Origin of the sequence: Nocardioides aquiterrae (assembly GCF_039526625.1) — a bacterium.
Lineage (GTDB): Bacteria > Actinomycetota > Actinomycetes > Propionibacteriales > Nocardioidaceae > Nocardioides > Nocardioides aquiterrae.
On record NZ_BAAAJE010000006.1, the window covers coordinates 607,504 to 656,493 of the forward strand.

51 protein-coding genes are annotated in these 48,990 nt (G+C 72.9%); 25 read left to right on the top strand and 26 right to left on the bottom strand.

Features of this window, described 5'->3' with window-relative positions; translation table 11 throughout:
- Positions 1-27: 27 nt before the first annotated feature.
- From ABD086_RS09830 to ABD086_RS09855, 6 genes are all read right to left on the bottom strand, one after another.
- A complete protein-coding gene (locus ABD086_RS09830) occupies positions 28-321 on the bottom strand; it encodes a contact-dependent growth inhibition system immunity protein (RefSeq protein WP_343907322.1) in 294 nt (97 codons plus the stop codon).
- A gap of 7 nt (positions 322-328) precedes the next feature.
- Entirely contained in the window at positions 329-1,684 is a 1,356-nt protein-coding gene (locus ABD086_RS09835; RefSeq protein ID WP_343907323.1) for an RNase A-like domain-containing protein, read from the bottom strand.
- Positions 1,681-1,971, bottom strand: coding sequence for a WXG100 family type VII secretion target (locus ABD086_RS09840; protein ID WP_343907325.1), 291 nt, complete (start codon positions 1,969-1,971; stop codon positions 1,681-1,683). The genes ABD086_RS09835 and ABD086_RS09840 overlap by 4 nt, the downstream gene beginning before the upstream one ends.
- Positions 1,971-2,279, bottom strand: a complete 309-nt coding sequence (locus tag ABD086_RS09845) for a WXG100 family type VII secretion target (protein ID WP_343907327.1) — start codon at positions 2,277-2,279, stop codon at positions 1,971-1,973. Before ABD086_RS09845 ends, ABD086_RS09840 begins: the two co-directional genes overlap by 1 nt.
- 63 nt (positions 2,280-2,342) lie before the next feature.
- Positions 2,343-3,479, bottom strand: a complete 1,137-nt coding sequence (locus ABD086_RS09850; protein WP_343907328.1) for an acyl-CoA dehydrogenase family protein — start codon at positions 3,477-3,479, stop codon at positions 2,343-2,345.
- 9 nt (positions 3,480-3,488) lie between these two features.
- Positions 3,489-4,646 (bottom strand): acyl-CoA dehydrogenase family protein, encoded by a 1,158-nt coding sequence (locus tag ABD086_RS09855; RefSeq protein WP_343907329.1) that lies wholly within the window; start codon positions 4,644-4,646, stop codon positions 3,489-3,491.
- Positions 4,647-4,735: 89 nt separating this feature from the next.
- Between ABD086_RS09855 and ABD086_RS09860 the strand changes: the two genes are divergently transcribed.
- From ABD086_RS09860 to ABD086_RS09880, 5 genes are read left to right on the top strand one after another with little or no spacing between them, the layout of a single operon-like run.
- Positions 4,736-5,458: a hypothetical protein gene (locus tag ABD086_RS09860; RefSeq protein WP_343907330.1), complete on the top strand. Its 723-nt coding sequence runs from the start codon at positions 4,736-4,738 to the stop codon at positions 5,456-5,458.
- Positions 5,459-5,487: 29 nt separating this feature from the next.
- Positions 5,488-6,003 carry a hypothetical protein gene (locus tag ABD086_RS09865; RefSeq protein ID WP_343907331.1) on the top strand — a complete coding sequence of 172 codons (516 nt, stop codon included), beginning with the start codon at positions 5,488-5,490 and terminating at the stop codon, positions 6,001-6,003.
- Positions 6,004-6,047: 44 nt separating this feature from the next.
- Complete coding sequence (locus ABD086_RS09870; protein WP_343907332.1) at positions 6,048-6,605, top strand: alpha/beta hydrolase; 558 nt, start codon at positions 6,048-6,050, stop codon at positions 6,603-6,605.
- 9 nt (positions 6,606-6,614) lie between these two features.
- Positions 6,615-7,115, top strand: a complete 501-nt coding sequence (locus ABD086_RS09875; RefSeq protein ID WP_343907333.1) for a gluconokinase — start codon at positions 6,615-6,617, stop codon at positions 7,113-7,115.
- Positions 7,115-8,470, top strand: a complete 1,356-nt coding sequence (locus ABD086_RS09880) for a GntP family permease (RefSeq protein WP_343907334.1) — start codon at positions 7,115-7,117, stop codon at positions 8,468-8,470. The genes ABD086_RS09875 and ABD086_RS09880 overlap by 1 nt, the downstream gene beginning before the upstream one ends.
- On the opposite strand, the gene ABD086_RS09885 is transcribed toward ABD086_RS09880, so the two are convergent.
- The 4 genes from ABD086_RS09885 to glgA are packed head-to-tail and all read right to left on the bottom strand — an operon-like array spanning position 8,467 to position 10,843.
- On the bottom strand, positions 8,467-8,628 hold the full coding sequence (locus tag ABD086_RS09885) for a hypothetical protein (RefSeq protein WP_343907335.1): 162 nt from the start codon (positions 8,626-8,628) through the stop codon (positions 8,467-8,469). The genes ABD086_RS09880 and ABD086_RS09885 overlap by 4 nt on opposite strands.
- Positions 8,565-9,149: a hypothetical protein gene (locus ABD086_RS09890; protein ID WP_343907336.1), complete on the bottom strand. Its 585-nt coding sequence runs from the start codon at positions 9,147-9,149 to the stop codon at positions 8,565-8,567. Before ABD086_RS09890 ends, ABD086_RS09885 begins: the two co-directional genes overlap by 64 nt.
- A gap of 29 nt (positions 9,150-9,178) precedes the next feature.
- Positions 9,179-9,604, bottom strand: a complete 426-nt coding sequence (locus ABD086_RS09895; protein WP_343907337.1) for a hypothetical protein — start codon at positions 9,602-9,604, stop codon at positions 9,179-9,181.
- A 51-nt stretch (positions 9,605-9,655) separates the two neighbouring features.
- A complete protein-coding gene (gene glgA / locus ABD086_RS09900; RefSeq protein ID WP_343907338.1) occupies positions 9,656-10,843 on the bottom strand; it encodes a glycogen synthase in 1,188 nt (395 codons plus the stop codon).
- Positions 10,844-10,896: 53 nt separating this feature from the next.
- On the opposite strand from glgA, the gene glgC reads away from it, so the two are divergent.
- Entirely contained in the window at positions 10,897-12,144 is a 1,248-nt protein-coding gene (gene glgC / locus ABD086_RS09905; RefSeq protein WP_343907339.1) for a glucose-1-phosphate adenylyltransferase, read from the top strand.
- Here glgC and ABD086_RS09910 read toward each other — a convergent pair.
- Positions 12,141-12,707: a mismatch-specific DNA-glycosylase gene (locus ABD086_RS09910; protein WP_343907340.1), complete on the bottom strand. Its 567-nt coding sequence runs from the start codon at positions 12,705-12,707 to the stop codon at positions 12,141-12,143. The two genes, glgC and ABD086_RS09910, sit on opposite strands and share 4 nt — an antisense overlap.
- Positions 12,708-12,760: 53 nt before the next feature.
- On the opposite strand from ABD086_RS09910, the gene ABD086_RS09915 reads away from it, so the two are divergent.
- Positions 12,761-13,180, top strand: coding sequence for a hypothetical protein (locus ABD086_RS09915; protein WP_343907341.1), 420 nt, complete (start codon positions 12,761-12,763; stop codon positions 13,178-13,180).
- 6 nt (positions 13,181-13,186) lie between these two features.
- Here the strand turns inward: ABD086_RS09915 and ABD086_RS09920 are convergent, their stop codons facing one another.
- Both ABD086_RS09920 and ABD086_RS09925 read right to left on the bottom strand, forming a co-directional pair.
- Positions 13,187-14,419 carry a phosphodiester glycosidase family protein gene (locus tag ABD086_RS09920; RefSeq protein WP_343907342.1) on the bottom strand — a complete coding sequence of 411 codons (1,233 nt, stop codon included), beginning with the start codon at positions 14,417-14,419 and terminating at the stop codon, positions 13,187-13,189.
- A gap of 19 nt (positions 14,420-14,438) precedes the next feature.
- On the bottom strand, positions 14,439-15,971 hold the full coding sequence (locus ABD086_RS09925; protein ID WP_343907343.1) for an alpha/beta hydrolase family protein: 1,533 nt from the start codon (positions 15,969-15,971) through the stop codon (positions 14,439-14,441).
- A 72-nt stretch (positions 15,972-16,043) separates the two neighbouring features.
- Between ABD086_RS09925 and ABD086_RS09930 the strand changes: the two genes are divergently transcribed.
- From ABD086_RS09930 to ABD086_RS09945, 4 genes are all read left to right on the top strand, one after another.
- Entirely contained in the window at positions 16,044-17,216 is a 1,173-nt protein-coding gene (locus tag ABD086_RS09930; RefSeq protein WP_343907344.1) for a site-specific DNA-methyltransferase, read from the top strand.
- Positions 17,213-18,040, top strand: a complete 828-nt coding sequence (locus ABD086_RS09935; protein WP_343907345.1) for an oxidoreductase — start codon at positions 17,213-17,215, stop codon at positions 18,038-18,040. The genes ABD086_RS09930 and ABD086_RS09935 overlap by 4 nt, the downstream gene beginning before the upstream one ends.
- A gap of 165 nt (positions 18,041-18,205) precedes the next feature.
- Positions 18,206-19,102, top strand: coding sequence for a hypothetical protein (locus ABD086_RS09940; RefSeq protein ID WP_343907346.1), 897 nt, complete (start codon positions 18,206-18,208; stop codon positions 19,100-19,102).
- A 292-nt stretch (positions 19,103-19,394) separates the two neighbouring features.
- A complete protein-coding gene (locus tag ABD086_RS09945) occupies positions 19,395-20,081 on the top strand; it encodes a hypothetical protein (protein WP_343907347.1) in 687 nt (228 codons plus the stop codon).
- Here the strand turns inward: ABD086_RS09945 and ABD086_RS09950 are convergent.
- Together ABD086_RS09950 and ABD086_RS09955 are read right to left on the bottom strand one after the other, a co-directional pair.
- Complete coding sequence (locus tag ABD086_RS09950) at positions 20,078-21,481, bottom strand: WS/DGAT/MGAT family O-acyltransferase (protein WP_343907348.1); 1,404 nt, start codon at positions 21,479-21,481, stop codon at positions 20,078-20,080. The two genes, ABD086_RS09945 and ABD086_RS09950, sit on opposite strands and share 4 nt — an antisense overlap.
- A 65-nt stretch (positions 21,482-21,546) precedes the next feature.
- Positions 21,547-22,830: a serine/threonine-protein kinase gene (locus ABD086_RS09955; RefSeq protein WP_343907349.1), complete on the bottom strand. Its 1,284-nt coding sequence runs from the start codon at positions 22,828-22,830 to the stop codon at positions 21,547-21,549.
- On the opposite strand from ABD086_RS09955, the gene ABD086_RS09960 reads away from it, so the two are divergent.
- The 4 genes from ABD086_RS09960 to ABD086_RS09975 all read left to right on the top strand — a co-directional run bounded on the left by ABD086_RS09960 (position 22,829) and on the right by ABD086_RS09975 (position 26,073).
- Positions 22,829-23,470: an HNH endonuclease family protein gene (locus ABD086_RS09960; RefSeq protein ID WP_343907350.1), complete on the top strand. Its 642-nt coding sequence runs from the start codon at positions 22,829-22,831 to the stop codon at positions 23,468-23,470. The two genes, ABD086_RS09955 and ABD086_RS09960, sit on opposite strands and share 2 nt — an antisense overlap.
- 89 nt (positions 23,471-23,559) lie before the next feature.
- Positions 23,560-23,862, top strand: a complete 303-nt coding sequence (locus tag ABD086_RS09965; protein ID WP_343907351.1) for a hypothetical protein — start codon at positions 23,560-23,562, stop codon at positions 23,860-23,862.
- Positions 23,863-23,893: 31 nt separating this feature from the next.
- Entirely contained in the window at positions 23,894-24,994 is a 1,101-nt protein-coding gene (locus ABD086_RS09970) for an FUSC family protein (RefSeq protein WP_343907352.1), read from the top strand.
- Positions 24,991-26,073, top strand: a complete 1,083-nt coding sequence (locus ABD086_RS09975) for a DNA polymerase IV (RefSeq protein ID WP_343907353.1) — start codon at positions 24,991-24,993, stop codon at positions 26,071-26,073. Before ABD086_RS09970 ends, ABD086_RS09975 begins: the two co-directional genes overlap by 4 nt.
- On the opposite strand, the gene ABD086_RS09980 is transcribed toward ABD086_RS09975, so the two are convergent.
- Positions 26,067-27,203: a glutamate--cysteine ligase gene (locus ABD086_RS09980; protein WP_343907354.1), complete on the bottom strand. Its 1,137-nt coding sequence runs from the start codon at positions 27,201-27,203 to the stop codon at positions 26,067-26,069. The two genes, ABD086_RS09975 and ABD086_RS09980, sit on opposite strands and share 7 nt — an antisense overlap.
- Positions 27,204-27,386: 183 nt before the next feature.
- Entirely contained in the window at positions 27,387-27,926 is a 540-nt protein-coding gene (locus tag ABD086_RS09985) for a DUF402 domain-containing protein (RefSeq protein ID WP_343907356.1), read from the bottom strand.
- 37 nt (positions 27,927-27,963) lie between these two features.
- On the opposite strand from ABD086_RS09985, the gene ABD086_RS09990 reads away from it, so the two are divergent.
- Complete coding sequence (locus tag ABD086_RS09990) at positions 27,964-29,325, top strand: threonine/serine exporter family protein (protein WP_343907358.1); 1,362 nt, start codon at positions 27,964-27,966, stop codon at positions 29,323-29,325.
- Here ABD086_RS09990 and ABD086_RS09995 read toward each other — a convergent pair.
- Positions 29,288-30,130 carry an SDR family NAD(P)-dependent oxidoreductase gene (locus ABD086_RS09995; protein ID WP_343907360.1) on the bottom strand — a complete coding sequence of 281 codons (843 nt, stop codon included), beginning with the start codon at positions 30,128-30,130 and terminating at the stop codon, positions 29,288-29,290. The genes ABD086_RS09990 and ABD086_RS09995 overlap by 38 nt on opposite strands.
- Complete coding sequence (locus tag ABD086_RS10000) at positions 30,127-31,617, bottom strand: flavin-containing monooxygenase (RefSeq protein WP_343907361.1); 1,491 nt, start codon at positions 31,615-31,617, stop codon at positions 30,127-30,129. The genes ABD086_RS09995 and ABD086_RS10000 overlap by 4 nt, the downstream gene beginning before the upstream one ends.
- A gap of 49 nt (positions 31,618-31,666) precedes the next feature.
- On the opposite strand from ABD086_RS10000, the gene ABD086_RS10005 reads away from it, so the two are divergent.
- Positions 31,667-32,266, top strand: coding sequence for a TetR/AcrR family transcriptional regulator (locus ABD086_RS10005; RefSeq protein WP_343907362.1), 600 nt, complete (start codon positions 31,667-31,669; stop codon positions 32,264-32,266).
- A gap of 23 nt (positions 32,267-32,289) precedes the next feature.
- On the opposite strand, the gene ABD086_RS10010 is transcribed toward ABD086_RS10005, so the two are convergent.
- Both ABD086_RS10010 and ABD086_RS10015 read right to left on the bottom strand, forming a co-directional pair.
- The gene (locus ABD086_RS10010; protein ID WP_343907363.1) at positions 32,290-33,549 is read right to left on the bottom strand and encodes a hypothetical protein; all 1,260 of its coding nucleotides are present in this window, start codon (positions 33,547-33,549) and stop codon (positions 32,290-32,292) included.
- 86 nt (positions 33,550-33,635) lie between these two features.
- Positions 33,636-35,153 (bottom strand): FAD-dependent oxidoreductase, encoded by a 1,518-nt coding sequence (locus tag ABD086_RS10015; protein WP_343907364.1) that lies wholly within the window; start codon positions 35,151-35,153, stop codon positions 33,636-33,638.
- 90 nt (positions 35,154-35,243) lie between these two features.
- Between ABD086_RS10015 and hrpA the strand changes: the two genes are divergently transcribed.
- The 3 genes from hrpA to ABD086_RS10030 all read left to right on the top strand — a co-directional run bounded on the left by hrpA (position 35,244) and on the right by ABD086_RS10030 (position 40,056).
- The gene (hrpA, locus tag ABD086_RS10020) at positions 35,244-38,957 is read left to right on the top strand and encodes an ATP-dependent RNA helicase HrpA (protein ID WP_343907365.1); all 3,714 of its coding nucleotides are present in this window, start codon (positions 35,244-35,246) and stop codon (positions 38,955-38,957) included.
- Positions 38,954-39,550, top strand: a complete 597-nt coding sequence (locus tag ABD086_RS10025) for a hypothetical protein (protein WP_343907366.1) — start codon at positions 38,954-38,956, stop codon at positions 39,548-39,550. Before hrpA ends, ABD086_RS10025 begins: the two co-directional genes overlap by 4 nt.
- 122 nt (positions 39,551-39,672) lie before the next feature.
- On the top strand, positions 39,673-40,056 hold the full coding sequence (locus tag ABD086_RS10030; protein WP_343907367.1) for a type II toxin-antitoxin system PemK/MazF family toxin: 384 nt from the start codon (positions 39,673-39,675) through the stop codon (positions 40,054-40,056).
- 20 nt (positions 40,057-40,076) lie between these two features.
- On the opposite strand, the gene ABD086_RS10035 is transcribed toward ABD086_RS10030, so the two are convergent.
- Complete coding sequence (locus ABD086_RS10035) at positions 40,077-40,811, bottom strand: hypothetical protein (protein WP_343907368.1); 735 nt, start codon at positions 40,809-40,811, stop codon at positions 40,077-40,079.
- 88 nt (positions 40,812-40,899) lie between these two features.
- Between ABD086_RS10035 and ABD086_RS10040 the strand changes: the two genes are divergently transcribed.
- From ABD086_RS10040 to ABD086_RS10050, 3 genes are all read left to right on the top strand, one after another.
- On the top strand, positions 40,900-42,273 hold the full coding sequence (locus ABD086_RS10040) for an ABC transporter substrate-binding protein (RefSeq protein WP_343907369.1): 1,374 nt from the start codon (positions 40,900-40,902) through the stop codon (positions 42,271-42,273).
- Between the two features lie 296 nt (positions 42,274-42,569).
- Positions 42,570-42,695, top strand: coding sequence for a hypothetical protein (locus ABD086_RS10045; protein WP_343907370.1), 126 nt, complete (start codon positions 42,570-42,572; stop codon positions 42,693-42,695).
- Positions 42,692-42,877 carry a hypothetical protein gene (locus ABD086_RS10050; protein WP_343907371.1) on the top strand — a complete coding sequence of 62 codons (186 nt, stop codon included), beginning with the start codon at positions 42,692-42,694 and terminating at the stop codon, positions 42,875-42,877. The genes ABD086_RS10045 and ABD086_RS10050 overlap by 4 nt, the downstream gene beginning before the upstream one ends.
- A 105-nt stretch (positions 42,878-42,982) precedes the next feature.
- On the opposite strand, the gene ABD086_RS10055 is transcribed toward ABD086_RS10050, so the two are convergent.
- Genes ABD086_RS10055 through ABD086_RS10065 form a run of 3 tightly spaced genes read right to left on the bottom strand, consistent with a single transcriptional unit; the run spans position 42,983 to position 45,436 of the window.
- Positions 42,983-43,519 carry an alpha/beta fold hydrolase gene (locus ABD086_RS10055; RefSeq protein WP_343907372.1) on the bottom strand — a complete coding sequence of 179 codons (537 nt, stop codon included), beginning with the start codon at positions 43,517-43,519 and terminating at the stop codon, positions 42,983-42,985.
- 2 nt (positions 43,520-43,521) lie between these two features.
- Positions 43,522-44,796 carry an HRDC domain-containing protein gene (locus ABD086_RS10060; RefSeq protein WP_343907373.1) on the bottom strand — a complete coding sequence of 425 codons (1,275 nt, stop codon included), beginning with the start codon at positions 44,794-44,796 and terminating at the stop codon, positions 43,522-43,524.
- 1 nt (position 44,797) lies between these two features.
- On the bottom strand, positions 44,798-45,436 hold the full coding sequence (locus ABD086_RS10065) for a DUF3000 domain-containing protein (protein WP_343907374.1): 639 nt from the start codon (positions 45,434-45,436) through the stop codon (positions 44,798-44,800).
- Positions 45,437-45,507: 71 nt separating this feature from the next.
- On the opposite strand from ABD086_RS10065, the gene hemE reads away from it, so the two are divergent.
- The gene (gene hemE, locus ABD086_RS10070; protein WP_343907375.1) at positions 45,508-46,551 is read left to right on the top strand and encodes a uroporphyrinogen decarboxylase; all 1,044 of its coding nucleotides are present in this window, start codon (positions 45,508-45,510) and stop codon (positions 46,549-46,551) included.
- 71 nt (positions 46,552-46,622) lie between these two features.
- Here hemE and ABD086_RS10075 read toward each other — a convergent pair whose 3' ends face one another.
- The gene (locus tag ABD086_RS10075; protein WP_343907376.1) at positions 46,623-47,558 is read right to left on the bottom strand and encodes a DUF4349 domain-containing protein; all 936 of its coding nucleotides are present in this window, start codon (positions 47,556-47,558) and stop codon (positions 46,623-46,625) included.
- 59 nt (positions 47,559-47,617) lie between these two features.
- Here ABD086_RS10075 and ABD086_RS10080 point away from each other — a divergent pair, with 59 nt between their 5' ends.
- Entirely contained in the window at positions 47,618-48,931 is a 1,314-nt protein-coding gene (locus tag ABD086_RS10080; RefSeq protein ID WP_343907377.1) for a protoporphyrinogen/coproporphyrinogen oxidase, read from the top strand.
- Positions 48,932-48,990 lie beyond the last annotated feature (59 nt).

Sequence of the window (48,990 nt, forward strand, 5' to 3'; positions counted from 1 at the left end):
ATAGCGCGTTCTCAGGCACACGACCCGTCATCGGTCGGCTGTTCCGGTCTTCGCGCGCACGCGGTCCGCGATCTGCTGGAGCCAGGCGCGGTAGGTGCCGCCGACCGGGCGGAGCTGGCAGCCCATCTCCTCAACGGTGATTCGGATCTCGTCGTCGTCGGCCACCGAGGCGAGAAGCCGAGCGACGTCGTCGGGCAGGAGGGGCGCCAGGTGATCGAAGTCGCGCAGGAACTGGTCGACGTTGTCGTCGATCGACCCGATCAGGTCATAGTCCTGATGGAGATAGGACCGCATGAGCTCGTGGAGCGCGGGATAGGTCATCGTCTGCTCACGGCTGCGGGTAGCAGGTGTGGATCCGGTAGCCGTCTGGCAGCGCCGGATCGCGGATGATGAAGGCACGGATTCCGCTCACCTCGCTCATTCTTCCCGCCCTGTCCAGAGTGTCACCCACGACGGACGGTAAGCGTGCCTCGATCGTGATGGTGCGGCGCTGACCCGCCAGCCACTCCGCGAGCTGGGATCGGTTGCGGGCGAGCAACTCCCGGATGGCCCGCTCGGCCCCCGCCGGCGTGCGGAAGGTCGACACGAGCTCCAGCGACGGGTTGTCCACCAGTCGCTGTTGGAGCTGGGATCGGGTCAGTCCGACGTGGCGCTCCCAGATGTGGCCCCCCGCGCCATCGTGCAATCGCAACAGGTCACCGACCCCGTCACGTCCGAACCGAAGACTGCCCCGTTCGGTCATCTCCATCCGCCGGGCGGCCGAGAGCCGCGAGAGGTACGCCCGCGTGTCCCGCACGCCGGCGACGACCGGCCGCAGCGAGGTGGCGGTGCTGCGGGTCAGGGCCGACAGCGAGGCGAGGATGCCCCCGGCCTCCTCGGAAGCGGCGGCGAGGCGGGCGGCGCCGGCGCTGCCGGCCACGCCGGCGGCGGCGCCACCGCTGAGGAAGGTCAGCGCACCCGAGACGGCGGCGCCGATGCCGAGCTCCCAGGCGAGCTCGTGCAGCAGGTCGAGCATCTCCGCCCGCTTGGCGTCCACCTGGTCGGCGTACGTCTCGCAGGCGGCGCCGACCGCGACGAGCTGGTCCGCGAGCGCCGCGGCCCGGGACCGCAGCTCCCCGGTCACGGCGATCGCGAGCGGGGTGTCGGGGGAGACCTCGTCGGAGAGGGCCGACGTCGCGGTCGAGCAGTGCGCCGCGAGCAGCCCGACCGAGGTCGCCGCCGCGCGCCAGGCCGACCCGGCCGCCCGCAGCCGCCCGGTGTCGGCGTCCGGCCAGAACACGCCCTCGAGCAGGTCGAGGACAATGTTCGCCCAGCCCGGGAGCGACGAGGAGTCCGCGCCGAGCACGGACGGGGGCGGGGCGGGCCGCACGCCGACCGCACGGTCGGCCACGGTCGGTGGCCCGCTGACGGTGTCGGCCCACGCCAGGTTGCGCAGCGACGCCTCGGTCAGGTGGCCGAGCGAGGCGAAGGCGAAGGTCAGCTCGCCGAGCGCCGCGAGCGACTCCGCCGCCGCCTCGTCGTACGACGCCGCGAAGTCCGCGGCGATCGAGTCGTCGCCGGCCATGCCGGCGCACCCGCCGAGCGTCGAGGACAGCGAACGGCAGGTGTCGGCGGCGAGCAGGTTGCCCGTCACGTACGCCGCGACCGCCGACTGGTAGCCCGTGCCCTCGACCGCGAGCCTCATGACACCTGCTGCCACATCCGCACGTTGGTGTCGGCCGCGGCGGAGTAGCTGCCGTGGGCCGTAGCGCCGGCGGCGCGCATCGCGGCGAGTCCGTCGCGCATCTCCCGGAAGCCGGCCTCCCACTCCGTCTGGGCGTCGGCCTGCGCGCCGGCTGCCAGCCCGCTCCACGCGCCGTGCAGGGCGGCCACCCGGGCGGTGATCTCGTCCAGGAGGTCGTCGAGCGCGGCCCCGGTGCGGCCCAGCTCGTCCACGGTCGTCTGCAGCTCGGCCAGGTCCACGGCGTACATCAGCCCAGCCTCCTGGCCAGCCGGGCGAGGTCGCCGCCCGCGAGCCCGTCGGTCGTCGCGAGGTCGGCGTCGGCCGCCTCGAGCAGCGCCGCCATCGCCGTCAGGCCGTCGAGCACGCGGGCGGCGCCGGAGCACCACTCGTCCCACCCGGAGGCGTACGACGTCGCGACCGTGCCGGTCCAGGTCCCGAGCAGCCCGTCGACGGAGCGGGCGGCGCGGTCCCGGTCGGACCTGAGCCGGTCGGCGGCCGCCCGCAGGTCGGCGACGGTGGACCGGAAGGCGGTGTGGTCGGCAGTGAGCGTCCCCATGACGCGACGATGCCCCGCGCCGGACTCGGCCGACACGGGGCAGTCGCGATCTGTGGATAACTCCTACGGCAGCGGGTCGACCTCGTCGTACCCGCGCACGCCCGCCGCGAGCAGCGACAGGTGGTGGTTGCCGTCGCCCAGCAGGTGGTCGAGCGCGGTGAGCCGGCTGGTGTAGCTGCCGATGGAGTATTCCGCGGTCATGCCGATGCCGCCGTGCAGCTGGATCGCCTCCTGGCCGATGTGGCGGCCGGCGCGGCTGACTTGGAGCGCGGCGCGCGACGCCGCGACCGAGGCCTCCTCCCCGGACTCGGTGTCGAGCACCATCGTCGCCCAGAGCGCCAGGCTGCGGGCCAGCTCGAGGGAGACGTACATGTCCGCGGCCCGGAAGGTCAGCGCCTGGAACGTGTTCAGGGTGACGCCGAACTGCTTGCGGCTCTTGAGGTACGCCGAGGTCGTCTCCAGCGCCACCTCCATCAGCCCGATGGCCTCGTTGGCGGCGGTGATCCGGCCGATGTCGAGCACCCGCGCGATGATGCCCGTGGCGTCGCCGCCGGCGCCGAGCGGCACGGCCGCGGTGCCGTCGAAGGTCACCCGCGCGGCGCGGCCGCCGTCGTGCGTCGCGTAGCCCTCACGGGCCGCGTCGGAGCCCTGGACCACGAACAGCCCGGTGCCGCCGTCCGGCAGCGCCGCGCTCACGATCAGCACGTCGGCACGGGCGCCCTGGACGACCGGCTCCTTGACGCCGTCCAGTGTCCAGCTGTCGCCGGAGGAGCTCGCCCGGACGACCGACGCGGACGGCGACCAGCGCGAGCCCGGCTCGGCGTGCGCGAACGCCAGCACCGACTCGCCCGACGACAGCGCGCCGAGCAGCTCGGTCTTCTGCTCCTCCGAGCCGGCCGCGGCGACCAGTCCGCCGGCCAGCACCACTGCGGTCAGGAACGGCTCGGGCGCGAGGACCCGGCCGAGCTCCTGGGCGACGATGCCGACCTCGATCCCGCCGGCGCCCATCCCGCCGTACTGCTCGTCGAACGGCAGCCCGAGCACGCCCATCTCGGCGAGCTGCTGCCAGACCTTCTCGCTGAAGCCCGGGTCGTCGGCCACGGTGCGGCGGCGGTTCTCGAAGTCGGCGTACGCCTTGCCGACCAGGCCGCGGACGGCGTCGCGCAGCGCCTGCTGCTCCTCGTCGTACGTGAAGTCCATGTCGTCCCCTCAGAGTCCCAGGATCGTGCGGGCGATGATCTGGCGCTGCACCTCGTTGGAGCCGCCGTAGATCGAGGCCTTGCGGAAGTTCAGGTAGACCGGCGTCGAGCGCCGGGTCCACCACGGCAGGTCGGTCTGGTCGTCGGCGGCGCCACTGGCCAGCGAGGCCGGGCCGGCCAGGTCGACGACCAGCTCGGTGACCGCCTGCTGGAGCTCGGTGCCCTTGAGCTTGAGCACCGAGGACGCCGGGTGCGGCTTGCCGTCCGCCGAGTGCGCGACGACGCGCAGCGCGGTCAGCTCGAGGGCGAGCAGCTCGTTCTCGAGCTCGACGATGCGGGCCGCGAGCAGCGGGTCCTCCTCGAGCAGCGGGCCGGCCCACTCCTTGGCCTGGGCGAGCACCCGCTTGGTGGCGCCCACGGGCGCGACGCCGACGCGCTCGTTGCCGAGCAGGAACTTCGCGTAGTCCCAGGCGCGGTTCTCCTCGCCGACGAGGTTCTCGACCGGCACCCGGACGTCGGTGAACCAGACCTCGTTGACCTCGTGGCCGCCGTCGATGAGCTCGATCGGGCGCACCTCGACGCCGGGCGACGTCATGTCGATGAGCAGCATCGAGATGCCGGCCTGCTTCTTGGCCTCGGGGTCGGTGCGCACGAGGTTGAAGATCCAATCGCCGTACTGCCCCAGGGTCGTCCACGTCTTCTGCCCGTTGACGACGTACTCGTCGCCGTCGCGGACCGCCCGGCACTTCAGCGACGCGAGGTCGGAGCCGGCGTCCGGCTCGGAGAAACCCTGCGACCACCAGATGTCGAGGTTCGCGGTCGGCGGCAGGAACTTCTCCTTCATCTCCTGCGAGCCGAACTGCGCGATCACCGGGCCGATCATCGAGGCGTTGAACGCCAGCGGCACCGGCACATACGCGCGCTGCATCTCCTCGTGCCAGATGTGGCGGCGCAGCGGCGACCAGTCCTGCCCGCCCCACTCCACCGGCCAGTTCGGCACGGCGAGGCCGGCCTCGTTCATGATCCGCATGCTCTCGACGATCTGCTCGCGGGTGAGCTCTCGCCGGTCGCGCACGGCGTCCCGGATCTCCTGGGGGATCTTCGTGGTGAAGAACTCCCGCATCTCGTCGCGGAACTCCGCGTCCTCCGCCGACAGCGCCAGCTGCATGGATGGCCTCCTGGGTCTCCCCGGATCGGGTACTGGGGTCACGTTACCGGCCGGTATCGAGGCTTGGGCCGGTGCCCATACTGGAAGGGATGCGGACCCTGGACATCGACTGGCTCAAGACGATCTCCGGCGCCCTGGCGGCCGTCGCCTCCGCCGTCCTCCTCTCGACGCTCGGTGCCGCCGGCACGCTCATCGGCGCGGCCGTCGGGAGCGTGGTCTTCACGGTGGCGAGTGCGGTGTTCACCCAGGGGCTGGTGACCAGCCGGCAGACCCTGGCCAAGGCCCAGGCGAGCGCGCTGGAGAAGGTCGGCATCGCCCACGCCGAGGTACGCCGGGCCGAGCGCGTCGACGACACCGCGGCCCGGCAGAGCCACCTCGCGCACGCCGAGGGCCGCCTCGCGCAGGCGAACCGCGAGCTGGACCACGCCGTGGCCGGCGAGCGGCGCGCGCGGCTGCCGTGGCGGCGGATCGGGCTGGCGAGTGCGGCGCTGTTCGTCGTCGCGGTCGTGGGGCTGACGGCGTTCGAGGCGCTCGCCGGCCGCCCGGTCTCGTCGCTGACCGGAGGCTCCGACGGCGGCGGCACCACGATCGGCGACCTCGGCGGATCGGGTGGCGGTGGCGGCGGGCAGCCGGACCGCGGGCCGACCCGGGCGCCCGACGAGACGTCCGGGCCGAGCGAGACGCCGCAGCCGTCCGAGTCGCCCCTCGACACGCCCCCGACGCCGGCGCCCACGCCGACGCCCGAGCCCAGCGAGACGCCGAGCCCGGCGGTGCCCACGACTCCGGAACCCACCCCGAGCGCCTCCCCGTGATCGGCCCCCGCGCTCCGTACAGTGCTGTGGTGCGACGCTTCCTCCCTTCCCCAGCCCTCGTCGTGGCCGCGCTCGCCCTGGTCCTCTGCCTCGGCGGAGTCAGCTACGCCGCCGCGAAGATCACGACCCAGGACCTCGCCCGCGACGCGGTGGTCAGCACCAAGATCAAGAACGGCACGGTGCAGCCCGCCGACCTCGGTCCGGCCGTCGCGAAGACCATGCAGGTGCGCGCCTACACGAGCGTGGTGATCAGCCCCACGATGACGATCGACACCACCCGCACCAAGGGCTTCGCCTCGGTGACGCGCCCCAAGACCGGCGTGTACTGCCTGACGCTCAGCGACGGCATCGACGCCTCGCGGACCGCGCCGGTGGTCACCGTCGACTGGGACAACTCCTCGGGCAACAACCTCTCGGCGTTCCTCTCCAAGTCCGCCCACGACTGCCCGGCCGGCACCGACCTCGCCGTGCGCACGTACTCGTTCAAGGCGGGCAAGGCCAACGCCCTGACGAACATCGTCGCGTTCACGGTGCTCGTCCCCTGAGGCGGCTGGTCGACACCCGTGCGCCGAGGCGTCCCGACGCCGCGGTGCTGGTGCTGCACGGCGGCGCCAGCCGGCCGGACCGCAGCGAGGTGAGCCCGGCGCAGCTCTCCGTGCTGCGCATGGTGCCGATCGCCCGCCGGGTCGCCCGCGCGGGCCGCGGCCGGCTCGCGGTGCACCGGCTGCTCAACTCCACCCGCGGCTGGGGACAGGCGACCACGCCGGTCGACGACGTCCGCTGGGCGCTGGGCCGGATCCGGGAGCGGTACGGCGACCTGCCGGTCGGCCTGGTCGGGCACTCGCTCGGCGGGCGCGCCGCCCTGCTCGCCGGGAGCGCGGACGGGGTGCGCTGCGTGGTCGCGCTGAACCCGTGGGTGTACCCGGACGACGACGCCGACCTCGGCGGCCGTCCGGTGCTGGTCGTGCACGGCACCGCCGACCGGGTCGCGCCGATCGACCGGGCGCGGACCGTGGCGGCCAGGCTGGCGCGGCGTACCGACGTGGAGCTGCGGGAGGTGCCCGGCGGCAACCACGCGATGATCCCGCGGGCGCGGGAGTTCGAGGCGCCGGCGACGGCGTTCGTGGTCGAGCACCTCCTGGGCTAACGTGCAGGCATGCCGTCCCCCTTGGTGGTGATGGGCGTCTCGGGCTCGGGCAAGTCGACCGTCGGCGCCGCGCTGGCGCAGCGGCTGCGGGTGCCGTACGCCGATGCCGACGACCTCCACCCGCCCGCGAACATCGCCAAGATGAGCGCCGGGCACGCGCTCGACGACGACGACCGGTACCCCTGGCTCGAGGCGGTCGGCGGCTGGCTGGCCGACCACCCGGACGGCGGGGTGATGAGCTGCTCGGCGCTGAAGCGGACGTACCGCGACCAGCTGCGCCGCCACGCGCCGGACGTGCGGTTCCTGCTGCTGGAGGGGTCGATGGAGGTGATCGCGCGCCGCCAGGCCAGCCGGCCCGGGCACTTCATGCCGGCGTCGCTGCTGCAGTCGCAGTTCGCGACCCTCGAGGCGCTCGAGCCGGACGAGGACGGCGTGGTGGTCGACGTCGACCAGAGTGTCGACGCGATCGTCCAGGGGTACCTGGACGCGAGCAACCTCGAGGAGGACTGATGGAGGTCGTCGAGCCGGTCGCCGCCGGCTGGCAGCTGATCACCGCGGCGCTGGTCGCGATCGCGCTGCTGGTCCTGCTGATCACGATCCTCAAGCTGCACCCGTTCCTGGCGCTGATCCTGGGCGGCCTGACCGTCGGCGTCCTCGCCGGGGAGAACGTCAACGACGTGCTGGCGTCGTTCACGACCGGCTTCGGCGCGACGGCCGCCGGCGTGGGTGCGCTGATCGCGCTCGGCGCGATGTTCGCCAAGCTGCTCGCCGACTCCGGCGGCGCGGACCAGATCGTCGACACGATCGTCGGCCGCGCGTCGGGACGGATGCTGCCCTGGGCGATGGCCCTGGTGGGCGCGCTCATCGGCCTGCCGATGTTCTTCGAGATCGGCCTGGTGTTGCTGATGCCGGTCATCTACCTGGTCGCCCGGCGCGCGCGGGTCTCGCTGATCACCGTGGGCATCCCGGCGCTGGCCGGGCTGTCGGCGATGCACGGCTTCGTGCCGCCGCACCCCGGACCGGTCACGGCGATCGACTACCTGGGCGCGGACCTCGGGGTGACGCTCGGGCTCGGCATCCTGGTCGCGGTCCCGACGATCATCGTGGCCGGCCCGCTGTTCGGCGCGCTCGCCGGCCGCTGGGTCGTCGTGGAGCCGCCCCACACCTGGGAGGGCGACGAGCGGGACGGCGCGCGGCGCCCGTCGTTCCACGTCACCCTCGCCACCGTGCTGCTGCCGGTGGTGCTGATGCTCGGCAAGGCGGTCCTCGACATCGTCATCGACGACCCGGAGAACACCGTCCAGCAGGTCGGCGACGTGATCGGCAACCCGTTCGTCGCGCTGCTGATCGCGGTCCTGGTCGCGATGTTCACCTTCGGCGTGGGCACCGGCATGGACCGCTCGGCGATCTCGCGGACGGTCGCCGACTCGCTGCCCCCGATCGCCGGCATCCTGCTGATCGTCGCGGCCGGTGGCGGCTTCAAGCAGGTGCTCGTCGACACCGGCATCGGCACCCTGCTCGCCGATTGGGCCAAGGGCGCGAACGTCTCGGTGCTGCTGCTCGCGTGGGTGCTCGCCGTGCTGATCCGGCTCGCGACCGGCTCGGCGACGGTCGCGACCATCACCGCGTCGTCGCTGATGATCGGCCTGGTCGAGGGCATGTCGACCGGCGAGACGTCGCTGGTCGTGCTCGCGGTCGGCGCCGGCTCGGTGTTCTTCTCGCACGTGAACGACGCGGGCTTCTGGCTGGTCAAGGAGTACTTCGGGATGAGCGTCGGCCAGACCGTGAAGACCTGGTCGCTCATGGAGAGCGTGCTGTCGGTGACCGGCCTGGTCGTCGTGCTGATCCTCGGGATCTTCGTCTAGCGCGGGTCGACCGCGCCGGGTAGCTCGTAGAGGTAGCGGCTGGTCGGCACCAGGTCGAGGTCGCGGTCGGCGCCGATCCGGGCGACGCTGGCCATCAGCTCGCCGAGCCGGCGGTGCAGCTCGGCGTCGTCGCCGCCGCTGCCGTAGAACGCGTGCATGTCGGCGATCCCGGCGCTCGGGAACAGCTCCTCCACCAGGGCGTCGATCCGCGGCGCGTCGTCGGTGACGGCGCCGTGACGACGTTCTGGACGTAGCCGAACGTCGCCTGGGTCCGGATCGCGACCGGCGTGTGCTCGACCATCCAGCGGCGGATCCACTCCTCGCGCTCCAGGTCGGCGGGCCGGCGCAGGATCGCGACGTTCGCCAGCGCGTCGGCTCTCGTGCCGTCCCAGGACTCCGGCGGGTCCAGCCGGCGCCGCTCGTCGACGGCGTACCCGTGCACCTCGCTCGCCACCTCCCGGAGCGCCCGGCGCACCGCGGCCGGGTCGGCGTCCCAGGTGCAGACGATCGCGCGCACCGGCTCGTCGAACTCCCCGAACCGCATCGCAACCGCCACCGGCTCGTCGTCGACGTTGAGCTGCAGGCGCCGGACGCCGGCGTCGGCGAGCGCGGCGTGGAGGCCCGCGTCGTGGAGCGCCCCCGCCTCGACGCCCCACAACAGGAACATGTTCTTGGGCACGGGGTGACGGTAGCGGGCGGGACGCCGGATCAGGCCGTACGGCGCGGCGCCAGCTCGTCCGCGGGGAGGGGGACCGTGCCCGTGTCCGTCGCGAGGTGCAGCGTCTCCAGGCGCACGCCGGCCGAGCGCCCGGTCTCGACGAGCAGCCGTGCCCAGGCGCGGTCGGTCTCGTCGACGACGGGATGGCCGGGCCGGGACAGGAGGAACGCGAAGGTGCCACCGGGGTCGTCGGTGTCGAGCGCGGCCAGGACTTCGGCCATCCCGTGCGCCTGCGCCGCCGTGGGCAGGTCGTCGCATTCGGTGATCTCGGTGATCACGGGCAGCGGGCGACGTCCGGCGTCGATCCGGAGCATCCAGACGCTGCGGCGTCCGAAGCCCCAGGGGCCCATGAGGCGGTCCCACACGGCCTCGAGGTCGGCCTGGGTCCGAACGGTGGGTCGATACGGTTCGTCCATGGACCGACGGTGGCACGATTCGCGCCGCCGTGGCGGGGCCCATCCACAGGCTCACAGCACCGAGCGGTAGACCTCCACCGTCCGCTCGGCGATGGCGTCCCAGGAGAACGACTCGATGGCGCGGGCCCGACCCGCCCGGCCCATCTCCGCCGCCCGCGCGGGGTCGGAGACGACCGACGTGAGCGCCTCCGCGAAGTCGGCGACGTACTGGTCGGGGTCGAGCGGCGTGCCGGTCCCGTCGGTGGCCTGCGCGATCGGGACGAGCACGCCGGTCGATCCGTCCACGACGACCTCCGGGATGCCGCCGGTGGCCGTGGCGACCACGGCGGTCTCGCAGGCCATCGCCTCGAGGTTCACGATGCCCAGCGGCTCGTAGATCGACGGGCAGGCGAACGCCGTCGCGTTGGTCAGCAGCGCGACCACGTCCCGCCGCGGCAGCATCTCCGGGATCCACACGACCCCGGACCGCGACGCGCGGAGCGAGGCCACCAGGCCCTCGACCTCGGCCATGATCTCGGGGGTGTCCGGCGCGCCGGCGCAGAGCACGATCTGCACGTCCTCCGGGAGCGCGGCGCAGGCGCGCAGGAACAGCGGCAGCCCCTTCTGCCGGGTGATCCGGCCGACGAACACCACCGACGGCCGGTCCGGGTCGACCCCGAGCTCCCGCACCCGGTCCGGGTCGACGACCGGCGCCCAGTCCGTCGTGTCGATGCCGTTGTGCACCACGTGGACCCGGGCCGGGTCGACCGCCGGGTACGACGCGAGCACGTCGTCGCGCATCGCCGCCGAGACCGCGATCACCGCGGCGGCGGCCTCGTACGCCGTCCGCTCGACCCACGACGAGACCGCGTAGCCACCGCCGAGCTGCTCGGCCTTCCACGGCCGCAGCGGCTCGAGCGAGTGCGCGCTCACGACGTGCGGCACGTCGTACAGCAGCGAGGCGAGGTGCCCGGCGAAGTTCGCGTACCAGGTGTGCGAGTGCACGAGGTCGGCCCCGGCGCAGTCCGACGCGATCGCCAGGTCGACCCCGAGCGTCCGCAGCGCGGCGTTCGCGCCGGACAGCTCGGCGAGGTCGGCGTACGACGCGGTCAGCGGCTCGTCCCGGATCGCCCCGAAGGCGCGCACGTGCGCCTCGACGTCGGAGCGCGCGCGCAGCGCCCGGACCAGCTCGGCGACGTGCACGCCGGCGCCGCCGTACACCTCGGGTGGGTACTCGCGGGACAGCACGTCTACTCGCACGGTGTCGAACCTACCGGTGGTCGAGCCCCGTCGAGACCCCCTAGGTTGGAGCCATGCAGCACAGCTCCCGCAAGAAGGTCCTCGCGATCGTCCTCGCGGGAGGCGAGGGCAAGCGACTGATACCCCTGACCGCCGACCGCGCGAAGCCGGCCGTGCCGTTCGCCGGCATCTACCGGCTGATCGACTTCGCCCTGTCGAACGTCGTCAACAGCGGCTACCTCAAGGTCGTCGTGCTGACGCAGTACAAGTCGCACAGCCTCGACCTGCACGTCACCCAGACGTGGCGGATGTCGACGATGCTCGGCAACTACGTGACTCCGGTGCCGGCGCAGCAGCGCCTGGGCAAGCACTGGTACCTGGGCAGCGCCGACGCGATCTACCAGTCGCTGAACCTGATCCGCGACGAGAAGCCGGACATCGTCGTGGTGGTCGGCGCCGACCACGTCTACCGGATGGACTTCTCGCAGATGGTGGACGCGCACGTCGCGAGCGGCGCCGCCTGCACGGTCGCCGCGATCCGGCAGCCGATCGAGCTCGCCGACCAGTTCGGCGTCATCGACGTGCACCCCGACGACCCGACGAAGATCCGCGAGTTCCTCGAGAAGCCGACCGACCCGGTGGGCCTGCCGGACAGCCCCGGCGAGGTGCTGGCGTCGATGGGCAACTACGTGTTCGACGCCGACGCGCTGGTCGAGGCGGTGACCCGCGACGCCACCGAGATCGGCTCGAAGCACGACATGGGCGGCGACATCGTGCCGTCGTTCGTGCGCCGCCAGCAGGCCGGCGTCTACGACTTCAAGGACAACGACGTCGCCGGCTCGACGACGCGCGACCGGGACTACTGGCGCGACGTCGGGACGCTCGGCTCCTACTTCGCCGCGCACATGGACGTCGTCTCGCCGCTGCCGATCTTCAACCTCTACAACTTCGACTGGCCGATCTACACCTCCTACGGTCCGCAGCCACCGGCGAAGCTGGTCCAGGGCGCGGACGGCGAGCGGGCGCGGGCCGACGAGGCGGTGCTCTCGCCCGGTGTCGTCGTGACCGGCGGCAAGGTCAAGCGCTCGGTGCTGTCGCCCGCCGTGCGGGTCGACGCCGGCGCGGAGGTGATCGGGGCGGTCCTCATGAACGGCGTCCACGTCGGCGCCGGCGCGACCGTGCACAACGCGATCGTCGACAAGAACGTCGTGATCCCGCCCGGCGCCCACCTGGGCATCGACCCGGAGGCCGACCGGGCCCGGGGCTTCCTGGTCGAGGACGGCCTGACCGTCCTCGGCAAGGACCAGCCGTTCCCGAGCTAGAGAACTCCTGCCGCCCGGGCGGCCTCGGCGTACGCCGCGGCCAGGGTCGCCACCGTCTCGTGGGCGTTCAGGCCGCTGGGGTTCGGGACCACCCACACCTCGGCACCCTCGAGCGGCTCGGGCTGCCGGCCGAGCACGGCCTTGCGCTGCCCGAACGCGACGCGGTACGCCGTGATGCCCGCGATCGCCAGCACCCTGGGCCGGGTGCGGCGCACGGTCTCCACGAGCTCCAGGCCGCCGGCCCGCAGCTCCTCGTCGGTCAGCTCACTGGCCCGGGCGGTCGCCCGGCGGACGATGTTGGTGATGCCGATGCCGCGCGAGCGCAGCAGGTCGCGGTCCGCGTCGGTCATCCCGTCGGACGCGTTCATCGGCTCGCTGAGGATCCCCGCAGCGTGGAGCGCGGGGTAGAAGCGGTTCGACGGCGAGGCGAAGTGCGTCTGCGTCGCGGCGGTCCACAGGCCGGGGTTGATCCCGACGAACAGCAGCCGGAGGTCCGGCCCGACGAGGTCGGGCACCTCCTTGTCGCGGTAGGACTCGAGCTCGGCGCGGGTGAAGCGGGGCACCCGCGCAGCCTGCCATGGCGGAACCCGGCGCCGGTCAGTACCGTCCCATCACCATGCGACGACTTCTCGGAACGCTCGCCCTGGTGCTGACCCTCGCCGGCTGCGGCGACGACGTCGGAGCCGGCCGGTCGCCGGCACCCGGGGCCACGCCGGACGTCGAGGTGACGCTCGTCCACGCGACCGCCGGACGGGGACAGCCGGAGCAGCGGGCGACCGACGTGACCGAGAAGGCCGCCCTGGCGGCGTACGTCGCGCAGTTCAGCGACGTGCTCGCGGCGAAGGTGACCAAGGCGGCCCGGGCGACCAACGCCAACCCGGTCCTCGCCCAGGTCGTCGCGGTCGGGTGCGACGTCCCGCCGGGCGCCCGCCTCGAGGACGACCACTTCGTGCCGGCGGACGTGGCCGCGCCGAGGCAGGAGTGCTTCGCGCCGGTGACGACGGTGGCGGTGGGCGGCGTGGTGCCGATGCAGTGAGGGCGGCTACGGCTTGTGGTACTCGATCGCCACGGCGTTGGCGACCCAGCGCTGGAAGCCGTCCGACGGCGTGTTGAGCACCGCCGTCCTGCCCTTGCGGTTGCGGCCGACCATCGTCGAGGAGCCGCCGCCGTCCAGGTTGATCGCCTCGTCGGCGCCGAGGTCGATCATCAGGTTCGCGAGCTCGACCATCGTGTAGCCGCGGCTGCGCGAGCTGCGGCCGTCGACGACGAGGATCAGCACCTCCCCGGTGTCGGCGTCCACGCCGATGGCGGTGCGCGGGTGCAGCTCCCGGTCGTCGACGGCGCGGATGATGCCGTCGTGCACGAGGAAGCGGTTGCCGCTGATCGCCATCTGGGGACGGCCCCGCAGCGACCACTGCACCTTGACCCGGGTACCCGTCGGGAACTGCTTGCGCAGTAGGGCCGCGTTGTCGCCGCGCCCGACCAGCATCATCCCGGGGATCACCGCGTCGTTCGCGAGCCTGGCCCGGTTGCTCACTACCCGGCCGTCGCGGACCATCACCTGCCGGACCCGCTCGGTCTGGCCCTGGGTGACGGCGTAGCCCGCCGTGCGGCCGAACCGCGGCGTGTAGATGCCCAGGCCGCCCGGTGTGACGAACGACGAGTTGAGGTTCGTGACGTGCACCTGCGGGTGGTACAGCACCTTCGCGGTCATCGGCAGGTCGTCGATGCCCGCGCGGCCGTTGCGGTTGATGAAGAACGCGTTGTTCCAGCCGTCCTGGCGGGCGTGCAGCAGCCCTCGCTGCCGGTCCTTGCCGAGCCCGAGCGGCGCGCCGGTGTGGCCGATGTCGTAGAAGTCGCCGTTCACGCCGGCCACCGCGCCGTCCGTGGCGAGGATGTCCCTGACCGGCGCGACCCGGCGGACCGCCCCCATGCTCGCGTAGTCGATCTTCAGCCCCGGGGTGCTCGGGTCGACCGTCAGCAGGTGCGCGACGATCGGCCCGCGTGCGTCGGTCTGCGACCAGCGCGTGTACTGCACCCCCGGGGCCACCCGCCAGCTCACCCGGTCGGTCGTCGTCGTGCGGAACGACGCCGACGTGCGCGGCGCCGCGATCACGCCCGGCTCGCCGCCCGAGGTGTGCTTCGGGTGCAGCTTGCGGGGTCCGTCCGGGGAGCGGTCGGGTCCGGGGTCCGAGGGGTTCCCGGCGAGGGCGGGCGCTCCTGCTGCGAGGGCGCACGCGACCAGGCCGGCCGAGAGGGTCAGGCGGATACGCACCTCTCCTAGGCTAGGTCGTTCACCTGCCGACGACGGGGAGGTGGACGGCCGTGTCCTCGAGGACGACGGCGCCCGGCGTCCGGCTGCCCATGCCGACGAACGTGTCGCTGACCGGCGACGCGAGCACGTACAGCGTCTGCCCGGCCGGCACGTCGATCGCCACCGACGGGAGGTCGATCCGGTGCTGCTCGCCGACCACGGGCCCGGTCACGTTGAGCGGGAGCACGTTGTTCTGCACCAGGTGCGCGTCGGCCGGCGAGGTGCCGACCGCGAGGCCGTAGAACGCCCGGTTGATCGCGCCGAGGGCGGTCAGCGAGCCGGTGAGGTACGGCGTGCCGGCGACCCGGATCGGGCCCTCGGCGACCGCGTACGCCAGCGGCGCGCCGCCGGTCTCGGTGGTCGCGACCGTGCCGGCGTCGAGCGTCGTGTTCGCGCGCACCGAGTCGACCGTGGTGCAGGTGCTGTCCGGCGTGGCCAGGTGGAACCTGCCGTAGCCCCGCAGGCCGGTGTCGCGGCCCTTCAGCTGCTCGTCGAGGAACCGGATGGTGAGGTCGGTGAACGTGCCGCCGGCGAGCTCCTTGCTGCACGGGTCGGAGTCGACGCTGACGCCGCTCGGGAGCACCGCCGGCAGGGTGTGGCCGCCGTTGTAGGCGACGAAGATGCTGTGCCGGCGCGCCTTGGCGGTGACCGCGGTGCGCCAGTTCTCCAGGCCCTGCTGGAGGGGGAACAGCGTGTCGGTGGTGCCCTGGCCGAACAGCACCGGGATGTCGAGCCGCCGGCCCTGGGACACCTGCCACTTCGGGCCGTTCTTGCGGAAGAACGAGGCCATGTCCTCGGTGCCCGGGACCGAGCCGTCCGGCCAGGTGCCGGTCGCGGCGCCCTCGGCCAGGGCCTTGTAGACGTTGGGCGGCAGCGCGTCGGACGGCGCCGCGGCGGCGCTGAGCGCGGACGCCCACTCGGTGCGGACGACGCCCTCCGGCGCGAGGCTGTCGCTGAGGTCGTTCCACGTGATCTCGGGGGCCAGCGCGTCGAGGACCGGCGTGCCCTTCGCGCGCAGCTCCTCGAACGCGGCGAGGAACTGGTAGCCGCCGCCGTAGCTGCCGCCGATCGCGGCCATCCGCGGGTCGCCCGGGCCGTCCTGCCGCACCCACGCGAGCCGGCTGACCAGCGCCACGAGCTTGCGCACGTCGTGGCCCTCGACGGCCGGGTTCTCGACGTAGGCGTGGCCGCCGCTCTCGCCGAAGCCGCGCTGGTCGAACGAGATCACGGCGTACCCGTGCTTCAGGAACTTCGTGAACGCCGAGGGGTCGGTCTCGCGCTGCCCGCCCCAGCCGTGGCTGTGCATCACCATCGGCACCGGGTGGTGCTTCGTGGCGCCGGTGGGCCGGAAGATCGTGTAGCAGATCTGGACGGGCTCGGTGGTGCCCGGGTCCGGGACGCTGGTCAGGCAGCCGTCCGTGGTCGTGGCGAGCGGGCGCGCCGCGTCGGCGGTGGATGACAGCGGCACGACCAGCGAGGCGGCGAGGAGCGCGGTGGCGATCAAGGTCTTCATGATGCCGTGTCAACGCTCGTCCCGAGCTGGAGGTTACTCATCCGTACGGGACGGGCCGGTTAGGGTCGGTCCGTGGCGTGGAACACCTTCGTCGAGGGCGACAACCTCGACGTGCTGCCCACGCTCCCCGGGATCCTGGGCGGCCCGGTCGACCTCGTCTACATCGACCCGCCGTACAACACCGGCAACGAGTTCGCCTACCGCGACGACTTCCGCGGGCACGGCGCGTGGGTGGACTTCATGCGGCCGCGGCTCGCGGCGGCGCGCGAGGTGCTGCGCGAGACCGGCGCGATCTTCGTCAGCATCGACGACCACGAGGTCGCGTACCTGCGGCTGCTGATGGACGAGGTGTTCGGCGAGGAGAACTTCCTCGCCCAGGTCGTGGTCAACCTCAACCCGAAGGGCCGGCAGCTGGGGAGGGGCTTCGCGACCAGCCACGAGTACCTGCTCGTCTACGCGCGCGACGCGCGCCGTACCGTCCTCGACGCGACGTCGCCGGACCACGTCGACGAGCGCGACTTCCCGCTGACCGCGCCCGACGGGCGCCGCTACCGGCACCTGCCGCTGCGCAACACCAACAAGAAGTTCAACCCGGTCACCGCGCGGACGCTGCACTTCCCGGTCTGGGGCGACCCCGAGAGCGGGCGGGTCAGCACGGTGCCGTTCGAGGGTGCGGTGGAGATCGGCCCGGTCTTCGGCGACGGCCGGCCGGCGGTATGGCGGTGGAGCCGGCCGCTGATCGACGAGCGCCCCGACGACCTGGTCTGCCGGCGGGTCAAGGGCCGCCTGGGGGAGCGGGTCGACGTGTTCCAGCGCGACTGGCTCCATCGCGACACCCCGGGAGGCCGCCGCAAGAAGCTGCGCACGATCTGGCTCGCCGAGGAGGTCGGCTCGACCGACACCGCCGTCCAGGAGCTCAAGGACCTGGTCGGCCACGTCTTCGAGTCGCCCAAACCCACGGGGCTGGTGCGGCGGATCCTGGGCACCATGCCGGACGACGCGGTGGTGGTCGACTTCTTCGCGGGCAGCGGGACGACGGGGCACGCGGTGGCGCTGCAGAACGCCGCCGACGGCGGCACCCGCCGCTGCGTCAGCGTGAACTCGGCGGAGCCGACGCGCCCCGGCTCGAACGCCCACGCCGCCGGGCTGCTCACGGTCGCGGACATCACCCGGGCCCGGCTGCGGGTGGTCGCCGAGAGGGTCGGTGGCGGACTGGACGAGGTCGGGGGCAGGATCGAGGCATGACCTCGTCCCGCGTCGCGCTCGTCACCGGAGGATCCAGCGGCATCGGCGCGGAGGCGGCCCGCCGGCTGCGCCAGGCCGGCTTCGAGGTGTACGCCGTCGCGCGCCGCGTCGACCGGCTGGCCGCGCTGGAGAAGGACGGCGTGCGCGTGTTCGCGATGGACGTCACCGACGAGGAGTCGATGACGTCGGGCATCGAGCGGATCCTCGGCGCGACCGGCCGGATCGACGTGCTGGTCAACAACGCCGGCTACGGCTCCTACGGCGCGGTCGAGGACGTGCCGATCGACGAGGCCCGCCGGCAGTTCGAGGTCAACCTGTTCGGCCTGGCCCGGCTCACCCAGCTCGTCACGCCGGTCATGCGGCACAACGGCGGCGGCCGGATCATCAACATCTCCTCGATCGGCGCCGTGATCTACGAGCCGTTCGGCGCCTGGTACCACGCCACGAAGTTCGCCGTGGAGGGCTTCAGCGACAGCCTGCGCGTCGAGCTCGCGCCGTTCGGGATCGACGTTGTGATCGTCCGGCCGGCCGGCATCGTGACCGAGTGGAACACGATCGCCCGCGACGGGCTGCGCGAGACCAGCCGCGGTGGCGCGTACGAGCAGATGGCCGACCGCGCCGTGCGCACGCTGGAGAGCGTCGACAACCGGCTGCTGTCCAGCGGGCCGAAGGCGGTCGCCAAGACGATCGTGAAGGCCGCGACCGCGTCCCACCCGCGCACCCGCTACGCCTCCGGCAAGGGCGCGCGGATCGTCCCCGCCGTACGCCGGCTGCTGCCGGACCGCGCGTTCGACGCGGTGCTGCGCCGCGCCTACCTGCACTAGTCGACTCCCGAACGTCCTCCGCCTTCCCCGCGTACCGGGTGGCGCAGGTCGGCCCCCGGTCGGCCTAGACCAGTTCGGCTCACTGTGACGTGCCTCATAACCGCGACGGCTTGCTCGTCGTTGCCGGTGTCGCGTCAAGTTTCGAACTTCAGAACGGGGATGACCATGTTGAAAGCCAGGTGCCGGGGCGCGTTGTTCGCGGGCCTGATCGCGGTTGTCGTGGCCGCGCCTGTTCCGGCCGTCGCTGACGACCAGAACACGCCAGTCGTTGCGCAAGGAGATGGGTTGAACAAGATCCAGGCTCCGGATGTGTATCAGGTACTTCGCGTCGAGGGAGAGACCGATGCAGACCTTCTGTCGAACACCATTCGGGTCAAGAAGATCGGCGTCAGCACTCCTCAGTCCGGCACGATCTACCAAGACGATGTCTCCGCGCTGAACGTGAGCACTTCCATGAGCGCTGCTGCTTCGGGATATCAGTGCGTCAAGGAGACGGATGCCAATTCAGGACTACTGGCCTACACGCCGGCAAAGGTAGACCTCTCGGACAGTGACTGGGAGATTCACTACCTCAACCATTTCTACTCGATGGACCACGCCCGGATCGTCGACGGCCAGTACACGACCCAGTTCGAGCAGTGTGCGATCGGTGGAAGCCGCAACAAGCACGTGTACCAGCGAATGGCGCACACCGAGAGCGAGGTTTCGATCGACAACTCCCAGAATCGACGAATCGGCTCCAAGTGGGGGACCCAGGTCGACAGTGGCTCCGTGAGTTCGGCGTTGAGCTTCGCCGCCGAGGTGGGCAAAGCCGCGAAGATCTCTGGCAGCCTTCCGGTGTCCACCGGTGGATCTGAGACCGGCAGCATTGGTGCTGGAAAGTGTGGCTCGATCGGCCCGCAGTCCGGCAACCAGGTCAACGGTGCGTGGCACTACACGTACCCCGGCTACGGAACAAACGACTTCAAGGGCAATGTGGCACATGCCCTGTACGAGTTCGCGCAGCCGAACAAGCGCAGGTTCTACTACTACTTCCAGGTCTGCTACCAGGCCCGGTACTAGGAGAGTCATGAGGTTCCGTCGCGGAGCGCTGATCCTCGGTGTCGCCGGACTGCTGCTGTCGGCCGGATGCTCGATCGCAGGCCAGGAGCCCAGTGGACCCGTCGATTCGGGATCAGGCTCCGTGGCGGGGTCTCACGGCGAGCCGTCTCGACCTCCGACCGCGAAGAGGGAATGGGTCCAGGTCCTTCGTCTGCTGGGAGCGCACCGGGTCTACGTGATGGCAGGCGATGACGTTCTTCATGCCGGTCTGGGTGTGATCGGTCCGGGGGGCCTGCGACCCGCGCCTCGGCGCGTGCAGCCCTTCGCGTTGTCGAACGTCGCCGGCAACGGTGACCGAGTCGTGATCGGTGGTGTCAGGGACGAGTCCGACCCGTACACGGACGGCGTGTACGAGGTGGCTGGCGGTCGCCTCGTGCAGGTGGCGACACCCGGCAGCGGTCTCTATGCGCCGAGTGTCGGTCCGGATGGTTCGCTCTCGGCCGTTCGACCGAAAGCAGGGGTCTTCCGGTTCGACGAGGGATCGGGCCGATGGCGCCACGTTCCGGCGTCGGGGACGCTCACGCTGCCCGGCGTCGCCTGGCGCGACGACGGGCAGGGCTTCTCGGTCGTCCGGGTCAACTCGCCGCGAAGCACACTGATCACGTTCGCACGGGACGGACGCCGGCAGGACGTGGCCTCGTTCCCCTGCATGAACCTGGTCCTGCTCGCCCCTGACGGAGAGGCACTCGCGACAACCCTTCCTGCGTCGGTGCGGAAGCGGTGCGGAGACGCCCACGTCCTCACGACCGACGGCACGATCGTCGCCGACGTGCCTTCTGGGTGGGAGCCGCTCGCGTGGGGCAAGGACTCGGAGCATCTGCTCCTCGCCCGGTCGAGAACGCTCGCCGTCCTGGACGTGGCGTCTGGAGAGGTCACCGAGCCGGTTCGCGTGAGCACCGAGCTCTGGATGGCGGCGCCGCTCTGGGGGTCACCGGCCTAGGCCCCGGAGGCCTTCTCCAGGGCGGCCACCTCGTCGTCGAGGTGCGTGAGCAGCCGCTGGAGCCTCGGCACGGTGCGGCGGCAGCCGATCACGCCGAAGCCGAGGCGGCCGTCGTACGAGATGCAGGTGATGTTGAGGGCCATCCCGTTGATCGGGATCGACAGCGGGTAGTGGCCGACCAGCTTGGCGCCGTTCCAGTACTGCGTGGTCCGGGGGCCGGGCACGTTGCTGATGATGGTGTTGTACGGCGGGCGCACGATGCCGGACATCCGGAGCATCGGCGCGATGATCGCCGGCGCCTGGCCCAGGGCGCTCATCGCCATGATCTGCGTCGGCGTCATGCCCGACAGCGCCTCCTTGCCGTCGGCCATCGACGCGTGCACGGCGCTGAGCCGGTCGGCGGGGTCGTGGAGGTCGGTGCCGAGCCGGCACATCACCGCGCCGATGGCGTTGCCGCCCTCGGTCGACGGCAGGTGGGACTCCTTGGCCTTGAGCCCGATCGGGACCATGGCGACGAGGGGCGCTTCCGGCAGCGCGTCGAGCTCGAGCAGGTAGCGGCGCAGGGCGCCGCCGCACATGGCGAGCACGACGTCGTTGATCGTGGTGCCGGTCGCCTTGCCGATCCGCTGGAGCCGCTCGATCTCCCAGTCCTGGGCGGCGAACCGGCGCGACCCGGTGATCTTCTGGTTGAAGATCGTGCGGGGCGCGTAGAGCGAGATCGACGACGTCTCGTTCTTCACCCCCTTGGTGATCGTCTTGACCAGCGCACCGGGCAGGCCCGCCGCCTCGGTGGCGATCCCGAGGGCCGAGCGCATCACCTGGGTCGGGATCTCGGCCAGGCTCGTCTCGTCGGACGTCGGTCGCGGCGCCCGGTCGCGGCGGGTCCGCGCGTCCCACGGCGGCGGCATCTCACGCTGGTCGGAGTCCGGGCTGAGCGTGCTCTGCACGAGCCGCATCGCCGAGATCCCGTCGACCAGCGCGTGGTGCACCTTGGTGTAGAGCGCGACGCGGCCGTCGCGGAGCCCCTCGATGATGTGCGCCTCCCACAGCGGGCGCTCCCAGGCGAGGCGGGTGCTGTGCAGCCGGCTGCTGAGGTCCAGCAGCTCGCGGATCCGGCCGGGCTGCGGGAGCGCGCTGTGCCGGATGTGGTGGTCGACGTCGAACTGCTCGTCCTCGACCCAGACCAGCTGCCCGGCGGTCGACAGCGACCGGTGCGGCCGCTTGAGGAACAGCGGCGCGATCTCCTCGACGTCCCGCATCGACTCGTACATCTCGCGCCCGTAGTTGCGCCCGGCGCCCTCGGGCTTCTCGAAGAGCTGGAGCCCGCCCACGTGCATCGGCATGCTGCGGTTCTCCGCCAGCAGGAACGCCGTTGCCGTCGGATCGATCGGTGAGACCACGCTGTTCCCCTGTCTGCTGCCCGTGGCGTCCGAGTGTGGCGGCTCGGGGCGGGCGCCACAACCTCTCAGTGGTGCTTGTGCTTCTTCGGCCCGTGCTTCTTGCCGTGCTTCTTGCCGTGCGGTGGATAGCCGTGCTTCTTGGGGGGCTTCGGGTGGTGGTGCGCCCGCGGTGGCGGCTTCGGGGCGTGGGTGCGCACCGTGATGGGCTTCGACTTCGCCGTGGGGGTCGGCGTCGGCGTGGGGTCCGCGCTGGCGGTGTGGCTCGCGGTGTGGCTCGCGGCGTGGGAGGGCCGGTGCGAGCCCGCCGCCGCCGCCGTCGGCGCGGTGGGGTTCCGCCCCTGGAGCGCGGCGAGCAGCAGCGCCACGACGAGGACCGCGGCGCCGCCGGCCACGATCGCGACCCGGCGCCGGGCCTGCGCGCTCACCACCTCGGGCGGTGGCGGGGGCGCGGCGGGCATCGGCGGCAGCACCACGGTGCGCGTCGCCGGCGCCGCGGCCGCCCGCTGCACGACCTCGGCCGCGGTCGGGCGGTCCTCCGGCGCCCGGGCGAGCATCGCGCGCACCAGGGTCCGCAGCCCCGTCGGCACGCCGCTCGGCAGCTCGGGCACGTCGTCGCGCAGGTGCGCGAGCGCGGTGGCGACCGGGGTCTCGCGCTGGAACGGTGACGTCCCCGACAGGCACTGGTGGGCGACCACGCCGAGGGCGTACACGTCGGAGGCCGGCGTGGCCCGGCCCCCCTCGACCTGCTCGGGGCTGAGGTACTCCGCCGTGCCGACCACGAAGCCGGTCTCGGTGAGCGGCTCGGCGGTGTCGGACCGGGCGACGCCGAAGTCGACGAGCACCGGGCGGCCCCCGTCGGTCACCAGGATGTTCGAGGGCTTCAGGTCGCGGTGCACCACGCCCGCGGCGTGGGCCACGGCCAGCGCCTCGCCGACGCCCTCGAGCAGCGCGGCGACCCGGTCGGGCGGGAGCGGCGCGCGGACCGGCGTACCGTCGACGAGCTGCATGACGATGTACGGCCGCGGGCCCTCCGGGCCGTCCTCCTCGCCGTAGTCGTAGACCCGCACGATCCCCGGGTGCTGCAGCCCGGCCGCGAACCGCGCCTCGGCCCGCAGCCGCGCCCGGTGCACCGCGTCGTCGCTCGCGCGCAGCAGCTTGAGAGCGACCGGCCGGTCCAGCAGCGTGTCCCGGGCCCGGTAGACCGTGCCCATGCCACCGGAGCCGACCCGCTCGCCCAGCTCGTAGCGCCCGTCGATCACGCGGCCCACGTACCCATCGAGGACGGACAGGAACCTTCCGGGCGGGTCGCGGTACCGCCCGGGCCCGGTGGGCGAGGAGGGTCGGGCCATGGTCCGCACCCTCCTCGCCGCCCTCCTGACCGCCGCCGGCCTCGTCGTCGTCCCCGCACCCGCCCACGCGGCGTCCTACTCCGCGCCCCTGAGCCGGGCCGTCGCCGACCTACCGGTCGCCGCCGAGTCCCGCAGCGGGTACTCGCGCGACCTCTTCCGCCACTGGGTCGACGCCGACGGCGACGGCTGCGACACCCGCGACGAGGTACTGCTCGCCGAGGCGGAGGAGGCGCCCGCGGTCGGTCCCGGCTGCTCCCTCTCCGGTGGACGCTGGTACTCCTACTACGACGGCGTCTCGCAGGACGACGCCGCCGACCTCGACATCGACCACCTGGTGCCGCTCGCCGAGGCGTGGGACTCGGGCGCCGGGTCGTGGTCGTCGGCGACGCGCGAGGCCTACGCCAACGACCTGGGCGACTACCGCACGCTGGTCGGGGTCACCGCGGCGCTGAACCGGTCGAAGGGGGACCAGGACGTCGCCGAGTGGCTGCCGCCCCAGCAGCAGTGCCGTTACCTGCGCGAGTGGGTCGCGGTGAAGCACCGCTGGCGGCTCAGCGTCGACAGCGCGGAGAAGAGCGCGATGACGTCCCTCGCGTCGGGCTGCGCCGACACGACGATCACCGTCACGCTGGCCCGCTGACCGTCCACAGGCCGCGTCCGAACCGCGCTGTCCCCAGGCTGCTCCCGGGCGCCGCCCGGAGGTCTGTGCCGGCTCCTAGCGTCGCCGGCATGAAGTGGATCGCATGTCTCGCCCTCGTCCTCGGGATCTGTGTCGGAGGTGCCGCGGTCGCCGCGGTCGACCCGCCTCCGGGCGACACGATCGTCGACGTGACCGGCGACCCGGCCAACGGGTTCGGGATCCGGCACTACGACGGCACCGAGGAGTTCCCGCCCACCCACTCCGAGGCGCGCGCCGAGTGCTCGGAGTACCACGCTCGCGTGCGCAGGGCGCGGTGCCTGACCGAGGTGCGCACCTGGTACCGCGACCTCGGCGACCTGAAGCAGGCGCTGGACTGGGCGCACGCGCAGTGACCGAGATGGGGCCCGTGGGAAGATCGCCCGCATGGAGGCGGGGCCGCTGGACCGGATGTGGGACCGCGGCCGCACGTCGGCGCGGGCCCGGGTGCGGCGGCTGGAGGCGAAGTCGTGGCAGATCGGGCAGTGCGCGATCGCCGCGGGCGTCGCCTGGTTCCTGGCCGCCGACGTGCTCGGCCACCCGACACCGTTCTTCGCCCCGGTCGCCGCCGTGGTCGCCCTGGGGACGTCGTACGGCCAGCGGTTGCGCCGGGTCGCCGAGGTCACCATCGGCGTGGCGGTGGGCGTGTTCCTCGCCGACCTGCTGGTGGCGTGGCTGGGGTCCGGCGGCTGGCAGATCGCGCTGATCGTGGCGCTGGCGATGTCGGCGGCCTTCCTCCTCGACGGCGGGCAGCTGTTCGTGACCCAGGCGGCGGTGCAGTCGATCGTGATCGCCGGGCTGGTCGCGGACCCGAGCCAGGCGTTCACCCGCTGGACCGATGCGGTGGTCGGCGGCCTGGTCGCGCTGGTCGCGGCGACGGTGGTGCCGGCGGCGCCGCTGCGGCGCCCCCGCGAGCAGGCGGCGGTCGTGGCGCGCAAGATCGCGGCCCTGCTGCGCGCGGCCGGCGAGGTGATGACCGACGGCGAGCCGGACCGGGCGCTGGACCTGCTCGCCGACGCGCGCTCGACCGACTACCTGATCAGGGAGCTCAAGGACGCTGCGGACGAGGGCCTGTCCGTGGTCGAGTCCTCCCCGTTCCGGGTCCGGCACCGCGACGACCTGCGCAAGATGGCCGAGCTGGTCGACCCGCTCGACCGGGCGCTGCGCAGCACCCGCGTGCTGGTCCGGCAGACGGCGGTGGCCGCGTACCACCGGCGCCCGGTGCCGAAGTCCTACGCGCTGCTGGCGCTCGACCTGGCCGACGCGACGGACGCGGTGGCCGAGGAGCTGGCCGCGAACCGGATGGCGGCGGCCGCCCGGCCGGCGCTGCTCGCGGTCGCGCACGCCACCGGCACGGTCGAGCGGTCGGGGGTGCTGGCGGCCGAGGCGGTCCTCGCCCAGCTGCGCTCGGTCGTCGTCGACCTGCTGATGGTGACCGGCATGGAGCAGCTGGAATCCACCGACGCGCTGCCCCCGCCGCCCCGATGAGCGACCCGCGCTGGGTGCTGCACGTCGACCTGGACCAGTTCATCGCCGCGGTCGAGGTGCTCCGCCGCCCCGAGCTGGCGGGCCGGCCGGTCGTGGTCGGCGGTCGCGGCGACCCGACCGAGCGGGGGGTGGTGGCGACCGCGTCGTACGAGGCCCGGGCGTTCGGCGTCGGGTCGGGCATGCCGCTGCGGCTGGCGGCGCGCAAGTGTCCGGACGCGGTCTTCCTGCCGGTCGACAAGGAGGCGTACGACGCCGCCTCGGCCGAGGTGATGGCCACCCTGCGCGGCCTGGAGTGGGGCGGGGTGCCGGTGGTGCTCGAGGTGCTGGGCTGGGACGAGGCGTTCCTCGGACCGGGCGCGGGCCACGGCGACCTCGGCGACCCGCGGGAGTTCGCCGAGCGGGTGCGGGCCGCGGTCCTGGCCGCGACCGACCTGCACTGCTCGGTCGGGATCGGCGACAACAAGCTGCGCGCGAAGATCGCGACCGACTTCGGCAAGCCCCGCGGCGTGTGGCAGCTGACCGAGGACACCTGGTTCGAGGTGATGGGCGAGCGGCCGACCACCGCGTTGTGGGGGATCGGCGCGAAGACCGCCCGGAAGCTCGCCGCGCTCGGCATCGACACCGTCGCCCAGCTGGCGTCCTCGGACGCGCGGGTGCTCGCCGCCGAGCTCGGGCCGACGATGGGGCCCTGGTACCACCGGCTCGGCCGCGGGGCGGACACCAGCCCGGTGGACGCGACGCCGTGGGTGCCGCGGGCGCACGGCCGCGAGGAGACCTTCCAGCAGGACCTGGACACGCCCGAGCAGGTCGCCGCGGCGGTGCGCGCGCTGACCGGCCGGGTGCTCGCCGACATCCGGGCCGAGGGCCGGCCGGCCGCCCGGGTCGGGCTCAAGGTGCGCTTCGTGCCGTTCGTCACCGTCAGCCGCAGCCTCACGCTGCCCGAGCCGACGTACGACCTGGCCGTGCTCGAGGCGGCCGCGGTCTCGCTGCTGGACCGGCTCGACGAGCGCGACCGGGGCCGGCCGGTGCGGCTGCTCGGCGTGCGGCTGGAGATGGTGCCGCCGGAGGGCGGCTACTGAGGGCCCAGGCCCTCGCGCAGCTCGCGGACCACCGAGTCGACGACCGCGACCAGGTCGCCGCCGGTCGCCTCGGCCACCGCGCGCTGGCGCTGGTACGACGCGCCCCGGCGCGGGATGTCGGCGACCGACGCGAGCTCCGCGGCGCAGCCGAGGCGCTCGGCGACGGGCGCGAGCCGCTCGAGCAGCTCGGCCAGGTCCTCGGTGACCAGCCGCTCGTGCGAGGCGGCGTCGGTGATCACGATCGCGTCGAGGCCGTACCGGGCGGCGCGCCACTTGTTCTCCTGCACGTGCCACGGCGGCATCGTCGGGAGCGGCTCGCCGGCGGCCAGCCGGGTGTCGAGGTCGACGACCAGGCAGTGCATGAGGGCCACCAGCGCGGCCAGCTCGGTGAAGTTCGAGACGCCGTCGCAGACCCGGTTCTCCAGCGTGCCGTGGCGGGGGGCCGGCCGGACGTCCCAGCGGATCTCGGTGAGGTCCTCGATCACGCCGGTGACCAGCTGGTCGGAGACGTACCCCTCGAACTCCGACCACCGCTCGAACTGGAACGGCAGCCCGGCGGTCGGCAGCTGCTGGAACATCAGCGCCCGGTTGGAGGCGTAGCCGGTGTCGATGCCGGCCCAGATCGGGGAGGACGCCGAGAGCGCCTGGAGGTGCGGGTAGTAGTTGAGCAGCGCGGAGAGGACCGGCATCACCCGCTCCTTCTCGGGCATCCCCACGTGCACGTGCACGCCCCAGATCAGCATCTGCCGGCCCCACCACTGGGTCCGGTTGATCAGCTCCTCGTAGCGGTGCCCCTCGCTGAGCTGCTGGACCGTCCAGGACGCGAACGGGTGCGTGCCCGCGCCGTACAGGTCGATGTCCAGGTCGTCGCCCGCCGGCAGCACCCCCTCGAGCGTCGTGCGCAGGTCCGCCATCGCCTCGGGCACCGTGTGGCAGATCCCGCTCACGATCTCGACGGTGTTGCGGAGCAGCTCCTGGTGGAGCTTGCCCGGGTCGCGAAGCCGCGGCCGGGCCCGCGCGAACAGGTGCGTGGCGTCGTTGCGCAGGTCACGGGTGCGGCGGTCGACGAGCGCCAGCTCCCACTCCACCCCCAACGTCGGCTCGGGCGAGGCATGGAAGTCGATGCGCACACCCGTCAGCGTTCCACAGCACAGCCTCGATCCATCGATTCCCGCCTGCTGCGCGCCGCCATCTGGGCACCCTGGCTGCGTTGCCGACGCTCAACGGTGCAACCAGACCGCCCCTCGCGCCGGCGCCTTGCCAGCGCACCCATCTGGTGACGCTCGCGACGCCGCGAATCGGTGGATCGAGGCTCAGGAAGCGGCGGTCTCCTCCACCCGGGCGAGCCACGAGACGGCCACCCCGTCGTACGGCGCGGCGCCGGCCGCGACCGCCGCGTGCACCCGGTCGCAGGAGGTCATCGCGGCCGCGACCACGTCGTCGGGGTAGCGGTACCGGATCCGGTGCTCGGCGAACTCGTCCTCGTCGTCGACCCACACCCGACCGGTGTTGCCGCGGACGACGTCGAGGTCCAGGTCGACGGCCCGCAGGACGCTGCCGTCCCAGAGAGGCGGGGTGGTGATGTCGACGTAGACCCGCACCGGCCCGCCGACGTCGTGGAACGTCGCCAGCCACCCCCGCGCCGCGTCCGGCCCGGGCGGCGGCACCAGCCCGACCTGGCGGGTCGGGGCGACGTAGGTCAGGCCCGGGCGGGTCATCACGGTGCTCCGCCGGATGCCCAGCCAGTCGCCGTGCTCGTCGCTGCCGAGGTACGTCGCGTCGAACTCCCAGTGCGGCCGGTCGGCCCACTTCGTCATCACGACGCGGACCGCGTCGCCGGTGGTGAGGCTCACGTGGCCTGTCTACCAGCGGACTGCCACCATGGCGGCCATGCTGGAGGCCCGCGAGCTCAACCTGACCCTGGACTTCTGCCTCCGCGTCGGCGAGCTGCTGCTGTCCTCGGGCGCCGGTGCCGCCGACGTCACGGCGACCATGCAGGCGCTCGCCTGGCAGTACGGCGTGCGCAACCCCGAGGTGGACGTGACGTTCACCTCGCTGTCGATGAGCTTCCAGCCCGCCCCCGAGGAGCCCTCGGTCGTGCTGATCCGGCAGGTCAAGCAGCGCGACATCGACTACGAGGACCTGACGCTGGTCGACCACCTGGTCCGCGAGGTGCTGCGCGGCGAGGTCGAGCTCAAGGACGCGCGCACCCGGCTCGCGCGGATCGTGTCCTCCGGTCACATCCGGCCCCGCTGGGCCGCCACGCTGGGCTGGGGGGTGATGGCCGCCGGCGTCGGGCTCCAGCTGGGCGGCAACGCGGCCGTGGTCGTGATCGCCGCCGTCGCGGCGATCGGGATCGACCGGCTGCAGCTGGTGATGGGCCGCCGCCGGATCCCGTTCTTCTACCGGCAGATCGCCGGCGGCGGGCTGGCGACGCTGATCGCGGTGGCCGCGGCGGCCAGCTGGCTGGACCTCGACCCGTCGCTGGTCGTCACCGCGAACCTGATCATGCTGCTGGCCGGCATCGGCTTCATGGGGGCGCTGCAGGACGCCCTGACCGGCTTCTACGTCACCGCGGGTGCCCGGTTGACGGAGGCGCTGCTGGCGACCGCCGGCATCATCGCCGGCGTCAGCGGCGGCCTCACGGTCGCCGACCTGGCCGGTGTCTCGGTGGACCGGATCGACGTGGGGACGTCCACGCTGAAGGACGTCACCGTGATGGCGGTCGGCGCGGCGATCTGCGCGGCGGCGTTCGCGTTCGCGTCGTACGCCCCACGGCGCACGCTCCTCCCGATCGGTCTGGTCGCCGCCGTCGCGATGGTGATCAGCCAGACCGTGCGGATCGGCGGCGTGGGCAGCACCTGGTCGACGGCGCTGGCCGCGTTCTTCGTCGGCCTGGTCAGCTACACGGTCGCCGGTCGGCTACGCGTGCCGCCGCTGGTGGTCGTCGTCTCGGCCGTCGTGCCGATGCTCCCCGGCCTGTCGATCTACCGCGGCCTGAGCCTGCTGGGGGAGGGCGCCGGCTACACGTCCGAGGGGCTGCTCGCGATCATCACCGCGGCGTCCATCGCGATCGCGCTCTCGTCCGGGGTGATCCTCGGCGAGTACGTCGCGCAGCCGCTCAAGCGCGAGGCGCACCGCCTCGAGAGCCGGCTGGCCGGCCCCCGCCTGGTCGGCCCGCTGAAGGTGCGGAGCCGGGAGAGCAGCCGGAGGGTCAGACGACGGTCGTCCGATCCGGCAGCACGCGACTAGCGGCCTTCGCGACGATGTCCTGGTAGCGGGAGCCGGTCAGCTTCGCGAAGTGGTGGACGGCGTGGGCGTCGAGGCCGACCAGCACCCGCGCCTTGTTGCCCTGAACGCCCTTGACGATGATCTCCGCCGCCCGCTCCGGGGTCATCTTGGCGAGCTTCTCGTCGAACAGCTTCGCCGTCTGCGCCTTGTCCTCCTTCGCGGACACCCGGGCGTTCCGGGCGATCGCGGTCTTGATGCCGCCCGGGTGGACCACCGTGACGCCGACCGGGTAGCCGGCGACCAGCATCTCCTCGCGGAGCGCCTCGGACATGCCGCGCACGGCGTACTTGGCCGCGTTGTACATGCTCTGGCCCGGCATCGAGATCAGCCCGAACAGCGACGAGATGTTCACGACGTGCCCGTCGCCGGAGGCGATCAGGTGGGGGAGGAACTCCTTGGTCCCGTGGAGGACGCCGAAGAAGTTGATGGCCATGATCCAGTCGATGTCGTCGTACTCGAGGTCCTCGAGGTTCCCCGCGAGCGCGACGCCGGCGTTGTTGACCACGACGTTCACCCGGCCGAACTGGTCGGCGACCGAGCCGGCGTACGCCGCGAACGCGGCGCGGTCCGCCACGTCGAGGTGGTCCGAACGCACCTCGCGCGCGCCGACGCCCTGCACCAGGTCGACGGTCTCGGCGAGCCCGGCGTCGTCGACGTCGGAGATCGCCAGCAGCGCCCCCTGCCGGGCCAGGTTGAGGGACAGCGCCCGGCCGATGCCGGACCCCGCTCCCGTGATCGCCACGACCTTGTCGTCGAAGGACTTCATGCGGTTCGCTCCTCGTGGGTGTCGTAGGCGTCGATGTCGAAGCGCGCCAGGTTCCGGCGGAAGGTGAAGGTCGCCTTCGGCCACAGCGTGGTGTTGCGGCCGTGCTCGTCGAGGTACCAGCTCTGGCAGCCGCCGGTCGTCCAGACGGTGCGCTTCATCCGGCGCTGCAGGTTCGCGTTCCAGCGGCGGAACGCGCGCTCGCGTGGCTCCACGGCCCGGAGCCCGCGCTCGCGCATGGCGCGGATCGCGTCGCGCAGGTAGGCGACCTGCGCCTCGATGATGAACACCATGCTGGTGTGGCCCTGGCCGGTGTTGGGCCCGACCAGCACGAACAGGTTCGGGAAGCCCGGCACGGTCGTGCCCTTGTACGCCGCCATGCCCTGCTCGCGCCAGACGTCGGCGAGGCGGCGGCCCGCGGTGCCGGTGACGTGCTCGGCGAACGGCAGGTCGGTGGTGTGGAAGCCGGTGGCCACCACGAGCACGTCGGCCGGCCGCTCGACCCCGTCGGCGGTGACGACCGCGTTGCCGGTCACCTTGGCGATGGGGTCGGTCACTAGCTCGGTGGTGTCGGCCGCGAGCGCCGGGTAGTAGGTGTTCGACCGGAGGATCCGCTTGCAGCCGATCTCGAAGTGCGGCGTCACGCGCGCACGGAGCTCGGGGTCCGCGATGCCCTTGCGGATGTTCGCCAGCGCGGCCTGCTTGGCCGGCGCCGCGATCCTCGGCTCGACCGTGAACGCCGGCACGTACGCCTCGTGCGCCCAGTAGATGCCGGTCCGGTAGAGCTTGCGCAGCAGCGGGAGCCGGCGCAGCGCGCGACGCTCGAGGGCGCCGTACCGCCGGTCGTTGCGGGGGATCACCCACGGCGCGGTGCGCTGGTAGACGTCGAGGTGGCCGCCGGAAGCCTCCAGCACTTGCTGCAGCTCGGGGACGATCTGGATCGCCGAGGCGCCGGTGCCGATCACCGCGACGCGCTTGCCGGCCAGGTCGACGTCGTGGTTCCACCGAGCGGAGTGGAAGAGGTCGCCCTGGAAGGTCTCGATGCCGTCGATCTCGGGGAGCTTCGGCTCCGACAGGCTGCCCGCGCCCATGACGAGCGTGGTGGACGTGACGGTCCGCTCGCCCGCCGGTCCGGAGATCCGCGACCGCCAGACCTGGGCGGCGTCGTCCCAGGTCGCCTCCTCGAAGCGGGTGTCGAACTCGAACCGGTCCAGCGTCCCGGACCCCTCCGCGACCGAGCGGAGGTAGGCCTGGATCTCGGGTTGCGGCGAGTAGGACATCGACCACTCGGGGTTCGGTGCGAATGAGAACGAGTAGAGCTGGCTCGGGACGTCGCAGGCCGCGCCGGGGTAGGTGTTGTCGCGCCAGGTGCCGCCGACGTCGGGGCCCTTCTCGACCACCAGGAAGTCGGTCTCGCCGTCCTCCTGCAGCTTGATCGCCGCGCACAGGCCCGCGAACCCGGCGCCGACGATGAGGTGCTGCACGTGCATGACTGGACCGTACTGGCGTTATTGAAAAAGTGTCAATAGAGTGCGGGGTGTGAGCCAGCCTACGTCGCAGCGGACCCGCCTGTCGCCGGAGCAGCGCCGCGAGCAGCTGCTCGACCTGGGGGTCCGCCTGCTCGCCCACCGGTCGCTGGACGAGCTCTCCATCGACCTGCTCGCCGAGGAGGCCGGGATCTCCCGCGGCCTGCTCTACCACTACTTCGGCAACAAGCACGCCTTCCACGAGGCCGTCGTCCGGCGGGCCGCCGACGACCTGATCGAGCAGACCTCGCCGCCCGCCGACGGCGATCCGATGGAGCGGATGCTCACCTCGCTCGCGGCGTACCTGGACTACGTGGTCGCCAACTACGAGGGCTACCTCTCGCTGGTCAAGGCGGCCGCCGGCGGCAACGAGACGCTGCGCGAGATCTACGAGGAGGCGCGCTCGGCGCTGAACAGCCGGATCTTCCGCGAGGACGCGCAGGGCGACATCGTCCCGGACACCCCCGCGACCCGGCTCGTGGTGCGCGGCTGGTCGGCGATGGTGGAGGAGCTGGTGCTCTCCTGGATCGCGGACCCGCGCGGCATCACCCGCGAGCAGCTGCTCGAGATCATGGCCGCGTCGCTCCCGGCGATCGTGGAGGTCGCGGGCTGACGCCGGCCTCTTGGCCGCGGGTGTCAGCTCACCCGCAGCGGGACGCTCAGCAGGAGGCCGGGCCAGTGCCGCTTCGTGGTCTGCTCGGTGTCCAGGCGGGCGTACAGGCGGTCGTGGCCGCCGGTCGCGAACGCGATCCGCCAGTGCCCGTCGCGGCCGAGCCGGACCTGCTTGTCCAGCAGCGGCAGTCCGCTCATCGACGGGCCGTCGTAGAGGTACAGGTGCACGATCGCGGAGCCACCGGGACGGGCCCGCCCCGACAGCACGACCCGGCCGGCCGGGACCGTGACCGGTGTGCAGGCCAGCGCCGGGTCCCCGTCGGCGGTGCAGCGCCGGCCGTTGACCAGCGGCCGTGCCCAGACGGTGTCCGAGCCCTGGTAGGCCTCCTCGCTGGGGACGGCCTCCGGGGACCGGTGCCACACGGCCCGCCAGAACGCCGCCCGGTGCGACACGCCCTCCAGCACGGCCCGGCCGCTCGCCGCGGTGCGCCGGTGGGCGACCGGCTTCCAGGCGTGCGTCCCGGCCCACCGCCGCTCGAAGACGACCCGCGCGCCCGAGACCGGTCGGCCGTGGCCGGCGGCGCTGTCCCAGTGGTGGGCCCGGGCGACCACGCGGAACGGCTCGCCGTACTGGACGGCGCGCCAGCGGCTGCCGCTCTGGTCGAGGACGGTCGCGTCGAGCCAGTTGCGCGCCTCGAAGTCGAAGGTCGCCAGCCGGGTGCCGATCGCGTCCACCCGGACCTCGGGGCTGCCGAGGCAGTCGCCGGTGAGGAGGCCGACCTCCCAGTGGTCGCCCTTGCCGAACTCCGCGATGTACTCGGAGATCGTCCCCGACCAGTCGCCGTCGTGCAGCGTCGCGTCGTCGAGCCACAGCCGGTTCCACGACCGGGGCGTGAGCGGCAGCGGATCGCTGGTGAGCACGTCGCCGTTCATCTCGACCCGCCACTGCCCCCGTGGGTCGGTGCCGTCCGCGCTGCCGGTCGGCCAGGTGTACCAGAGGACCTTGCTCGGCTTGCGCTGGTCGACGAGCATCGGCGCCGCCGCGGTGTCCGCGGCACCGCGCAGCAGCAGGCTGCCCTGCCCGCGGACGTGCTCGTCGGAGAGGCCGATCCGGGTCGTCGGCGCGGCGGCGGGATCGCCGGCGCAGGTGTACCCCGCGACGTCGAAGCGGCTGCCGAGCTCGCGGACCACCTGGTAGTAGGTGTCGCCCGCCCGAGCGGGCGACGCGACGACCGCCGTCCCCACGAGCGCCAGGGCCGTCAGGAGGAGGGATCCACCTCGCATGGCGTCACGCTACGCCGGGTCGCCCGTCCCGTACCTGTCCACCAGGGAATGACCATCGGACGACGGCGCCCTGCCCTCCCGCCGATCTACGATCCGGCCGCGCCGAGGTCCCGCACCGCGAGCGACGCGAAGACCATCGCGGAGCCGAGCGGGGCGCCCGGGCCGGGGTACACGCTCCCGAAGACCGACGCGGCGGAGTTGCCGGCGGCGTACAGGCCCGGGACGGGATGGCCGTCCTCGCGCAGCACCCGGCCGCGCTCGTCGGTGACCAGGCCGCCCTTGGTGCCGAGGTCGGACAGCACGAAGCGCGCGGCGTAGTACGGCGGCTGCGTGACCGGCGTCAGCGCCTTGTTCGGGCCCTCGCCACCGGCGAAGAACGTGTCGTACTCGTCGTCACCCCGGCCGAAGTCCTCGTCCACGCCGGACGCGCAGAAGCCGTTGAACCGCTCGACGGTCGCGACCAGGTCCTCGGCGGGCACGCCGATCGCGGCGGCCAGCTCGGGCAGGGTGTCGGCCCGCACCCAGGTGCCCGCGGCGAGGTGCTCGGCGGGGTCGCCCTCGGGCATCGCGATCGCGGGCAGCCGGCCGCCCTCGCGGGAGTCGAACACGTACCAGGACGGGATCCGCTCGGGCGCCTCGGCCATCAGCCGCCCGAACTGGTCGTAGGGCCGCGCCTCGTTGCCGTACCGGCGGCCGCGCTGGTCGACCATCAGCCCGGACCGGAAGCCGAGCGTGAACGAGCCGCCGCCGTCGGGCTGGGCGAGCCCGGGGCAGAACCAGCCGACGCCGCGGTAGTCGGTCGCGGCCCCGATCGCCGCGCCCGCCCGGATCGGCTCGCCGGTGTTGGTCCCGGACGGCGCCATCGTCCACGCGACGTCGCCGGGCACCCCGTGCTCGGCCCGCAGGTCGGCGTTCCCCTCGAAGCCGCCGGCCGCCACGAGCACACCCCGGCGGGCGCGGATCTCCTTCGGGCCCTCCGGGGTCATCCCGGCGACCCCGGCCACCCGGTCGCCGTCGAGGACGAGCCCGGTGACGGGCAGCTCGGTCAGGACCGTGCCGCCGTCGCGCAGGAAGCCGTCCAGCAGCCGGGCGATGAGGGCCTGGCCGCCGCTCAGCGTGTTCCGGCCGCCCTCGCCGGCGCGGTCGCGCTCGACGGGCGGTCGCACCAGCCGGCCGACCCGCTCGGGCAGGTCGCCGCGCTTGACGTTGGCCGGCTGGATCGACCGACCGAGGGGTACCCGGCCGGGAGCGTCGTAGTACTCGGGGAACGGCAGCCACTCGAAGTCGATCGCCTCGTCGGCCTCGAGCTCGGCGACCAGCTCCGGCGCGTGGGTGAGGAACGCCTCGACCGCCGTCGCGTCCGGGTCGACGAGGATCGCGCCGAGGTACTCCCGCGCGGACTCGGTCGAGTCGGGGATTCCGGCTCGCTGCTGCACGGCACTGCCCGGGAGCCAGCAGGCGCCGCCGGAGTACGCCGACGTCCCGCCGAGCAAGGCGGTCTTCTCGACCACGACCGTGGCCAGGCCGGCCTTCTGGGCGAGGAACGCCCCGGTCAGGGCGCCGCCGCCCGAGCCGACCACCACCACGTCGTACTCATCGGTCATGCGGGCGATACTAGAACACGTTATTGTTTCGAGGCTCGCTCCGCTCGCGCCGCAACAACCGTAGGACGCGGTTGGCACAATGGATCGGTCATGACCGAGCTCCAGATCGCCTACCCTCCGGAGCTGCCGGTCACCCAGCGCCGCGAGGACATCGCCGCGGCCATCCGGGACCACCAGGTCGTCATCGTCGCGGGCGAGACCGGCTCCGGGAAGACGACCCAGCTGCCGAAGATCTGCCTCGAGCTCGGCCGCGGGTCGGCCGGCCTGATCGGGCACACGCAGCCCCGCCGGATCGCCGCCCGCTCGGTGGCCGAGCGGATCGCCAGCGAGCTGAACACCGAGCTCGGCGACCTGGTCGGCTACCAGGTGCGCTTCACCGACCGCACCTCGAAGCAGAGCCGCGTGAAGCTGATGACCGACGGCATCCTGCTCGCCGAGCTCCAGCGCGACCGGCAGCTGCGCAAGTACGACACGATCATCATCGACGAGGCCCACGAGCGGAGCCTCAACATCGACTTCCTGCTCGGCTACCTCAAGCGGCTGCTGCCGCGCCGGCCCGACCTGAAGCTGATCATCACCTCGGCGACCATCGACGTGGAGCGGTTCGCGAAGCACTTCGACGCCCCGGTCGTCGAGGTGTCCGGGCGCACCTACCCGGTCGAGATCCGCTACCGCCCCCTCCTGGCACTCGACGAGGAGGACGAGGAGGGCGAGGTCGTCGTCCGCGACCAGACCGAGGCGATCGTCGACGCGGTCAAGGAGCTGTCGGCCGAGGGGCCCGGCGACATCCTGGTCTTCCTTCCGGGCGAGCGGGAGATCCGGGACACCGCGGATGCGTTGAAGGACCTGCCGCGGACCGAGATCGTGCCGCTCTACTCCCGCCTCTCGGCCGCGGAGCAGCACAAGGTCTTCCAGCCGCACACCGGACGCCGCGTCGTCCTCGCGACCAACGTCGCCGAGACCTCGCTGACCGTGCCCGGCATCCGGTACGTCGTCGACACCGGTGTCGCGCGCATCAGCCGCTACTCGGTCCGGACCAAGGTCCAGCGGCTGCCGATCGAGCCGATCAGCCAGGCGTCGGCCAACCAGCGCTCCGGCCGGTGCGGCCGCGTCGAGGCGGGCATCGCGATCCGGCTCTACTCGGAGGAGGACTTCGAGAGCCGGCCGGAGTTCACCGACCCGGAGATCCTGCGCACCAACCTGGCCAGCGTCATCCTGCAGATGACGTCGCTCGGGCTCGGGGACATGGCGCGGTTCCCGTTCGTCGAGCCGCCGGACCGGCGCAACGTGCAGTCCGGCGTCCAGCTGCTCGAGGAGCTCGGCGCGCTGAAGGACGGCACGCTCTCGCGGATCGGCCGCCGGCTCGCCCGCCTGCCGATCGACCCGCGGCTGGCCCGGATGATCCTCGAGGCCGAGCGGCTCGGCTGCGTGCGCGAGGTGATCGTGATCGCGGCCGCGCTGTCCCTGCAGGACCCGCGCGAGCGACCCGCCGAGCTGCAGGCCCAGGCCGACCAGCAGCACGCCCGCTTCAAGGCCGAGGGCAGCGACTTCCTCACCTGGCTCAACCTGTGGCGCTACCTCAAGGAGCAGCAGCGCGAGCTGTCGTCCTCGGCGTTCCGCCGGATGTGCAAGCGCGAGTTCCTCAACTACCTGCGGGTGCGCGAGTGGCAGGACTTCGAGTCCCAGCTGCGCCAGGTCTGCAAGGAGATGGACATCCAGGTCGGCCGCCCGGCCGACACCCCTGACGCCGACGGCATCCACCAGGCGCTGCTCTCCGGCCTGCTCTCGCACATCGGCCTGCTCGAGGAGCGCGAGAAGGACAAGCGCGGCCCACGCGAGTACCTCGGCGCCCGCGGCGCGCGGTTCGCGATCTTCCCGGGCAGCGTCCTGTACCGGAAGAACCCGCAGTTCCTCATGGCCGGCGAGCTGGTGGAGACGAGCCGGCTGTGGGCCCGGCAGAACGCCGCGATCAAGCCGGAGTGGGCCGAGCGGATCGGCGCGCACCTGGTGAAGCGGACCTACTCCGAGCCGCACTGGAGCAAGAAGCGCGCCGCCGTGATGGCCTACGAGCGGGTCACGCTGTACGGCGTCCCGCTGGTCGCCGACCGGCTGGTGTCGTACGGCAAGGTCGACGCCCCGCTGGCGCGTGAGCTGTTCATCCGGCACGCGCTCGTGTACGGCGAGTGGAACAGCCGGCACCGGTTCCTCGAGACGAACCGCCGGCTCCTGGAGGAGGCCGAGGAGCTCGAGCACCGCGCCCGCCGCCGCGACATCGTCGTCGACGAGCACACGCTCTTCGACTTCTACGACCAGCGGATCCCCGCGGACGTCGTGAGCGGCGCGCACTTCGACAGCTGGTGGAAGCACGAGCGGCAGCGCCACGGCCGGTTGCTGACCTTCGACCCGAAGATGCTCACCCACGAGACGGCCGAGGAGATCCGCGCGTCGGACTACCCGGAGGAGTGGGCCAGCGAGGGGCTGACCTTCCCGATCAGCTACCACTTCGAGCCCGGGGCCGCGGACGACGGCCTGACCATCGACGTCCCGGTGGCGACGCTGAACCGGGTCGAGGCGGACGACTTCTCCTGGAACGTGCCCGGCCTGCGCGAGGAGCTGGTGACCAGCCTGATCCGCAGCCTGCCCAAGAACCTGCGCGTGAACTTCGTGCCGGCCCCGAACAAGGCGCGGGAGTTCCTGGCCGCGGTACCGCCGGGGGAGGAGCCGCTGCTGGACGCCCTCGAGCGGTGGTGCCGGTCGACGACGGGCGTGGTCGTCCCCCGCGACGCCTGGGACTGGTCGAAGGTGCCCGAGCACCTGCGCCCGACGTACCGGGTCGTCGACGAGGAGGGCCGCGAGCACGCCCGCGGCAAGGACCTGGACGCGCTGAAGGAGCCGCTGCGCCCGAAGTTCGCGGAGGCGATGCGCGAGGTCGCCGCCGAGAGCGGGCTGGCCCGCACCGGCGAGACGACGTGGGCGTTCGGTGCGATCGACGCGTCGTTCACGCAGCACCGCGCCGGCCACGAGGTGCAGGTGTTCCCGGCGCTGGTCGACGAGGGCGGGAGCGTCGGGCTGCAGGTGTTCGGCTCGGCGGACGAGCAGGAGGCGCGGCACCGGCTCGGCGTGCGGCGACTGCTGCTGCTCGAGCTGCCGTCGCCGGTGAAGCGGGTCCTCGACGGGCTCACGAACGCCGAGAAGCTCGGCCTGGCCGGCTCGCCGTACCCGAGCGTCGCGGAGCTGCTGGAGGACGCCCGTGCGGCCGTCGTCGGCGCGGCCGTGGACGCGCGCCCGCCGGTGCGCGACGAGGCGGCGTACCGGGCGCTGAAGGCCGAGGCCGGACGCGACCTGGAGGCGCACCTGCGGGGTGTCATGGGCGACGTGATCCGGGTGCTGGACGCCTGGCGCCGTGTCGAGAAGTCGGTGAGCGGCCGCGCGGACATGACGATGCTGCCCGCCCTGACCGACATGCGGTCGCAGCTCGCGCGGCTGGTGTACCGCGGGTTCGTCGGGGAGGCGGGGGTGGCCCAGCTGCGCCGGTACCCGACGTACCTCGCCGCGATCGAGCAGCGGCGCGCCCGGCTGGAGTCGCAGGTGAACCGCGACCGGCAGCTCATGGACCAGATCGCCGACCTGCAGGACGCGTACCTCCACCACCTCGACGCGCTGCCGGCGGGCCGGCCGCCCGGCGAGCGGCTGCGGCAGGTGCGCTGGATGCTGGAGGAGTACCGGGTGTCGCTCTGGGCCCAGCAGCTCGGCACCCCCTACCCAGTCAGCGACCAGCGCATCCGACGTAGCCTGCAGCAGTGACCGATCGTCAGCACCACCGGCCGATGACGCCCGGGGGCCTGTTCTTCGAGGCGCTGGTCGGCGGCACCGACCCGGCGCTGGTGAGCGAGGCGGCCGACCGGGCCGCGACGCTGCTGGTGCGCGGCGCCCGGGACGCCGGCGACGCGGCGACCGCCGAGCGGTTGCTGCACCTGGCCGACACCGAGGGCATCGAGACGATCGCCGAGGTCTGGTCGGGGGCGCCGGCCGACTCGCTCGCCGGCTGCCTGTGGCGGCTCTACCTGCTGCGGTCGTGGGTGTACGCCGACCCGGTCGGGGTGTCCCGCGAGTTCGAGGCCGGCCGGCGCAGCGCCCAGGTCGCGCGCGTGGTCGCGGGGGTCGCCGACCCGCCGGGGCCCGAGCAGCTCCAGGAGATGGTCGACGAGGTGCTGCGCGGCATCGCGGGCAGCGACTTCGCCGACGTGCTGCTGCGCGCGGCCGCGTTCGCGCGGGTCGTGGCCACCGGCCGCGCGTCGTTGAGCGGGCCGACGAACGCCGAGGTGCAGCGGATGCTGGTGCTCTCCGAGCAGCTCGAGGCCGCCGGGCATGTGGAGATGGAACAAGGATTGGGCTGATCCCGTTAGACTCTCCGAGAAGTACGCCGGGCTGTGGCAGCCCCGGGTCCCAAAATAAGCCGCTACGAGCGGCCACGCGCCGTGAGGCGCTCCCGGTCCGGCGTACTTCATAGTCTGTGCGGGTGGAGATCACCTACAACCCGCTCGCGGACGGCCGGCCGGACCCCGGCGAGGTCGTCTGGGGCTGGGTCGCCTACGAGGACGACCCGGCGCGTGGCAAGGACCGGCCGGTGCTGCTCATCGGGCGCGACGCCGACCGGCTGTTCGGCCTGATGCTGACCAGCAAGGACCACGACCGGGACGCCGAGCAGGAGGCCCGGTGGGGCCGGTACTGGATGGACGTCGGCGTCGGCGGCTGGGACCGGGAGCGGCGACCCAGCGAGGTGCGGCTCGACCGCCTGCTCGAGCTGAGCGCGTCCGAGGTCCGCCGCGAGGGTGCGGCGCTGGACCGCGCGGTGTTCGACCAGGTGGTCGCCGAGGCCCGGCGGTTCCACGCCCTGGGCTGAGCGGCCGGCTGAGCGGTGGGCTAGAAGGTCCGCGCGATCCGTCGTACGGCCTTGCGAGCCGGGTCCCAGGACGCCGGGTAGCGGTCGTCGGCCGCCGTGACCTCGACCAGGGTGAGGTAGTCGCCGGAGCGCAGGATGCCGAGGCCGGCCGCCCGGGTCCGCACCGAGCCGCGGTAGCCGTCGGCGGTGCCGGTGTGCACGGTGATCGGCTCGAGCGGCCCGATCTCGGCCCGGGCGACCCGTGACTCGCAGTCGTCGCGCCACGCGGTCAGCACCTGGTGGGCGCGCCACGCGGACTTCGCGTCGGCGAACCGGGCGACGACCTGGGTCGCCGCCAGCCCGTCGGCGGCGGTGAAGCTGCGGCTCACGGCCTCGACCGCGCCGATCGTGGCCAGGTCGGTCTTCTGGCAGGCGCCGACCGCACCCTCGGCGGGCTTCGCGTCGACCGTCCAGGTGCGGCCGCCGACGGACGGGAGCCGGTCGGCCTCGAGCAGGTGCGCGTCCGCGGTGCTGCGCGTCCGCGGCGCGAGCGAGCCGACCTTGTGCCGGCCGTGGTGCCTGCCGTCGTGCCGGGTCGTGGGCGCGGGCGGCGTGGGGTCGGTGGTCGGGGTCGGGGTGGGCCCGGCCGCCGAGGTGTGCGGCCGGCTCGGCCCGGGCACCGGGGCCGCGGCGCGGTCCGGCGTACCACCGTCGCCGCAGGCGCTGATCGCGAGCACGGTGACCAGGCTCACGACGGCGAGGGGAACCCGAGACACAGGCGTCATCGTAGGGAGAAAGGGGGTCGGAACCGGGTTCCGACACTCGGTAGGGTGGCTCGGGGCCGAGGCGACGAGAGGGGACGAAGTGCGGGGGAGCCGGGTACGCCGGACGCTGGTCGGGACGCTCACCGTGGTGGGCCTCGCGCTGGCGGCCGTGGGCTGCACGGACACCGCGGCTCCCGCGCCGGGGCCGACGACCTCCCCGACGCCCGACCCGGTGACGCACCTGACCTTCGGGGTCTACGGACCGGCCGCGCAGACCGCGGCCTTCCGGTCGACGGTCGACCAGTGGAACGGGCTCACGGACGGGCCGGACGTGAAGCTGCGCGTGTGGGACTCGCACGAGGCGTTCCGCAACGCGATCGAGTCGGGCACCGACCTCCCGGACGTCTTCCTGACCTCACGCACCGACCTGCGCTGGCTCCTCGACAACAAGATGACCCAGCCGGTCGACGAGCTTCTGGACGAGCGGGGCGTCGACTTCGGCGACGGGTACTCCCGCGACGCGCTGCAGGCGTTCAGCACCGACGACCGGCTGCAGTGCATGCCGTACGGCGTCTCGCCGATGGTCATCTACTACAACAAGCAGCTGGTGAACTTCCCCCGGATGGCCAAGCGCGGCCTGGACGCCCCGGAGCCGGACTCGACCAGCTGGTCGTTCGACCAGTTCAGCGCCGCGGCGTCGTTCGCCAGCCGCCCGCGACGCGGCACCAAGGGCGTGCACATCGCGGCGACGCTGCCCGGGCTGTCGCCGTTCGTCCAGTCCGGCGGCGGGTCGGTCTTCGACGACAGCACGAACCCGACGTCGCTCACGCTCTCCAGCGACGACTCGAAGGCGGCCCTCGACCGGACCCTGCAGCTGCTGCGCAACCCGCAGGTGACCCTCGACGAGCAGCAGCTCGAGCAGGCGTCGCCGCTGACCTGGTTCGAGCGCGGCAAGCTCGGCATGATCGCCGGGTACCGCTCGTTGGTCCCGCGGCTGCGGCTGGTGCCGGACCTCGACTTCGACGTGATGGCGATGCCGTCGCTCGGCAGCTCCTCGACGGTGGGCGACGTCAGCGGGCTCTGCCTCTCACGCAAGGCCGCCAGCATCCCCGACGCCGCCGACTTCATGGTCCACGAGCTGTCCGTCGACTCGGTCACCCGGGTGACCCGCACCGGCTACCTGGCCCCGGCGAACCTCGAGGTCGCGCTCTCCGACACGTTCCTCCAGCCGGCCCGCGAGCCGCAGCACAGCACCGTGTTCAACAGCGCGGTGCGCAACATGTCGTTCGCGCCCCTCATCGACACGCTGCCGGCGCTCGAGGAGGCGATCCAGCCGGATCTCGCAGAGCTCGTGTACGGCGTCGGGACCCTCGACCTCGATGCCGTCACCGAACGGATCGACGAGACCTCGCGCGCGATCCTGGACCCGGCCTACTCCCAGTCGCCCGGGCCGTCCGTGTCGCCCTCGGACTGAGCTCTCCCGGTGGTCGAGCTAGTCGAAACCCCGGAAGCCGGGTGCCTGCCGGCGTCTTGCGGGTTGCTGGGGGTTACGACCGCAATAGCAGCGAACGGGGGCGGTGGGTGGGTGGTTGCGGCCGGCGCCCGGCTCCCTGGCCGCGGGTTTCGGGTCGTGTGCCTGAGAACGCCCTATAGCGCGGCCTCAGGCACACGACCCAACAACACTTGGGCACATCGAGTGCTCTGAACCCCTGTGGACACAGGGGATTCTCGCCGGAGGCGTTGTCGGTGGTCAGTGCTTGAGTAGGTGTCATGAGCACCCCGTCGGTCACCCGCGAACAGCTGGTGATCGACGCTGCCCGCGCCACCCGGGCGGCGATCACCGACCTGGAGGTCCAGCAGCTTCTGCACGCGGTGGAGTGGGTGGGCGCGAGGTGACCTGTCCCGACGGGACGACCTTCTCCGCGGACGAGACGGACTTCCGCTGCTTCGTGCATCCCCACGCGCTCGACGGCTCGGCGCTCGCCATCGTCTGCGTGCTGCTCGCGATCCTCATCGGCCTGGTGGGGCTGGTGGCCCAGGGGATCATCCGGGGTCAGCGATCCGGCACGCCTCGGTGACCACCGACACCCAGGCCTCGGGGTGCGTGGACCAGAAGTCGTGGGGGACGCCTGGCACCACGTCGAACGAACCGTTCGGCACGAGTGCGGCCAGCTGTTGCAGTGCTAGGACGGGCGGATGTCGTGCTCCGCGGCGAGGAAGGTCATCGGGACCGGCGAGTCGGCGAGGCGACGGAGCAGGTCGGGTTCGTGGATCCACTCGGTGAACGACGCGCGAAGCGCCGCGTGGACGGCCGGGACCCACTCGATCGGGAGGTCCGGCTCGGTGTCGCGGAGGGACTCGTAGGTCCGTTGCCAGGTCCGGTCCTTCTGGACACCGGTGCCGGCGATGGCCACGATGCGACTGACCGACTCCGGGTGGTCGAGCGCGTAGCGGACCGCGAGGTCGCCGCCCCAGGAGTGACCGAGGACGACCCACCGCTCGACACCGGCGGACCGGCGTACCTCCTCGAGGTCGGCGACGGCCTCCGCCATGGAGTGCGGCCCACCGGGTGAACGGCCGACACCCCGAGGGTCCGGGAACCAGGCGCGCATGCCGCGCGGTGCCAAGTCGTCGGACGCCAGGTAGTTGATGCAGCCCGGTCCGCCGGACAGGACGACCACGTCAGGTCCCTGGCCGACGACGGTGGTGTGCAGTCCCACGGCTACTCCGCCGAAGGCTCCTCGGTCCGCTCCTCGACCGGCTTCTCGACCGGCTTCTCGGCCTCGAGGATCGCGTCGACGATGATCGGGCCGGCGATGTCGACCTGCCAGGGTCGGGCGCCGTACCCGGCGAGCTGCTCGGCGACCGCCGGGCCGAGGGCGGCGGCGTCGCGGGTGGACGGGGGCGTCCAGAGCGTGCGGCGCAGGTAGTCGGGCGTGAGCAGGTTCTCGACCGGGACCTCGAGCTCCTCGGCCCGGGCGCTCATGGCGTCGCGGGCGAGGGTGAGCCGGCGGGCCGCGATCGGGTCCTTCTCGGCCCAGGCGCGGGGAAGGGGCGGGCCGTCGCCGCGCGGGGAGCGGGTCGGCAGCTCGGACTCCGGCATCTCGGCGACCTCGCGGAGCGCAGCGACCCAGCGCGCGGCGTAGCGCTCGGCGCCGCGGCCGTGGAAGCCCTTCGTGGCGAGGAGCGACTCGCGGTCGGTCGGCATCGCCTGGGCGGCGGCGACGATCGCCGCGTCCGGGATGATCCGACCGGGCGTGACGTCGCGCTGCTCGGCGAGCGCGTCGCGCACCTCCCAGAGCGCGCGTACGGCGCCGAGACCGCGACGGCCGCGGACCCGGTGGACGCCGGAGGTCCGCCGCCACGCGTCGACCCGCGTGGGCTGCTCGAAGCCGCGGAGGTAGTCGAACTCCTGCCGCGCCCACTCGTCCTTGCCGGCCGCGATCAGCTCGGCGCCCAGCAGGGTGCGGAGCTCGACGAGGACCTCGACGTCGAGGGCGGCGTACTCCAGCCACGGCGCGGGCAGCGGCCGGGTCGACCAGTCGACGGCGGAGTGCTCCTTGGCCAGGCGCGCGCCGACCAGGCTCTCGACGAGGGTGGCCAGGCCGACGCGCGGGTAGCCGAGCAGCCGCCCGGCCAGCTCGGTGTCGAACAGCGCGGACGGCCGCAGGCCGACCTCCGCGAGGCAGGGCAGGTCCTGGGTCGCGGCGTGCAGGATCCACTCGGTGTCCTCGAGGACCTCCTGCAGCGACGGCAGCTGCTGGAACGGGATCGGGTCGACGAGGAAGGTCCCCGACCCCTCGCGGCGCAGCTGGATCAGGTACGCGCGGGAGGAGTACCGGTAGCCCGACGCCCGCTCCGCGTCGATCGCCACCGGCCCCGATCCCTCGGCCAGCTTCGCGACGACGTCCGCCAGCCCGGCGTCGGTGTCGACGATCGGCGGCAGGCCGTCGCGCAGGGTGAGGAGGGGAGGTTCCGGGGTCTGGTCAGAGGTCATGTCAGCGTCCCGAGCCCCGCTGTCCGCGGCGGCTCGGCATCACGGCGACGCCCTCGGGCACCGGGGGCAGCCCGACGGCGGTGCAGAGCAGCTCGCCCCAGGCCTCCACGTGCGGCGCCAGGTCGAGCGGTCCGAGGTCGGGCGCGTCGTCGGGGATCAGCGGCGTCCACGACGCGCGGATCTCGATCTGGGCGGTCCCGCCCTCGTCGGACATGCCGCCGAAGCTCTCGGTCGAGACCCGGGTGACGGTGCCCGAGATCGCGGCGTACGAGGCGCCGTGGGCGTCCAGCGCCTCGGTCAGCCAGGACCAGCCGACCGCGGCGAGCATCGGGTCGATCGCCTGCTCGATGTCCACCTCGGCCCGCGCATAGGCCACGCAGCGAAAGGTGCCGTCCCACGCGTCGTTGCCGGCCGGGTCGTGCAGCAGGATGATCCGGCCGGTCCCGAGGTCGGTGTCCTCGACGGTCACGTCGGCGGACAGGGCAGAGGCGTACGGCGCGATCCGCTGCGGCGCCGGCATCTCCTCGCAGAAGACCTCCGGGCGCAGCCTGGCCGCGCGCATGGTCGCCACCGCGTCCCGGAACTCCGGGGGAACGGCGTCCGCACCCGTCCCGGGGTGCGTCTCCTGACCGACGACCATGAGGTCACAGTAGGTCGATCCCGCCGGTCCCGATGTGCGAACACGCCGGGTGACCTGCGAGGCTTCACCTCGTGACGAGCCCGGCGGACCCCTCCCAGAGCGCCTTCCTGAAGGCCGCGCGGGGCGAGCCGGTGCCCCACACGCCCGTGTGGTTCATGCGCCAGGCTGGGCGTTCGCTGCCCGAGTACCTCGAGGTCCGCCAGGGCGTCGGCATGCTCGAGTCCTGCATGGACCCGGGCCTGGTGACGGAGATCACCCTCCAGCCGGTCCGTCGGTACGGCGTGGACGCGGCCATCTTCTTCTCCGACATCGTGCTGCCGCTCAAGGCCGTCGGGGTCGACCTCGACATCAAGCCCGGCGTCGGTCCGGTCGTCGCGAACCCGGTCCGCACCCTCGCCGACGTGGCGGCGATCCCGGACCTCACCCCCGACCACGTGCCGTTCATCGCCGAGGCGGTCCGCGACCTGGTCGCCGAGCTCGGCGGGACCCCGCTGATCGGCTTCGCGGGTGCGCCCTTCACGGTCGCGTCGTACCTCGTGGAGGGCGGGCCGTCCAAGGAGCACGCGAAGACCAAGGCGATGATGTTCGGCGCCCCGGACGTCTGGGACGCGCTGATGCGCAAGATCGCCGGCATCTCCGCCGCGTACCTCGAGGTCCAGGTCCACGCCGGCGCCTCCGCCGTCCAGCTGTTCGACTCCTGGGCCGGCGCCCTCGCCCCCGCCGACTACGAGGCGTTCGTGATGCCGCACTCCGCGCGGGTGTTGACCCGGGCCGGCGCGCTGGGCGTGCCGCGCATCCACTTCGGCGTCGGTACGTCGAACCTGCTCGGCCTGATGGGGGAGGCCGGCGCCGACGTGGTCGGGGTCGACTGGCGCACGCCGCTCGCCGACGCGATCGGCCGGGTCGGCGACCGCGGCGTGCAGGGCAACCTCGACCCGACGCTGGTCTTCGCGCCCACCGAGGTGATGACCGCCCGGGCCGCCGAGGTCATCGAGGCCGGTCGTGCGGCGAAGGGCCACATCTTCAACCTCGGCCACGGTGTGATCCCGTCGACCGACCCCGACCAGCTCAAGCGGCTGACGGAGTTCGTCCAGGGTTACGAGACGGCTCGCTGACCCCCGCGCTGCCGCGCGTGTCCCAGCCGAGCCTCCTCAACCTCCTCGGCTGACGCTCGCCCTTCGCAGGCTCAGGTCGAGCTGCCTCGGACCGCGCTGATCCGGCGCCGGATCGCCCGGACCAGCAGGTACACCGGCGGGCCGAGGATCCCGACCACGACCAGCCAGGGCAGCAGCGCGCCGAGGACGGTCGCCAGCCCGGTCGCGAACGCAGCGAGCGCGTCCCAGCCCGCCGAGAGCCCCGCGAAGAAGCCCGACTCGTCCTGCTGGGCCTTCTTCACGGCCGTGGCCGGCGTCTTGTCGATGCTGACCGTGATTGTCGACATGGAGGTCTGGCCGCGCAGGTACGCCGCCTGCCGCTCCAGCGAGTCCAGGTCCGCCTGCCGCTGGGACAGCTCGGCCTCGATCGCCATGATGTCGCGGATGCTCTGGGCCCGGCCGAACAGCACGGTGATCCGCGCGATGCTCCGCTTCTGGGCCGCCACCCGGGTCCGGGTGTCGATCAGCTTCGTGGTGACGTCGTTCTCGCTGCTGTTCGCCGACACCAGCTCGGCGTCCGCGATGCCCTTGAGGTCGTCCATCGCGTCGGCGAACCGCTCGGTCGGGATGCGCAGCACCAGGTTCGTGTACGCCGGCTTGCCGTCGTCGTCGGTCGAGGTCTTCTCCTCGGTCACCTGGCCGAAGTAGCGGTTCACGACCTTCTGCACCTCGGCCTGCGCCGCGCCCACGTCGGCGGAGCGCAGCTCGACGTTCCCCTTGCGGATCACCGCCCGGGACATCACGTCCGGGCCCGGCCCGACCCGGTTGCGGCCGTCGGAGGCGTCGTACGCCTCGGCGAGGGCCGGCGCCGGCGCCTCGGCGGCGGCGACCCGGTTCTGGCTCCCGCCCGCGTCGCTCGTGGCCCCGCTGCCGCCCGCGTCGCTCGTTGCGCCGCTGCACCCGACCAGGGCGCCGGCCAGCAGGACGGAGAGGAGGGCGAGGCTGGGGAGGGCGGCGCGCGGCTTCATGGCTTCTGGGACGAGACCTCGGTCGGATCGGTTCCCAGGCCCTCTGGGAGACTCGACGGGTGAGCAGGGTGGTCGTCGTGGGCGCCGGTGTGGCCGGGCTGACCGCAGCACGCGACCTCAGCGAGGCGGGGCACGAGGTCCTGGTGCTGGAGGCGGCGCCGCGGGTCGGCGGCAAGCTGCTCCGCGCGTCCGTGGGCGGCGTGACCGTCGACGTGGGCGCCGAGGCGATGCTGAACCGGCGGCCCGAGGGCGTCGAGCTGGCCCGCTCCCTCGGCCTGCCGCTCGAGCACCCGACGCTGGCGGCGTCGCGGATCTGGACCCGCGGGGCGCTGCGGCCGCTGCCGCGCTCGCTGATGGGTGTGCCGCTCGACGACCCCGGTCCGTCCGGCGTGCTCTCGGACGAGGGCGTGGCCCGGTTCCGTGCCGCCGTGCCCCGGTCGGTCGAGGACGACGTCTCGGTCGGCGACCTGGTCGACGCGGTGTACGGGCCCGAGGTCACCGACCGGCTGGTCGAGCCCCTGCTCGGCGGCGTGTACGCCGGGCAGGCGCGGCTGCTCTCGACCCGCGCGACCGTGCCGCAGCTGGTTACGCTCGCCGCGGGCGGGTCGCTCCCCGCGCCGGCGTCCGACGCACCGGTGTTCGCGGGCATCGCGGGCGGCATGGGTCGCCTCCCGGAGCTGCTCGCCGCGACGCTGCCGGTGCGGACCGACGCGACCGTGCGTGAGCTGCGGCGCACCGATGCGGGCTGGGCGCTGACGATCGGCCCGACCACCGCCACCGAGGAGGTCACCGCCGACGCGGTCGTCCTCGCCGTCCCCGCCGCACCGGCGGCCCGGCTGCTGGCCCCCGTCGCGCCGGCGGCCGCGGCCGAGCTGGGCGCGATCGAGTACGCCTCGATGGCGGTCGTGACCTTCGCCTTCCGGGAGTCGGCCGTGCCCGAGCTGGCGAGCACCGACTCGTCAGGCTTCCTCGTGCCGCCCGTGGACGGCCGCCGGATCAAGGCGTCGACGTTCTCGTTCGCCAAGTGGGGCTGGGTCCGCGCCGCGGGCGGCGGCCTGCTGCTCCTGCGCACCTCGCTCGGCCGGCACCGCGAGGAGGCGACCCTCCAGGCGACCGACGACGAGCTGGCGGCGTGGTCGCTCGCCGACCTCCGCGACGCCGTCGGCCCGATCGCCGACCCCGTCGACACCCACGTCCAGCGCTGGGGCGGCGGCCTTCCGCAGTACGCCGTTGGCCACCTCGACCGGGTCGCGCGGGTCCGCGCCGCGGTCGCCGCCGTGCCCGGCCTGGCGGTCTGCGGGGCGGCGTACGACGGCGTGGGCATCCCCGCGGTCATCGGGTCCGCGCACCGGGCCGCCCGCGAGATCCCCTAGCTGTGATGCCCACCCAGGTTGTCCAACCGGGTGATGGGTGGCAGGCCACCGAGGGCTGA

Coding starts and splice junctions, on each gene's coding strand:
- ABD086_RS09830 (WP_343907322.1), bottom strand. CDS start 321: ATGACCTATCCCGCGCTCCACGAGCTCATGCGGTCCTATCTCCATCAG.
- ABD086_RS09835 (WP_343907323.1), bottom strand. CDS start 1,684: ATGAGGCTCGCGGTCGAGGGCACGGGCTACCAGTCGGCGGTCGCGGCG.
- ABD086_RS09840 (WP_343907325.1), bottom strand. CDS start 1,971: ATGTACGCCGTGGACCTGGCCGAGCTGCAGACGACCGTGGACGAGCTG.
- ABD086_RS09845 (WP_343907327.1), bottom strand. CDS start 2,279: ATGGGGACGCTCACTGCCGACCACACCGCCTTCCGGTCCACCGTCGCC.
- ABD086_RS09850 (WP_343907328.1), bottom strand. CDS start 3,479: ATGGACTTCACGTACGACGAGGAGCAGCAGGCGCTGCGCGACGCCGTC.
- ABD086_RS09855 (WP_343907329.1), bottom strand. CDS start 4,646: ATGCAGCTGGCGCTGTCGGCGGAGGACGCGGAGTTCCGCGACGAGATG.
- ABD086_RS09860 (WP_343907330.1), top strand. CDS start 4,736: ATGCGGACCCTGGACATCGACTGGCTCAAGACGATCTCCGGCGCCCTG.
- ABD086_RS09875 (WP_343907333.1), top strand. CDS start 6,615: ATGCCGTCCCCCTTGGTGGTGATGGGCGTCTCGGGCTCGGGCAAGTCG.
- ABD086_RS09880 (WP_343907334.1), top strand. CDS start 7,115: ATGGAGGTCGTCGAGCCGGTCGCCGCCGGCTGGCAGCTGATCACCGCG.
- ABD086_RS09885 (WP_343907335.1), bottom strand. CDS start 8,628: ATGCACGCGTTCTACGGCAGCGGCGGCGACGACGCCGAGCTGCACCGC.
- ABD086_RS09895 (WP_343907337.1), bottom strand. CDS start 9,604: ATGGACGAACCGTATCGACCCACCGTTCGGACCCAGGCCGACCTCGAG.
- glgC (WP_343907339.1), top strand. CDS start 10,897: ATGCAGCACAGCTCCCGCAAGAAGGTCCTCGCGATCGTCCTCGCGGGA.
- ABD086_RS09915 (WP_343907341.1), top strand. CDS start 12,761: ATGCGACGACTTCTCGGAACGCTCGCCCTGGTGCTGACCCTCGCCGGC.
- ABD086_RS09925 (WP_343907343.1), bottom strand. CDS start 15,971: ATGAAGACCTTGATCGCCACCGCGCTCCTCGCCGCCTCGCTGGTCGTG.
- ABD086_RS09935 (WP_343907345.1), top strand. CDS start 17,213: ATGACCTCGTCCCGCGTCGCGCTCGTCACCGGAGGATCCAGCGGCATC.
- ABD086_RS09940 (WP_343907346.1), top strand. CDS start 18,206: ATGTTGAAAGCCAGGTGCCGGGGCGCGTTGTTCGCGGGCCTGATCGCG.
- ABD086_RS09960 (WP_343907350.1), top strand. CDS start 22,829: ATGGTCCGCACCCTCCTCGCCGCCCTCCTGACCGCCGCCGGCCTCGTC.
- ABD086_RS09955 (WP_343907349.1), bottom strand. CDS start 22,830: ATGGCCCGACCCTCCTCGCCCACCGGGCCCGGGCGGTACCGCGACCCG.
- ABD086_RS09965 (WP_343907351.1), top strand. CDS start 23,560: ATGAAGTGGATCGCATGTCTCGCCCTCGTCCTCGGGATCTGTGTCGGA.
- ABD086_RS09970 (WP_343907352.1), top strand. CDS start 23,894: ATGGAGGCGGGGCCGCTGGACCGGATGTGGGACCGCGGCCGCACGTCG.
- ABD086_RS09975 (WP_343907353.1), top strand. CDS start 24,991: ATGAGCGACCCGCGCTGGGTGCTGCACGTCGACCTGGACCAGTTCATC.
- ABD086_RS09990 (WP_343907358.1), top strand. CDS start 27,964: ATGCTGGAGGCCCGCGAGCTCAACCTGACCCTGGACTTCTGCCTCCGC.
- ABD086_RS09995 (WP_343907360.1), bottom strand. CDS start 30,130: ATGAAGTCCTTCGACGACAAGGTCGTGGCGATCACGGGAGCGGGGTCC.
- ABD086_RS10000 (WP_343907361.1), bottom strand. CDS start 31,617: ATGCACGTGCAGCACCTCATCGTCGGCGCCGGGTTCGCGGGCCTGTGC.
- ABD086_RS10010 (WP_343907363.1), bottom strand. CDS start 33,549: ATGCGAGGTGGATCCCTCCTCCTGACGGCCCTGGCGCTCGTGGGGACG.
- ABD086_RS10015 (WP_343907364.1), bottom strand. CDS start 35,153: ATGACCGATGAGTACGACGTGGTGGTGGTCGGCTCGGGCGGCGGCGCC.
- hrpA (WP_343907365.1), top strand. CDS start 35,244: ATGACCGAGCTCCAGATCGCCTACCCTCCGGAGCTGCCGGTCACCCAG.
- ABD086_RS10045 (WP_343907370.1), top strand. CDS start 42,570: ATGAGCACCCCGTCGGTCACCCGCGAACAGCTGGTGATCGACGCTGCC.
- ABD086_RS10060 (WP_343907373.1), bottom strand. CDS start 44,796: ATGACCTCTGACCAGACCCCGGAACCTCCCCTCCTCACCCTGCGCGAC.
- ABD086_RS10065 (WP_343907374.1), bottom strand. CDS start 45,436: ATGGTCGTCGGTCAGGAGACGCACCCCGGGACGGGTGCGGACGCCGTT.
- ABD086_RS10075 (WP_343907376.1), bottom strand. CDS start 47,558: ATGAAGCCGCGCGCCGCCCTCCCCAGCCTCGCCCTCCTCTCCGTCCTG.